This window comes from Arthrobacter sp. 7Tela_A1 (assembly GCF_049311065.1).
Lineage (GTDB): Bacteria > Actinomycetota > Actinomycetes > Actinomycetales > Micrococcaceae > Arthrobacter_B.
On record NZ_JAXIOO010000008.1, the window covers coordinates 1 to 57671 of the forward strand.

The window sequence follows — 57671 nt, forward strand, 5'->3', positions numbered from 1 at the left end:
GTGGGGGGGGGGGGGGCGGAGCCCCCGGGGGCGCGGTGGGGGGGGGGCGCCGCCGGGCCGGGCGGCGCACGGCCTCCCGGTGTTCGACGACGACGCAGAGGCTGCTTGGAACGATGCTTATGACCAAACGCTGCCTCGTCACTTTAAGGCGTTTGACGACGTCGTTCCGGTCCTGGACGAACTGGACGCCCGCGGCATCCCCTACGGAGCCGTGAGCAACAACGTGCACGACTACCAGCGGGCCAAGCTCGATGCCGCCGGCCTCGAACGGATCAAGGTCCTGGTGGGCATCGACGCGGTTGATGCTGCGAAGCCGGATCCGGCGATCTTCCGTGAAGGCGTTCGGTTGCTGGGCACCGATCCGGCCCGCACCCTGTACGTCGGCGACAACCCTGAGGTGGATGCCCGCGGGGCCTGCAACGCGGGCCTGCAGGGCATCTGGCTGGACCGCCCCGGGCTTGGGGGAGGTGCCGCAGCGACCAAGACGTTAACCACAATCGAGTCCTTGAACGAACTGGTGGAACGGTTCCTGCCGCAGGTGCGGGCCTGATCCTGCCTGCACACCGTCCGTTCCCACCCTCCGGACCAGGCAAGCAGAGCCGTTTTGTACTCCGCCCCGAACCCGTGTATAGTAATAACTCGTGCTGAGGGGTTGCAGCCGGAAGTTGAGGCTTCCGAAGCGGCCCGGATGAGCACATTGGGATATGGTGTAATTGGCAACACAACGGTTTCTGGTACCGTCATTCTAGGTTCGAGTCCTGGTATCCCAGCGCTAATCAAGAAGGCTTTTGCCGGATTTGAGAAATAAACAATGAGTATGGAATACTTATTGTGCTCCCTTAGCAAGTGAAGCAAAATGGCCCCATCGTATAGCGGCCTAGTACGTCGCCCTCTCACGGCGATAACGCGGGTTCGAATCCCGCTGGGGTCACTAGGTAACAGCCCCGGACAGAAATGTCCGGGGCTGTTTTCTTTTTAACTCCGTTTATCCGGCGCCTGCTATTTTGCGAAGAGTCCGTAAATTACGGGTCGTCGTTGCGGATTTATAGCGCAGTTTTCCAGTCGCCTTCGATAGCGCAGAATCCAGGGTCAGGCCTTTCCGGGCTGTCCACGCCATAGCTTCGGGCCCGAGTCGAACCTGTTCCTGTCCGCCGGCAGCTCCGACATCAAGCAGTTCGTCCAGGATCGCCGGATCCGAGGAGAACGTGACGTAGGCGTGGACGGCGGGATCGTCTGCGGCGTAGGGAACCGTTTCGGCAAGCTCGGCTACGCGGGCCATGGGCAGCACAATCACCCATGCTTCATAGCCGAACTCCGTACGCAATGCGTGCTCGACGGTGTCCTTGAGCACGGCGGGTTCCAGGACAGAAGTCACCACCGCGTTGCCGCTGGCCAGTAGGGTTTGCACCTCCAGGAGCCCCAGACTTTGGAGGACGGCACGCAGGTCAGCCATCTTGACCGTTACTCCTCCGACGTTTACGCCCCGCAGGAGGATGGCAAACCGGGTCGCTGATCCGTTCATAGGGCGAGGGTACAACGGTGCAGGGAAGCTGTGCAGCATAATGAGAGTCCGGCAAGCGTGAGGCAAAGGACAACGGATTTTCGTGGCACACCACCCCCAGCTCGTATCGGAACTCAGTGAAGGGGAACTGCTGGCCAGGATCCTTCCGCGGCTGGGAGCCGGAAGGGCACTCCTGGGTCCCGGAGACGACGCAGCAATGCTGGCATCCCCGGACGGGCGGACGGTCATCTCAATAGACACTCTGGTCCAGGATCAGGACTTCCGGCTGCAGTGGCCCGGTGGGTACAGCACCACCGGCTTCGACGTCGGCTGGAAGTGCGCGGCACAGAACCTATCGGACATCAACGCCATGGGTGCCGTGGCGACGTCGCTGGTGGTTAGCCTGACGCTGCCCGCTAACACCCGCATCACCTGGGTGGAAGGCCTCGCGGACGGTCTCTCCGCGGCACTGCGTGCACTGGGCGCCGAACAATGCACCGTGGCCGGGGGCGACCTTGGCCGCGGGGATTCTCTGGTGGTTACGGCTGCGGTCACGGGTGACCTGCAGGGACGGGCGCCTGTTCTGCGCTCTGGAGCCCGCCCAGGAGACACCCTGGCGGTCTGCGGTGTGCTGGGCCATGCAGCCGCCGGCCTTGCGCTGCTGGAAAGCGGCATGGACTACGCTGCCCTGAGCGGCTGGGAGCGGTCACTCGCGGCGGCGCAGTCCCGTCCGTGCCCGCCCTTGGCTGCCGGACCCGCAGCTGCCGGCGCAGGAGCCCACGCCATGATGGACATCTCTGACGGGCTGGTGCGCGATTCCGGCCGGCTCTGCGCCGCCTCCGGTGTCCGCATAGACCTGGATCCCGAGATGCTGCGGAAGGACGCGACTCTGCTCGCAGGTACTGCAGGGAATTTGGGCGCCGATCCGTTGCACTGGGTCCTGGGCGGGGGAGAAGACCACGGTTTGCTGGCGGCCTTCGCGGCCGGTCAGGAACTGCCCCGGGGTTTCCGCCGGATTGGCACCGTGCTGGAAGACATGGGCCCCGGAGCCGGCCGCGTGACGGTCGGCGGCGGAAAGCCTGCGGCAGCCGGATGGGACCACTTCGCCGGGTAGGCGGGAACTGCGGCTGTGAACCGCGGAGCTCAGTCCAAAATGTGCCGTTCCCGCACTCTGACGGCAAGGTCCTCCAGTTCCTTCCTGGACAGGTCCGGCAGGTGCTCCAGTTCGCCGATAAAGGCGCGCAGGCTGTCCTTGGTGCGGGCACGGAGCAGCTCGTTGTAGAAGCCCACAATCACGCCCGTGGCCAGCGCGACCACCAGGATGCCGTAGAGGGACACAAAGACCGTGATGATCCTGCCGACGAAAGTGACGGCGACGTAGTCTCCGAACCCAATCGTCGTGAAGGACGAGAACAGGTACCACAGGGAATCGCCTAGGCCCGGAATCCCACGTTCGAACCGGGGCAGAAGCAGGGCAGCGGACGCGTAGACAATAAGGAATCCGAAAAGGACGACGTCGGCTCCGGTGAGGCGGATGATGTGCCAGAGCACCCTCATGCGTTTCATGGCCGCTCCTTGGACTCTTCCGGATGCCTCCGGACAGCTGGGTCTTCAGGATAGGCCGGTCACAGCCGGCAGGGCAGGGTTAGTCGGCAGCCTGGCGCAGGGTTTCGGTGAGCTGCTGCGCCGCCCGCGTCACGACTTCGGCGTGGATACGGCCCGGTTGGCGGGTGAGGCGTTCAATTGGCCCGGAGATCGATACCGCCGCGATGACCCGCCCGGACGGGCCGCGGACCGGTGCTGAAACGGACGCTACTCCCGGTTCGCGCTCACCCAGGCTCTGCGCCCAACCGCGGCGCCGGACACCGGCCAGCACCGTGGGGGTGAAGCGGGCATTCTGCAGGCCTTCGAGCAGCCTGTCGTGGTCCTCCCAGGCGAGCAGCACCTGGGCCGCGGACCCAGCCTTCATGGACAGCTGCGTTCCGACCGGGATGGTGTCCCGGAGGCCGATGGGCCGTTCGGCGGAGGCCACGCACACCCGCCATTCGCCCTGCCGGCGGAAGACCTGCGAGCTTTCTCCGGTGGCATCCCGCAGGGCCAGCAGCACGGGTCCGGCTGAGGCAATGAGCCGGTCTTCGCCGGCGGCCGATGCCAGCTCCACGAGGCGGCTTCCCAGTACAAAGCGTCCCTGGATGTCCCGCCCGACCAAGCGGTGGTGAACCAGCGCCAGCGCCAGTCTGTGGACCGTTGGCCTGGCCAGCCCGGTGGCGGCTACGAGCTGGGCGAGGGTTGTTGGTCCCGCCTCCAGTGCGTCGAGCACCATTGCAGCCTTGTCGATAACGCCCACGCCACTTGAGTTGTCCATAAGATGATACTGCCGTCTCATTATCTGAGATGCAAGCTGAAAAACTGGCGCCGGTCGCGGCAATGCTGGTTGTCTTAAAAACATCAGTAATCCGCGGTCCGGCTGCACATGCCGGAACCACATCGGGCGAGGAGCGCAGGTCATGGGAGAGCACACAGCGAGCAGGACGCTCGCCGAGAAGGTGTGGGACGAGCACGTTGTCTCCAAGGGTCAGGACGGTGCCCCGGATCTTCTCTACATCGATCTCCACCTCGTCCACGAAGTGACCTCCCCCCAGGCATTCGAGGGGCTGCGCCTTGCCGGGCGGAAGCTGCGGCGGCCGGACCTGACCATCGCCACCGAAGACCACAACACTCCCACGCTGGAGATCGACAAGCCGATCGCCGATCCGGTCAGCCGGACACAGATCGAAACCCTGCGCGCCAACTGTGCCGAGTTTGGTGTCCGCCTGCACCCGCTGGGCGACGCCGAGCAGGGAATCGTCCACGTGGTGGGACCGCAGCTGGGACTGACGCAGCCGGGACTCACCGTGGTGTGCGGAGACTCGCACACCTCCACGCACGGCGCGTTCGGAGCGCTGGCCATGGGCATTGGCACCTCCGAAGTGGAGCACGTCATGGCCACCCAGACCCTCTCGCTCAAGCCCTTCAAGACCATGGCCATCAACGTTGAGGGTACCCTGCGGCCCGGTGTGACATCCAAGGACATCATCCTCGCCGTGATCGCGAAGATCGGCACCGGCGGCGGCCAGGGCTACGTCCTGGAATACCGTGGATCGGCCATTAGGTCCTTGTCCATGGAGGCTCGGATGACCATCTGCAACATGTCCATCGAGGCCGGAGCCCGTGCGGGCATGGTGGCACCGGACGAGACCACGTTCGCCTACCTCAAGGGCAAGCCCCACGCGCCGCAGGGCGCGGACTGGGACGCCGCCGTCGAGCACTGGAAGTCACTGGTTACGGACGAGGACGCCACGTTCGATGCCGAGGTTTTCCTGGACGCCAATGAACTGGAGCCGTTCGTGACCTGGGGAACCAACCCGGGCCAGGGCGTCTCACTGTCCGAAAGCGTGCCTGCTCCCGAGGACTTCGGTGATGAGAACGCCCGGGCAGCAGCCGAACGCGCCCTGGAATACATGGACCTGCAGGCAGGCACGCCGATGAAGGACATCCGGGTCGATACGGTCTTCCTGGGCTCCTGCACCAACAGCCGCATTGAGGACCTGAGGATCGCAGCAGACATTATCCGCGGACGGCAGAAGGACCCGAACGTGCGGATGATGGTGGTCCCCGGCTCCGCACGCGTGCGGCTGGAAGCGGAAGCCGAGGGCCTGGACCGGGTGTTCAAGGACTTCGGTGCGGAATGGCGTTTCGCCGGCTGCTCCATGTGCCTGGGCATGAATCCCGATCAGCTGGAACCGGGGGAGCGGTGCGCCTCAACCTCCAACCGCAACTTCGAGGGCCGGCAGGGCAAGGGCGGACGCACGCACTTGGTCTCGCCGGTCGTGGCGGCCGCGACGGCGGTGCGCGGCACCCTCAGCTCACCATCGGACCTCGATCCGCTGCCCGGTGCGGCCGCGGGCACCGCCGCTGCTGCGGCAGCCTAGGAGAAGAACATGGAAAAGATCACCACTCACACCGGCATTGGCGTTCCGCTGAGGCAAAGCAACGTGGACACGGACCAGATCATCCCGGCCGTCTACCTCAAGCGCATCACCCGAACCGGGTTTGAAGATGCATTGTTTGCCGGCTGGCGGAAGAATCCCGAGTTCATCCTCAACCAGGAGCCCTACAACGCCGGGTCCGTCCTGGTCGCCGGCCCTGATTTCGGCACGGGATCTTCGCGCGAGCACGCCGTCTGGGCCCTGAAGGACTACGGTTTCCGGGCCGTGCTCTCCTCCCGGTTCGCCGATATCTTCCGCGGCAATTCCGGCAAGCAGGGCCTTGTCGCTGCCCAGGTCGCCCAGGACGACATCGAGCTCATCTGGAAGGTGCTCGAAAACTCACCAGGCACTGAGGTCTCCGTTGACCTGGAAGCCCGAACGGTGATTTGCGGCACGGTGACGGCGCCGTTCCAGATCGACGATTACACGCGCTGGCGCCTCCTCGAGGGCCTCGACGACATTGGCCTGACGCTGCGGCATGAAGCGGAGATCACGGCCTTCGAAGCACGGCGTCCAGCGTTCAAGCCGACCACGCTCCCGGCCCGGACCTAGGCAGGATCCCGGTTTTTCGACCGGGCGGTGCGAGACGTAGGATTGATGGGCCTCCCCTGCGGGAGGCCCATCCGCTTTCCAGCCGCAGAACTGCCGCGCCCTGCAGACTTTCCAGTCCTCGCAGCCGCGGCGTTATTTCGGGAAAGGCCTGCCAGCTCCTATGCTTGGGAGGCAGTCTCAACTGGCCTCGGGGGCAAACAAAGTCGAAAGAAACAGGTGTTCATGGGCAGCGTTCTAACCATCCGTGGTGGTGTACCCCTTACTGGAAAAGTGCCGGTCCGCGGGGCCAAGAACCTCGTTCCCAAAGCCATGGTGGCGGCCCTGCTGGGCAATACCCCTTCACTGCTGCGCAACGTTCCGGAAATCAAGGACGTCGACGTCGTTACATCCCTTCTCCGGCTGCACGGCGTGGAGGTTTCCAAGGACCCGGTCACAGGGGACCTGCTGATGGACCCGAAGAACGCCAAGACAGCCGCTTCCCGGGACATTGATGCCCACGCCGGTGATTCCCGCATCCCGATCCTGCTCTGCGGGCCGCTGATGCACAGCATCGGAGAAGCGTTCATCCCTGACCTGGGCGGCTGCAAGATCGGCGACCGGCCGATCGATTACCACCTGCAGATGCTCCGCAATTTCGGCGCGCTCGTGGAGAAGCGCCCCGGCGGGATTTCCATCTCCGCGCCGAAGGGCCTGAAGGGCGCCAAGCTCGAGCTGCCGTACCCCTCCGTTGGAGCGACCGAGCAGGTGCTGCTGACCGCGGTCCGCGCCGAAGGCATCACCGAACTGAGCGGCGCCGCCGTCGAGCCGGAAATCCTGGACCTCATCGCCGTGCTGCAGAAGATGGGCGCGATCATCACCGTCCAGACAGACCGTGTGATCCGCATTGAAGGTGTCCCCGAACTCACCGGGTACAACCACCGGGCGCTGCCGGACCGGAACGAGGCCGCCTCCTGGGCGTCAGCGGCCCTGGTCACCAAGGGCGATATCTACGTCGAGGGTGCCAACCAGCAGGACCTGACGGCTTTCCTGAACATTTACCGCAAGATCGGCGGCGCCTTCGACGTTGACGACGGCGGCATCCGTTTCTACCACCCGGGCGGCAGCCTGAACCCGCTGGTCCTGGAAACGGACGTCCATCCCGGGTTCATGACGGACTGGCAGCAGCCGGTCGTCGTCGCACTCAGCCAGGCAGAGGGCGTGTCCATCGTGCACGAGACGGTCTATGAGAACCGCTTCGGTTTCACGGACGCGCTGATCCGCATGGGTGCGAACATCCAGGTGCACCGCGAATGCCTGGGCAGCATTCCCTGCCGTTTTGGGCAGCGCAACTTCCTGCACTCAGCTGTCATCTCCGGACCGGTGCAGCTCAAGGGCGCGGAGATCGACATTCCTGACCTCCGCGGCGGCTTTAGCCATCTCATTGCGGCCCTGGCCGCCGAAGGCACCTCCCGTGTCACCGGCGTGGAACTGATCAACCGGGGCTACGAGCACTTCCTGGACAAGCTCCAGGGCCTTGGAGCGGACTTCGACGTTACTGACGGGAAGTAGGCTCCGGAGCCATGAGCGAATCTGCCAAGTCACGCATCACGTTCACCCTCCTGGCGACCGTTGTCCGACCAGTTCTGAACCTGATGATGGCTCGGCGCTGGGAGGGGATCGAGAACCTTCCCAAAGGACAGGGTTTTATTGCTTGTCCGAACCACGTGACCGAGATCGATCCGCTCGTGGTGGGGCACTTCTTCTACAGCCAGGGCTTTTTGCCGCGATACCTGGCGAAAGCGTCACTTTTCAAGGCACCCGTGCTGGGGGCAGCCCTACGGGCTACTAAACAGGTTCCGGTTCAGCGCGGCGGCTCCGGGGCTGCAGCATCCCTGGACAGTGCACAGGCCGTGATCGACGCCGGCGGAGCACTCATCGTGTATCCGGAAGGAACACTGACGCGGGATCCGGATCTGTGGCCGATGAAGGGGCGTACCGGAGCTGCCCGGCTGGCGCTCCAGACCGGTGCCCCGGTGATACCCCTGGCCCACTGGGGTGCCCAGGACCTGCTTCCGCGCTACGGCAAGATGCTGCACCTGTTTCCGCGCAAGCGGGTACGGCTTCTGGTAGGAGAACCGGTGGATCTGTCCGATCTGCGCTCCTTGCCGCTGACGAAGGCAGTGCTCGAGGAAGCAACCGCACGGATCATGGCAGAGATGACCGCGCTGGTGGCCACGCTGCGCGGCGAAGAAGCTCCCAAGGAACGCTGGGACCCCTCAAGCAAAGGCCAGAAGCCGGTTGGCAGAGGCTACGAGCAGGACACGGAGAAAAAGAAGTGATACGCCCGCCGCAGACCGTCGCTGTCCTCGGAGCCGGAAGCTGGGGGACGACGTTCGCCAAGATCGCTGCGGACTCCGGCGCCTCCCGCGGAGCAGAGGTCCGCGTGTGGGCCCGCCGTCCGGAAGCCGCCGAAGAGATCAACGCCACCGGCCGCAACTCGCGTTACCTCGGGGACACCCAGCTGCCGGCGAACCTGCGGGCCAACGATGACGCAGCAGAGGTTCTTCGCGGCGCGCAGCTGGTAGTGCTGGCGGTTCCGGCCCAGACGCTTCGGGCGCAGCTGCGCGACTTCAAGTCCCTCGTTCCCAAAGACGCGGTCATTCTTTCCCTCATGAAAGGCCTGGAGGTAGGGACCGACGCGCGGATGAGCCAGGTCATTGCCGAAGAGCTCGAATGGCCGCAGGACCGCATCGCTGTCCTTTCCGGCCCGAACCTGGCGATGGAAATCGCCCGTGAGGAACCGACGGCGTCCGTCGTCGCCTGCTCCAGCATCGAAACCGCAGGCTGGATCGCCGCAGCGTGCACCACGCCCTACTTTCGGCCCTACACGAACACTGACGTGATCGGCACTGAGATCGGGGGCATCGTCAAGAACGTGATTGCCCTGGCCGTCGGGATCTGCGAGGGGAAGCAGATGGGGGATAACACCAAGGCCTCCGTCATGACCCGCGGGCTGGCCGAGACCACGCGGCTGGCAGTTGCCCTGGGCGGTAAATCGGAGACCCTCTTTGGGCTCTCGGGCATGGGCGACCTCATTGCCACCTGTTCCTCGTCATTGTCCCGCAACCACACCGCCGGCCGGCTGCTGGCACAGGGGCTGACCCTCGACGAGGTCACCGGGAAAATGCAGCAGACCGCCGAAGGCATCAAGTCAGCCCAGGCCGTGCTGGACCGCGCCATCCAGCTTGGCGTCTACATGCCCATCACGGAAAACGTTGTTGCAGTGCTGCAGGGCGTCATTTCCGTGGACGAACTTGGCCCGCGCCTGCTGGCCCGCGAACTCAAAGCCGAAGGTGTGCACGCCCCATGACGATCGACCCCGTTTCCGCCCGGTCCAGCAGCAAGCCACGCGTCGTCGTCCTGTTCGGCGGCCGTTCCAGTGAGCATTCCGTCAGCTGCGTGACTGCTGCCGGCGTGCTGGAAGCCATTGACCATTCAAAGTACGACGTCGTCCCGGTCGGCATCGCTCGCAACGGCCAGTGGAGCCTGGCCTCCGTTGACCCGGAACAGTGGTCGCTGAGGAGCGGGTCGCTGCCGGAGGTGGAGCCCGGGCCGGAGACCGTTGTGCTCTCCGGTGAGGGAGGCTCGCGTGAGCTCGTAGCCCACGCCCCGGACAGCCTGCCCAGGTCCATGGGACGTGTTGACGTGGTCCTGCCGCTGCTGCACGGCCCGTTCGGGGAAGACGGCACGCTGCAGGGAATGCTTGAGATGGCGGACATCCGCTACGTGGGCGCCGGTGTCCTGGCGTCCGCCGTCGGGATGGACAAGCACTACATGAAGGTGGTCTTCGCGGCCGCCGGGCTTGCCGTCGGTCCGTACGAGGTCATCACCGACCGGCAGTGGAACCGGAGCCCGGAGGAGTGCCTGTCCCGTGTTTCCGCGCTGGCGTTCCCGTTGTTCGTGAAGCCCGCACGTGCTGGTTCCTCCATGGGCATCACCCGGGTCACCGATGTCTCCGGGCTCCGTCCGGCCATTGAGGCAGCGCGGGAACACGATCCCAAGGTCATTGTGGAAGCGGGCATTTCCGGACGCGAAATCGAGGTGGCCGTCCTTCAGGGACGCGGCACCGAGGACCCGCGGACCAGCCAGCCCGGCGAAATCGCTGTGCGCGACGGCGGGCATGACTGGTATGACTTCGAAGCCAAGTACGTGGACGGCGCCGCCGCTGAGCTCAGCTGCCCGGCGGACCTGCCCGACGACGTGACGACACGGGTCCGGGAACTGGCAGGCGTTGCCTTTGACGCCGTCGGAGCGGAGGGACTCTCCCGGGTGGACTTTTTCTACACCGTTGACGGCCAACTGGTCATCAACGAGATCAACACCATGCCGGGCTTTACTCCGATCAGCATGTACCCCCAGATGTGGGCGAAATCCGGACTGCCGTACACGGAACTCATTGACGAGCTGATTACGCTGGCGCTGGAGCGCCGCACGGGCCTGCGCTAGGCGTCCTAGCCCGGCAGCTGGACGTCCTTGGTGCTGAGGCATTCCCGGGTCTGTTCGATCCGGGAGACAGCGTTCTCCAGCTCGACCAGCACCGTTGAAGAGGCTACCTGTTCGGTGTCGAAGAGCACTTCAACCGCAGGCTCGCGCCCGTAAGTTGTTGCGGTCCACAAACTGCCTTCCTCCCGCAGCACCCAATCGATTCCGTTGACCGTGGCACAGGTGTCGGTCGTGGGGCCGGGAACCGGTACACCGCAGCGCAGGATGATCTGGGACGGATTGCCCCAGGCCGAGGTGGCCTGTGCGGTGGTCTCACGCTGCTGCGCCCCTGCGAGGTCTTCCGGCAGGGCGACCATGACTTCCGCGCAGGCGGGGTTGGCGGCGTCGGGAGCGGCCTCCACATCGGCAACGGGAGTACAGCCCGTCAGGAAAGCTGCGAGGGCCAGGGTGCCGGCGGAGACGGCTGCCGGAAAGAACTTCATGGTCCTAGGGTATCCGGCGCGCCGCGCGGGCCTGGAATCGGGCAGGCGCGTGCGGGCGGTAAACTCAGACAGCATCCGCACCGCAAGGACCCCTAAGGATTACCGTGACCGAATTTTTTCCCGACCGTTCCACGGAACCGGAACCGGTGCGTACACGGCACCGGGTCCGCACCACGTTGCTGGTTTTCCTCTCGCTGGTGCTGGTAGTGGCTCTTGCGGCAGGCGGCTATCTCTGGAACCTGGCGCGCACGTTTGACTCCGGTTCCCAAACCATCGCCAACGCCATGCCCTCGACGGCACCGGAGAAGGGGAATGCGGCGGGAGATTCGCGGAACATCCTCCTCATTGGCAGCGATACACGCGACCCGGGGGCCGATGCGCGGTCGGACACGATGATGCTGGTCCATCTTCCCGGGGACCGCTCAGGTGTCTACGTGATGTCCATCATGCGCGACACCTGGACGGAGATACCGGGACATGGAGAGGCGAAAATCAATGCTGCCATGGCTTTGGGCGGCGTGGCGCTGACGGTGGACACTGTGCAAACCCTGTTCGACGTACCCATTGATCACGTCGCCGTGATCGATTTCGAAGGATTCAAGGGCCTCACCACGGCTCTCGGCGGAATCCAGGTGGAGAACGCCGCCGGCTTCCAGTCTTCCGGAGCCGACGGTGAATACTTCGCGGCCGGTCCCATCACACTGCAGGGCGAATCGGCACTGAAGTTCGTCCGGGAGAGGTACGCATTCGCGGACGGCGACTACCAGCGCGTGAGGAACCAGCAGGCCTTCGTCCGCGGACTAATGACACGCCTCATCTCGGCCGAAACGCTGTCCAACCCGATCAAGATCAACAACGTTGTGGGAGAGATTTCTCCCTTCCTCAGCGTTGACGAGAAGCTGGATGCCGCATCGGCGGGCGGGCTGGCCGTGGAACTGCGGTCCGTGCGCAGCAACGACATTCAGATGTTCACGCTGCCCAACCTCGGCGTAGGAACCTCCGCCGACGGCCAGTCGATCGTCGTCAAGGACGACGCCGCCATCGCTGGAATCTCCGAGGCCCTGAAAGCCGATAGACTTCCTGCTTATGTCCAAGGCCTGAACGGGGAGATTCAATAGTATGTCCGGCACATTCGGCCAGCGGCTGCGATACGGCATGCTTGCAGGGCTGCTCCTGACAACACTGTCCGCGGCACCCGTGTTCGCCCTGGAGACAGTAAACGAGGATCAGGTGTCTCCAACCACGCCGGCGCCTGAACCAAGTGTTGAGCCGGTCCCGGTGCCGCCTACGGACCCGCCCAGTGAGACAGTGCCGCCGGTCGACCCACCCCCTGAGGAGGTGCCGAGCCTGCCGGCAGCGGTGCCTACTGTTCCGGCAGTGCCTGAACAGGCCCTCATCGATCCGGCAACAGGGTTCCAGATCGAGCGTTCCAGCGGATACCTGATCCACCCGGGCACCGGATACCTCATAGAGCCGGGGACGGGAAACCTCGTCGACGGCAGGACCTGGCTCTACACTGATCTTCGCTGGAATCCGTCCACCGGTGAGGTGGTCAATATCTTCGACGTGCCGGAAGAATCTGCCTCCCCGAGTGCCTCCCCGACCCAGAGTCCCGCCACTGAGGCCGCGGTGAAGCCCGGTCCCGAATCCACCCCGGACCCGGCGCCGAGCAGTCCTGCAGGCGAGCTTTCGGCCACCAGTACCGGGATGGACGAGGGCATTGACTGGAGCACACACTGGATCACCCGGTCAGCGGTGATTCTTCTGCTGGCAGGAGCCGGAGCGCTCTACTACGTCAAACTGCGGCACCCGGGGCAGAACTATGCGTCCAAGCCCTAACGATTTGTTAGGTAGACTGACGGTTGCCTTAGGCAGGCTTAAAGCCGCGGCGATACAGGAATGGAGGGGATGTGCGGGTTCTTTTACTGACGCACTCGTACTCTCCTGAGCACAGCCCGCCGCAGCGCCGCTGGACCCAGCTGATCCGGACTTTCCGGGAGATCGGCTGGGATATCGACGTGATCGCCCCTGTAGCGCACGCACCAGCCGGCCGGCGGACCATGCCCCGCAGCGTCGCAGGGAAGGCTTTCCGCTGCGATACCGGACAGCACGGCGAGCGAATCCGCAGGGCGCCCTACCTCTGGCATCCCACCACACGACTTGGCAGATTCGCGGATCAGTGTTTTTCCGCGGCAGGAAGCGTTCTCGCCGGCCTGATGGGGCGCAAGCCCGACGTCGTCGTCGCCACCGTCCCCTCACTGCCCATCCTGGGGGCCGGATACATGGTCGCCAAGCTGCGGGGTGTTCCCTTCGTCGCGGATATGCGCGACGCCTGGCCGGACATCGCCCGTGACGCACGGATCGTGCAGGGCAGCGCCAAGAGCATTGCGGAACGGGTCATTGTTGCACTCCAGGAACGTGCTGAGCTTGTAGTAACGGTGACGCATGGTTTTGCCCAGACGCTCAGGGACCGGGGCATGCGGAACGTTGCGACCATCAGCAACGGCATTGAAACTGCTGCACGTGAGCTCCTTCCGCCGCCGCCGGCACACGCCGAACGCCTGGAAGTGCTCTATCTGGGAAACCACGGCGAGAGCCAGCGGCTGGAAACCGTCATCCAGGCAGCAAGCCTTGCCGGGAACTCTGTCCGGCTGACCATGGTGGGGCACGGCGTCCAACGCCGCCAGCTGATAGCCCTGGCCGAGTCGCTCGAGGCGCCGGTTGAGTTCCACGAACCGGCCCAGGGCACAGCCGAGGTGATGTCCTATTACCGGCGTGCAGATACCTGTGTGGTCTCCCTTCGGGACGACTGGAAGTCGTTCGAGACGACCATTCCCTCCAAAACCTACGAAGTCCTGGCCGTTGGCCGGCACGTTACCGGAATCGTCCTCGGAGAAGCGAAACAGATAGTTGAAGAATCGGAGGCCGGCGACGTCGTCCCGTCCAACCCGCAGGCCATTGCCCAGCTCTGGAAAGAGCTGGCATCGGACCGGAGCCGGTTGCTGACCGGCACGTCCGGCCGTGATTGGGTGGAGAGCAACGCGAACGTCGAGACGCTGGGGCGGGCCTATGCCGAACTCCTGAGGACTGTGGCAGCGGGGCCCACCCGGTCATGAACATACGAAACCTTGCCAGGAACGGGTGCCTGGCGGCCGCGACGGTCCTTGAGCACCTTGGTGATGACCCCGCCGTCCTGGCACTCCAGGTATCCCGCAGGCTGCCAGCGTCGCTGGTCCGTCCACTGGCTGTTGCGGCCTCCCGCGCACCTGGCCAGCTGTTGCCGGCCCTGGGAGCGCTTGTCCAGGGGCGCAACGATGATGTCAAGGACCGTCTGGCCCGAACTGCGGACAGCCCCATGGGAGTGCGTGCCAGAGTTCGTCTGGCGGACGTCGCTACTGCTGCCGCGTTGCCTGGGATAGCGGACAAACTGCTCGCTGCAGCACCGGAGACGACCCGCGGCTGGGCGGGCGCACAGGCGCGCCTGCGCTGGTACCAGGGGGATATGACGGGTGCAGTCGAGGTACTGGGCCGCGGGCGGACCACGGCGGCCGAGCGGCGCCAGCGGACCCGGCTTGCCAGCGAACTGAGCGTATTCGACGGCTGGACACCGAGCCTGCCGCCGGTCCAGGAGTATGTTCCATGCGCTCAGTCAGTCCTGCATCTGTTGACGAATTCCCTGCCCTTTACCGGCAGCGGCTACGCCCAGCGGTCCCATTCCCTGCTCAAAGCGCAGGCCGATTCGGGATGGAACGTCCATGCGGCGACGCGAATTGGCTATCCGGTTCAAATCGGGCGGCTCGGGGCAGCAGACACAGACGTGATCGACGGCGTTACGTACCACCGGCTCCTGCCGACTCTGCTCCCGCAGGGCATGGCAGCACGGTTGCAGCTGCAAACGGAGGAGCTGCTCCAGCTGGCGCTTGAAGTGCGGCCGGCCGTGCTCCACACAACGACGCACTTCGTTAACGGTCTGGTGGTTCGAGCAGTCGCCGAATCGCTGGGGATTCCCTGGATCTACGAGGTACGGGGCCAGCTGGCAGATACCTGGGCCTCAACCCGGGGTGACGAGGCGAAGCTGAGCGAACGTTACCGGAAGTTCGGCGCGCGGGAAGCCGACGTCATGGGCTCGGCCGGGACTGTGGCAACTCTTGGTGAGGCTATGCGCGCAGGCATTGTCGAAGCCGGTGTGGCCGTTGAACGGACACTGCTGCTGCCGAACGCCGTCGGTGAGGGTTTCCTCCAAGAACCCGCCACTCCAGCTGCTGCTCGGGAACAGTTGGGACTGCCCGCGGAGGGCGTCTTTATCGGAACGGTCAGCAGCCTTGTGGATTATGAGGGGCTGGACGATTTGCTCCGCGCCTTCGCCCTGTTGGCCCCCCGGTATCCTGACCTGCGATGCCTCATTGTCGGGGACGGGGTCGCCGGACCCGGCCTGAAACGCTTGTCCGCAGACCTTGGTCTTTCCGACAGGACAATCTTTACCGGCCGCGTACCCAGAGAGCAGGCTCACCTCTACCATCAGGCGCTCGACATCTTTGTCGTGCCGCGCAAGGACTTCCCAGTGACCCGGATGGTGACACCGTTGAAGCCCGTGGAAGCTCTTGCTTCCAGACGCCCCGTGGTGTTCAGCGCGCTTCCGGCCCTTCATGAGGTTGTCCGGGACGGGTTGGATGGTCTGTCGGCACAACCCGAGGACCCAGCCGATCTCGCACAGAGTCTGGGCGTCCTGCTGCAGGACGATGCACGGCGGGTGGATATGGGCCGCGAGGGGCGGCGATACACGGTGATGACCCGGACATGGGCATCCCTCGCCGATGCGACAGCACAAACGTATATGGAAATGGAATCGGCTACATGACTCAGGAAACCCCACCACTTATGGGTTCACGGGACGTACCCATAAGGGTCGATCTGCGGGCACTGAACCGCGTCGGCGCCAAGCCTGGGCTCATCGACTACTTGATATCCCTGTGGAACTACCGCCACTTCATGGTCTATGACGCACGTGCGCGGGTCCAGAGCGGGAACAAGCGGGACCGATTGGGAAGCGCATGGCTCCTGCTTGATCCGTTGCTGAACGGGCTGGGGTATTTTGCGATTTTCGGACTACTTCTTGGCGCCAGCCGGGGAATCGAGAACTTCATCGGATACCTCATTATCGGGGTGTTCCTATTTCAAATGAGTTCACGGGCAATCGTCGGTGGTGCACGTGTTATCCCAACGAACCGTAACGTCATCCAGGCCTTCAATTTTCCTCGGGCTACGCTTGCGTTGGCCGTCAACATCCGGGAACTGATCGCCAATATCCCCGTGGTCATCATGATGTTGCTGATGATTCTCGTCATTGCACCCACCGAGGAGATCACATGGCGGTGGCTGCTGATTTTCCCTGCAATCGCACTGCAAGTCGTGTTCAATCTTGGCGCTGGCCTCATGCTGGCGCCCCTGGTAGCCAAGGTGAACGACGTCGTGCACGTTGTCTCATTTGCGATGAGATTCTGGATGTTCGCCTCCTGCGTGATGTTCTCGATCGACCGTTACAGCAGCGTTCCGGTTATCAAGTTCATCGTGGAAATCAACCCCATGTATCTGATCCTGGACATAGTTCGCAGCAGCGTTCTCTACGCACAAACTCCAGGTTGGCAGAGCTGGGCCGGTTTGGCTGCCTGGGCCTTTGGTGCGTGCATCCTCGGCATGATTTTCTTCTGGAAGGGGGAGGAGAGCTATGGCCGTGATGACTGATGCACTGCTCGATCACCCGCTACCCGCGGTGGTTATCGACAAGGCAGCCATGACCTACCGAATATCCTCGGATGAGAAACGTGCTTCCTCAGGGAACATAGTCGGGCGTGTCCTGAGGAAGATCACCGGAAATGAATCAACCGTCGAGATCCACGCACTGAAGGAACTCTCCCTCGTGGCCTATCACGGCGAAGCAATCGGTGTGATCGGGCTCAATGGATCAGGGAAAAGCACCCTCATGAACCTGATCTGCGGCAAAATGCAGCCGACGTCAGGCGCTGTGTACGCTTCATCGACCCCCATCATGCTCGGCGTCTCGGCGGCACTTGTCCCGGACCTGTCGGGGGCGCACAACGTGGTCTTGGGGTGTCTTGCCATGGGCCTGAACAGGGCGGAGATCGCGGACAGGTATGACGCCATTATGGATCTTGCCGGCCTGGGCAGCTCGATAAACCTACCCATGAGGTCCTACTCGGCGGGCATGTCTTCCCGTCTACGGTTCGCAATCGCAGCGGCGATCGATCCTGAAATCCTCATTATCGACGAAGCGCTTAATACAGGCGATGACGAGTTCCGTGGTCGAACTAAACAACGGATGGATGAGCTCAGGCAGCAGGCGGGCTGTGTGTTCCTGGTGAGCCACAGCATGAAAACGATCCAGGATCTGTGTACCCGTGTTGTCTGGATCGACAAGGGGGACCTCCTGTTCGACGGGGACACCGAAACCGGACTTGCCTGGTACCGCAAATACACCAAGGAACTTGCCAACGGTGACAGGTTTGCTGCGGCGAAAATTAGAAGGCGTATGCAGAACATGCTCGAAACAGTGGCCATTGAACCTGTGCAACCGGGCCGCAGGAAGTCAGTGAGCCCATGAGCACGTCTCTGACCGAGCTTCGCCGCTCGCTCTGGCACCTGCGCAAGTCGGGATGGCGGGGGCTGCAGACCAAAACACGCCGGGATCGGGCGGAACGCGGGATCTACCGTGGATCCGCTAGTGGAGCACTGGGATTCCAGACCGGACGGCGCCAGCTGTCCTTTAATCCCATGGTTGTAGAGGCGCCTGAAGCAGCGAACGTCATAACCGCAGCAGTGATCCTGGACGACTTTTCGCTCCTGGCATTCGGCTACGAATGGAAGCAAATTGTTCTCTCCCGGAAAAACTGGGCTGAGCAACTCGCCGATGAGCGGCCGGATCTTCTTTTCGTTGAGTCGGCCTGGTCCGGGAACAAGGGTGAATGGAAGCACCAGTTGACTGGCACCAACGGGCCCTCAACCGAACTTCGTGCCTTGGTCGCGGCCTGCCGGGACATGGGAATCCCAACAGTTTTCTGGAATAAGGAAGACCCTCCGCATTATGAGGATTTCCTGGAGACAGCCAGGCTCTTCGACCACGTCTTCACCAGTGACGCCAATCGGCTCCCCTCGTACCGGGAAGACCTCGGCCACGATCGGGTTGCCGTCCTTCAATTCGCCGCGCAACCCGTCATCCATAATCCGGTGCGTCCGCGTCACGGATGGCATCAGCGGGACATCGCATTCGCGGGTATGTATTTCGCACATAAGTACCCCGAACGCCGCGAACAGATGGAGATACTTCTGGGCGCGGCACAGGACGCGGGTGCAAAAATGCCCACCGGTCTTGAAATCTTCGCCCGCCACGGAGACACGGACCCCAATTACCGGTTTCCGGCTCCATATGATGCACGGGTAGTAGGTAGTCTGACCTATGACCGGATGCTGACGGCCTATAAGGCTTTCAAAGTTTTCCTCAACGTCAATTCCGTCGTGGATTCACCAAGCATGTGTGCCCGCCGGATCTTCGAAATCACAGCCGCTGGCACCACTGTTGTCAGCACCCCCAGTGCAGCTTTGGCTGAGCTGTGGGACAAGGACGAACAGTTCATTGTCAAAGACCGTGAGGAAGCGGCCCACACCCTTACGGCGTTGGTTCGGAATCCGGAGCTTTCGGCGCGGCAGCTTCACCTGGCTCAGCGGCGGATCTGGGCGGAACATACCTACGCCCACCGCGCAGAGACGATCCTTCGGTCGGCGCTGCCGGACACGACACACCAGGGCACCAGCCTTCCGTCTGTCTCCCTTCTGGTCTCGTCGAACCGGCCTCATCAGCTGGAACACGTTTTCCGGACCGCAGGACGCTTCGTTGGACCCGATGTTGAACTGGTCTTGCTCACGCACGGTTTCAGTGCCTCCCGGGCGAGCATCGCCGGATGGAAGGAAATCCACGGCGTCTCCAATCTGGTTTTGCTCGAGCAGCCGGCGGACGTACCGCTGGGGGAGTGCCTGAACCTGTGCGCAGCGGCGTCCCAGGGGGACGTCCTCTCCAAAATGGATGACGATGATTTTTACGGGCCGCACTATTTGCTGGATATGGTGAATGCGCTGAAGTACTCACGGGCAGACGTCGTGGGAAAGCAGGCGCATTTCATGTATCTGGCGCAGCGCAGGGCGACATTGCTACGGTTTGCGGAACGGGAACACCGGTTTACCAACATGGTCATGGGACCAACCATCACGGCCCCTCGACAGAGTTTCCTGGAGACACCCTTCCGGCCGCTGCCCCGCGGGGAGGACAGCGCTTTCCTCAGTGACATCATCGCAGCAGGAGGGACCGTCTACTCTTCCGACAAATACAACTACTTCCAATTTCGTGGAAGCGTAAACCATGCTTGGCCGGTTTCCGACGCAGAACTTCTGACGTCGGGCGACATTCAGTTCTTCGGCAATCCCGAAGAACACGTAATAATTTAGGGGAAATATGAAGGAATTTAACAGCGTAGCGGTCATCGGCCTCGGCTACATCGGCCTCCCAACTGCCGCCGTCCTTGCCGGTAACGGCCTTAGCGTCATTGGTGTGGACGTCAAGGAGTCCTCAGTGGCGGCCATCAACCGGGGAGAGGTGCCCTTCGTCGAGCCCGATCTCGGGGAGGCAGTAGCTAAAGCCGTTACTGGCGGCACCCTCAAAGCCACCACGGACACACCTGCAGCAGACGCGTACATCGTTGCTGTCCCTACGCCGTTCAACGCGGACCGGAGCGCAGACCTTTCGTACATCGAGGCGGCAGCCCGGAGCATCGCTCCGCAGCTGAACGGCGACGAGCTCGTGATCCTGGAGTCCACGTCGCCCCCCGGCGCGACGCAGCACCTCGGTGACTACCTCATCAGTCTCCGGCCGGACCTTTCCCTAGACCCTGACTCAGGCAAACCGCTGCTCCACGTTGCCCACTGTCCCGAACGTGTCCTGCCGGGACGGGTCATGGTCGAACTGGTGACGAACGATCGAATCGTCGGCGGACTGACCGCTGCAGCCGCTGAAATGGCCCGCGATCTGTACAGCGTCTTCTGCGAAGGATCGATGCATGTCACGGATGCCAAGACCGCCGAAATGGCCAAACTCGTGGAAAACTCCTACCGCGACGTTAACATCGCGTTTGCAAACGAACTCTCGGTGATCAGCTCCAAGCTGGACATCGATGTCTGGGAACTGATTGAACTGGCTAATCACCATCCGCGCGTTAACATCCTGCAGCCGGGCCCCGGTGTAGGCGGCCACTGCATCGCGGTGGACCCCTGGTTCATTGTCTCCGCGGCGCCGGACGAAGCAAACCTCATCCGCCAGGCCCGTGAAACCAACGACGCCAAGCCGGCGTGGGTGATCCAGCAGGTCCAGGACCTCGTCTCGGAGCGTCCCGGCGCCAAGGTTGCCGCCCTTGGCCTGGCGTTCAAAGCAGATATCGACGACATGCGGGAGTCTCCCGCCATCGGAATTGTTGCCGCCCTGAGTGAGCGGCTGCCGGATGTCCTCGTGACCGTCGCCGAGCCGCACTTGGACCAGCTTCCGGTGGCTCTTCGCGGGCTGCAGAACGTTTCCCTGGCCGCAGCAACCGGGAACGCAATCGAAGACGCAGACATAGTGCTCCTTCTCGTTGACCACACGGAGTTCAAGGACTTGGACAGGGGACTCCTCGAGGGTAAGCACGTGGTCGACACCCGCGGAATCTGGCGCTAGGCGCTCGGAAAAGCCAAAAACCACCAGCCTAGGACAACATGAAGTACGCAGATGAGCAGCAGTCATTCTCAGCCACGGCAGCGGCGCGCAGGAAACAGTATCCCGCTGACCTGGACAGCCTCCTTGAAGTACATGAACGGGCGGTTGAGAGGGGCGCGGCGGATGCCGAGGCACTCCGAATGCTCCAAGCTGAGTTCAGCAAGCTTCAGGCTGAATCCGTGCAGCTGCGGGCCGATCTTCAGGCAGCGAGGGAAGAGGTCCGCCGGCTGAGGACAACACTGACCAAAATACGTAAGTCCGCCAGTGTCCGGGTGGGTAAAGCCATGCTTATGCCTGTTAGGGGCATGCGTCGCGCTGCTGTCGTAGCGAAAAATGTGCGTGGATCCGCTGCGACCGCTCAGATCGACGAATCGCCTTCCGCAGCCGCACCACCAATCAAGAGTGCCGTAGCCACCGTTGCAAACGGGCGGTCCGCTCTGCGTCTGCGCCAGGAGGAGCTGCTGCGGCAGGTCAACGCGGAACCGAACGCCGCAAACGTGATGCGTGCTGTTACCCATGCCTATTATGTGCTGGGCGACATTGTGGGCCCTGCAGATCTTATCCGCGAGCACCAATCGGTTTTGGAGTCACTGGATGCTCCGGGCCGGCGCACGGTCGACACGGTTCTGGGCCAGGAGCGGTTGTGGCTTCGCGACCCTGATATTTCGCCCCGCCAGCCTAACCCCGGTTACCTTGCCGAAGAGGGACGCGTGATGTACTGCGCGCACAGCACCGGTCGCTATAACAGCAATGGGTATTCGACCCGGACTGCGGAGCTTGTGCATGGATTGATGAGCGGGGGCATGGACGTGACAGTTGCCGCGCGGCCCGGATATCCGTGGGATGTTTCGGTGGATCAGCCGAAGCCGGCTCTGCACCGATTTACCGCAGATATTCTGGGCGTTGACCACGTTTTCAATCCCGGCCCGTCGTGGACTGTGCAGCCCCTGGACCTTTACTGGCTCGAAGCCACGGATATTTATGTCCGGGAAGCACAGCAAGCACGGGTAGCCGCCGTCCACTCTGCCTCAAACCATGTGACTGCTCTCCCGGCCCTGGCGGCGGCCCGCCGTCTTGGCATCCCCTTCTCCTACGAGGTAAGGGGACTGTGGGAGATTACCGAGGCGTCCGAGAAGCCCTCGTGGGAGGAATCTGAACGTTTTCAGCTTGCCCAGCGTCTTGAAACTCTGGTGGCGGTCAACGCCGACGTTGTTTTCGCCATCACCGAGCAGGTGCGCGAAGAATTGGTCAGGCGAGGCGTGGAGCGGGAGAGAATCCATCTCCTGCCCAACGGTGTGGACACCAATCGGTTTACACCGATGCCGCCCGCTGAGCGGATACGGCGGAATCTTGACCTTCCTGATGGTGTTCCTGTCATCGGATACGCAGGAAGCCTGGTCCACTACGAGGGGATATCAGACCTCCTGAAGGCTGCCGCTATCCTCAAGGAACAGGACGTCGATTTCCGTGCTGTCATAGTCGGTGACGGTGCTGACCTGCTGCGCTTGAGAGCGGAGTCGGCCGAGCTGGGGCTAGGCGACCGGGTCATTTTCCCAGGGCGGATAAAGGCGACCGAGGTACCGGACTACCTGAGCGTCTTTGATGTGATGCCGTGTCCGCGGGTGAGCCTCCCCGTCACAGAACTTGTTTCTCCCTTGAAACCGCTGGAAGCCATGGCCGCAGGTAAGGCGGTGGTCCTGACGGACCTTGCTCCTCTTCGTGAATTTGCGGGTGCTGGGCAAGAGCGTGCACTGCTGGCGGAACCTTCAAACCCGGCGTCCCTGGCCAAGGCCCTGCGCGTCCTCCTGGAAGACGCGGAGCTCCGTCAAGCAATGGGCCGACGGGCCAGGCTTTGGACTATCCGGTCGCGCCAGTGGCGTTCCATCAGCGCAGGTGTCAGCGAGGTCCTTAAGCCGGCGATTGCGAATGCCCAGCTGGCCTTGCCCGGGCAGCGAACGCTGCGGCAGATGTCTGTTGGCATTATTGCGGATGCATTCACGACTGAGGGCCTCCGCCCGGAGGCGCGGCTGACGGAACTGCTGCCTGGCTCGTGGCGTCAGCAGGTTGAGGAGACGCCAATAGATGTTCTGCTGGTGGAATCAGCTTGGGAGGGAGTGAACGGGGAATGGCGGCAGAAAGTCGGCTACTACGATGAGGACAAATTTACTCATCTCCGCGATCTGGTGGACTTCTGCAATCAGCGTTCGATACCGACGATTTTCTGGAACAAAGAGGATCCGGTCCACTTCAACCGGTTCCGGCGCACAGCGGAGATTTTCGACCACGTCTTCACGACTGATTCGGACTGCATCCCGAGTTACGCCGTCTCAGCCGGCCGGCGTTCCCGGACCGTGGCGTCTTTACCCTTCTACGCACAGCCGAAACTGCATAACCCGTTGCCTACGGATTACCCGTATGAGCACGCGGTTGCCTACGCCGGTTCGTTCTATGGAGACCGTTACCCAGCGCGGTCGGCGGAACTGGCACGAATCCTGACGGCCGCCGAGCCATATGGGCTGACTATTTACGACCGGCAGCATCTTAACCCTGACAGTCCCTACAAGTTCCCGGACAGCTTGAAGCGGTTTGTTCGGGGTGGCCTTCCCTACCTTGAAATGGTGAAGGCCTACAAGGCGCATCCGGTCCACATCAACGTTAATTCCGTGGATGAGTCACCCACCATGTTTTCCCGCCGTGTCGCTGAGATATCGGCCTCGGGTGCGGTCGTGCTTAGCGGCAAGGGGGAGGGTGTTTCTCGGGCTATGGCTGGCTTGGTGCAGACCGTCTCAACAGGGGAGGAAGCGGGCGTTCTCCTGGACCGCTGGATGAACGATGAGACAGCCAGGCTGAAGGACGCCTGGTTGGCCTATAGATTGATTCACCGAGGACATACTGCTGCACATCGACTCGCTTACATGCTGCGCTGTGCGGGACTTGTCGTCGAGGCGCCTGCACCAGCGCGCTACGCCGTGAGAATCGGGAAACCTACCCCCGGACTCCTGGCCGCCTTGACCTCGCAGACCGTTTCACCGTCGCTGATCATTTCACCGGTAGCCCCCGAAATGGAGACATCAGGGTTGGCTTTCCTCAACGAGGAAGAAGCAACACCGGCGGCCCTTGACCGGCTTGGCATCGACTGGATAGGAGAGATGCCCCAGTCGGGACTGGACCGGACAACGTACGAAGACCTCCTGACAGCAACGACATACGGGGAATGGGCCGAGATTGGCCTGTATGATGCGGCCAGTCCGAAACCCGGTGGAGGGCTGGTTACCTACGCTGCTGCACCAGAAGGCGCTCCCAAGCTGGTGTCACGGCGCGGCGGCGACGCTGCCAGGAGCCCCCTCCTGCTGAGCCGAGCACCAATCGACGCGGGTCATCGAGTGCTCGCAACCCCCGCGACGGCTCAGCGGAACAGGAAGAACATCCTTATCGCCGGGCATGACCTCAAGTTTGCCGGGGCGGTTATCGATGCACTGACTGCAGACGGACACGCTGTCAGCGTAGATCAGTGGCAGGGGCACAACCAGCATGATGAGGAGCACAGCAGAGAGCTGCTGGCCAAGGCAGATATCGTCTTCTGCGAGTGGACGCTGGGGAATGCCGTTTGGTATTCGAATAACCTGTTCCCGCATCAGCGTCTGGTGACGCGTTTTCATTCCCAGGAACTGTTTACCACTTACACCCTAAAGCTCAACCCGAGCCGCATCGACAAGGTGATCTTCGTTGGCAGGCATATTCAGGATATAGCTATCCGTGATCATGGAATTCCGGCCGATAAATCCATGATCATTCCTAACCCAGTTAACGTAGAAGCCCTCAGCGCCGAGAAACCGGACGACGCGAGATTCACGCTGGGACTGGTTGGCATCGTGCCGGCGCAGAAGGGACTTGGGCGGGCACTCGACTTGCTGGCTCGGCTTCGGACGCAGGATGAGCGGTACCAGCTGCGCATAAAAGGCAAGCGCCCGGAGGAATATCCCTGGATGAGTGCCCGGCCGGATGAAATGGCCTACTACGACGAACAGTATCAGCGGATCGAGAACGATCCTGTCCTCCGCAACGCGGTCCACTTCGACGGGCACGGCGACGACATGCCTGAATGGTACCGAGGAATCGGCGTTGTCCTCTCCCTCAGTGAGTTCGAATCGTTCCACCTGACGCTGGCTGACGGTGCAGCCAGCGGTGCTGTCCCCGCCAGCCTCGCCTGGCCAGGGGCTGATCAGATCTATCCGGCAACGTGGCTCCATCCGAGTGTGGAAGAACTGTCAGCGTACATTCTGAACAACACGGTGTCCGCAGACGTCTGGCGCGAACAGGGCGAGGCATCAGCGCTGTGGGCCGAGCAACGGTTCTCGGCGACAACGGTGATCCCGGCAATCATGGATACCATCCTAGGTAGCCGCACCTCTATATAGCTTTACGCTCTAAGGTCCGGACTGCGGGCCTCAGCCTGTGGCATGTGACATAAATCCAGAGGCCCGATATCAGTCTTCGCTGTTGGGAACCGCCGAAAGCTGATTACTGCGGTCAGCTTTCGGCGGCCTATCACCGGGTACCTTCGAGCTTTCAACAAAACGCATTCCGGGATGGTTGTCCAGAAAATCTCAGTACTACTGGGCAACCTCCGGGGTAGTACGAAGTTATAAACTCTTGTCACCTACGGGCTCCCTAGTTTTGACCGTCCTGATTGGTCCGGCGCCCGATAAGTTCACGGCCCGCACGGGGAACGAACCTGAGCCGCTTGCGAGCTGTCGCGAGCAGGTTCCTAAGATACAGGGGCACGGTTGTCACTGCTCGTCGTTTCGCTTGCAGAAGGAAACGCGTTACCTTAGTTCGTTTTATCCTAATCAATGCTTGGAACCTTGAAACTACCGTCGTGTTCCGCAGCGGCCCTAGGCACGAGTATGTTGTTTCCGAGAGTGGCATCTCTATGGGGCTGCCGGAGCTCATCTCAGGTATCACGAGACGACGCGTTGTGAAAGCAGATGACGTACTGGACCTAACTATTCTGGATGACACGCGTATGCGGTAGGTCCCAGGAAGAATATTGTGAAACACAGCTTTCCGCTCGGTCGAATAAGCAGTTTGCTCCACAACTTTCGAGTCTCGATAAAGTCTGAAAGCATGCTTCGAGCCTGAAGCCGAGAATATCTCAATCGTCAGCTTATTTCCTACTGCACTATGATAAAGCTTGTAAGGAAGGACAGTCTCATTAGACCTATCTACCCACTGGTCAATGTGCGCGCGAAGATAGAGTCTAAAAATCTTTCCGATGTCGGCGTGTGCAATGCCAGGAAGTAACAACGGCGAAACCGCGATACCATGCTCTTCAGCGTCAGCTATCAACGGTACGACGTGCTTTTTGTAGTGATGGTCCGCTTCACCAACAACGACAAAGATGGTCGTCGTCGATGAAGCATTTCGCATAAGTCCAGGAATGATCGAGTTTAGACGACTGATATCATCTGGCGTGGTGCCGCCAGTCATAAACTCAAGTATGTTGGGGTGTGGTCCGCTGAGGAACGAGCCGATTCTAGTTTGGGGAGCTCCAACGATGATCCGATCAACACCGAGTGCCAGACCATGGATAAGGGCACCAGAGCCGCCTTTTGAGGATCCGGCAGTGGCAACCTTAGTAGCATCAAGACCGTGTTCCGCCATGATCTTTTTGATCAAATTCTGTACTGAATCAAAAATTCCGGTTGACTCGTGATCAGAATAATAATAAGCACCTTGGTCACCAAAGTCGTCAAGTATGTAGAGCGCCGCTGTATCAGTTTGATCAATCGTCGACTTGTAGTTGTATGTAAAGTCTCCGGCCCCATGGATGGCGGTAAAGCAGACAACTAGGCGCTCTGTTGTCCCATTAGCGGCTGGCTGAAATAGGTAGTTTAGTAAAACCGCGCCTTGGTAACGCCTCCACCCGTCTTTATAGAAAATCCCCCGATCTGTATAGGAAAATTCTGCAAGACGGATGGAACTCTGTATTTCGGCGCTCTTCCCGCTGAACTCTATAGAAACAACACTGCTAGGTACAGCCTCGCCAAAGTTTGGAAATGTCCAGCCCAAGGGACGCGGTTTCAACCTTCCCTTATGAACGGTCAGTCGAGTCGGAACGTTGGCCCGGAATATGAGGTCCATGACCTTTTTTTCTCCATTAAAAAGCTCGAAACCTTGCCCATGGACCACTGCCGTGACATGCGCGCCTAGATTCCAAAGTAGTTGGTAGGTATGTTCACCCCCACTAGTGACCGTGTCAACGAGATTAATACGAGGCGACCCGGACGACTCGTCTATCTCAAGTTGCCGCGTGTGTTTTGTATCTTTATAACGAGCGTTGGTACCTTCAACGAGCACTCGGCTACATGTCTGTTCCTCGACAACAAGGTTGACAGACGCTGAACGGTCATCCGTTCGCGGGAGGCTACGCCCATCAACAACCAAACTATTATGTGAAAATTGAGAATAAGCGTAGCGTGAAAGTGGGTCCTTGTAATCGTAACTATAGGGGCCGGATTCGGCCAATAAGTCCATGTCTCCGCTGCGTAGAAAAAGGCTTAGGTCATCTGAGTGCTTGTGGTAGCCAGAATTGTACGCCGCCGAAAAAAATGCATAGGTGGCGTTTCTGTCGTTCCACGCGCTCCTATATATTAGATAGCCGGTCTGGGGCAGAACAAGAAATCTCTCTTTAGGCGGGCTGCCCTGGCGGCCGCCTGAAGCCGCGTAAAGGAATTCTTTACTGGGGAAGGTTCGAAGGAATGCCCTGGTGTTTACAGGACGCTGTGCTGTATCACTGATAGGCGGGTACAGGCCATTCGGCATTAGTGCATGGGTTGCGTATGTTTCAGCTTTAGAGAGAAGGGTGCCGAATTTTTCAGCGTTTTTGTGTTCGATGCTCGCGGCCAAGCGTTGGACCACGGAGACATATCGACAGACCATTATATGGTAGGTAGGGGTGTTTTCAATATGAACCCCTTCTGCGGTAAAACACGAACTGAAGTATTCATCTAAGCGACTGAATGCCAACTGCATGAACGTTTCGCGGGTGGCATCCTCGATCCAGTCGCCGAGGATCGAATAGTATAAGAGCGCCAGGTCCTGGAACATTCCATGATTATTTCCCGGAGAATGGAAGGCTGAGTCTGTCAACAATACGGCAGTCTCGTCCATCAGGCGACGCACAAACTCAAGGGAGTCCGGATCGACGTTTTCCGCGAGAATCGGTTGGAGTCTGAGAAGGATTATGAGGCGTTGAGCGGTAGTCTCGTCGTGGTAAGCCATAGGCGACCCCCCAGGGTACTTCCCGTTTACGGCTGACCAGGATTCGATAATACGCATGGCTGCGCGGCAAGCTTCCACCTTTGTGCGCTCTCCTGCCAATACCGTTCCAAACCAGTCCATGAAAAAAAGAAACGCGTGAAGAAAACGTTCGTGGCTGCGCGAATCTCGTTCTCCCCACACATCGCTCTCATTCAGAGAGACGCTGGGGTACGCGGCTGAAGTTAGAACTTGCTCTTTGAGAAAGAGGTCCGCTCGCTGCTGTTCGGCCGGACCACGAGGTGAAGTAAATTGTTCAAAAACAATCTTTCGCATAGCGGTGAGTTGAGTTTCAGTGAACATGTCTGGTTTTTTTCTCACCTTGATCGTTCAGCGTAGGCTTTCGAATTTCACGGGGAAGGTTGTCTCCCCAGTTTTCGAGAGCGTAATCAATAAAACCATTTAGGACTTCGCGGTAAGGCATATTATGACCAGAGGCAAAACGTTCAACGACGAACTGGACGTTGCCGTCGGAGGAAGTTGCGGTTTCAGGACCCATCCCTAGAACTCGCGCGAATGGCTTGAGATGGTTTTCCACGTGGAAGGCATCATCGTCGTTCTGCACGTAGATGATCTGGTAGGTCGTGGGACGCTCAGCTGCGATCCGGGTCACCAGGCTGACACGCTTCCCGAGCTCGTCCAACTGAAGTGGGGAGGCCATTTCGGGAAAAAGTGTTTTTTGATAGGCAGATACGGACTTGGCCCAATACCGCCGGATAGCGGTTTGCGGGTTGAAGACAAGGGCCCGCGAACCGGGAGTGGCTGCTGCGAGATTAACCGAAGCGAATCCACCGCCTGATCCACCGATAAAGAGTATTTTTTTCACGCCCAACTGTTCAGACACTAACCGGACGATCGAACTAAAACGCTGCGTCAGGTCATCATGCGAGTCCCCGGTAAACCAAGCAAGTTCCAGCCCTGCGTTACTCTCGAGTGCACCATCCGCGAGGAAGAGTAGATTCTCCGTTCGGGCCTCAAGAGTTGAAAGAAATTCGAATCGCGGAACCTTGTATTTTGCTCGGGGAAGTGCACCGTGACTGACAACGAGCAGCGTGTCTGACCCTGTATTCTGCAAAAGAAAGCGGGCTGGGAACTTTTCTCCGATAGCCTTACGAGGCGCTATCCGGTGCTCTGTACGCCCCGCCCTCCTGACATTTAGCTGCTCCGGATCACTCCACCGCAGAACCGGCGCCCGGTGGTGCGCATCCCAGTTCCACTGGGGATTCGCGCCTGTGCCAGTCACATCCAGGGCAGAGGCAAGCTGCTCCGAAACGCTGTGAAAGTGAGAATCCCTGATGTTCAGGGGCGACGGACCAAGCTGATGACCCGATGCAGCGGTTGTCTTGCGTTCCTTTATGACCCTGATACCCCGTCGGCGGAGATGACGGTAGTACGGTTTGAACGCGGCATTGGCGGCTCGTGAGCGCAGGCCAAATGGCAGCTCGAGCCCTTCGCCGTTCTCATCATGCGAAGCCCATGGCATCTGGAGCACGAATGTCTTTGAACGCAGTCCCAGGCTAGTTATCAAATCAACGAAGCGATCGGCCGCAGCCTTCCACAAAACCAGGTGCTCACGCGTTCCAAACCTGACAAAATTTGAAATCGCTGCCCCGTGCAACTCTGCGTTCTTCAACTGCGGGGACGCCGTGATGAAAGTTCCGTCTGTCAGGGCGTGCACGCCGAAGCGCTCGTCGGCCAGATCCCACAGGATGCAGTCAACGTTTGAGGTTTTTTCCTCCACCTCGGCAGGAAGGGAGGCTAGAGCATCCTGCCTGACCTGATGCGCGGCTGCGCCCGTCAGCCCCGGTGGCAGCTCAAAGCTCACACCGCTTGGACCGTTCATGGCGCTTATCAGGGACTGGCGGACGACATAGCCCGTTCTCGCAACACCTTCACTGTAGTTATTGACCAGGCCTGCGGCGGCATGACTCCCGTAGACAAAAACTTTTCTGTCAGGCATCGCCGAAGTCTGCGATCCGTGACCCAACCCCGAGCAGCTCCTCGATGGCCGCAACGGTGCGCGAGGCAGCCTTTCCGTCACCATAGGGGTTCACCGCGTTGGCCATGGAATCGAAATATCTCTGGTCGTTCAGCAGTTGGTCCACCTCGGTGACGATCCTGTCCTCGTCGGTGCCGATCAGCTTGACCGTGCCGGCAACAACGGCTTCCGGGCGCTCGGTGTTTTCCCGCATGACCAGCACCGGCTTGCCCAGGCTGGGAGCTTCTTCCTGGACTCCGCCGGAGTCGGTCAGGACTACATGGGACATCGCGAGCATCCGGGTGAATTCACCGTAGGCAAGCGGCTCGACCACGAGGACGTTTTCCTTCCCCTCGATAAAGGGCATCACGGCAGCGCGGACCACCGGGTTCTTGTGGAGGGGAACAACGATGGTGAGCTCCGGCTCTGCATCGGCGATCCTGGCCAGTGCCCGGCCAACGCCGCGCATGGCCTCGCCCTGGTTTTCGCGGCGGTGCGTGGTGACCAGCAGGATGCGTCCGCCGTCCTCCGCCAGCTTTTCCAGTACGGGATCGGAGAACGGAACCTTCTTGTCGACGGTCATGAACAGGGCATCAATGACCGTGTTGCCGGTGACAGCGATATCGGCGGCGGGAATGTTCTCCTTGAGCAGGTTGTCCCGGCTCGTGGTGGTCGGCGCCAGGTGCAGGCTGGCAATTTGTGACGTCATTTTGCGGTTGGCTTCCTCCGGGAAGGGAGAGAAGAGATCACCGCTGCGCAGGCCCGCTTCAACGTGGACGACGGGAATGCTGTGGTAGAACGCAGCGATGGCGCCGGCAGTGGATGTTGTCGTGTCACCCTGGACAACAACCGCATCGGGACGGCTGACGCTGAAGAGCTTGTCCAGGCCGTCAATGGTCTTCGTCAGGATGCCGTTAAGGGTCTGGCCCGGAGAGAAAATATTGAGGTCGTGGTCGGGAACGATCCCGAAGAGGCCGTTCACCTGGTCGAGCATGGACCGGTGCTGACCGGTGACTGTCGTAAACTGCTCCAGCGTGGTGGATTCGTGCAGCGCAGCCACAATAGGCGCCATCTTGATGGCTTCAGGACGAGTGCCGTAGATAGGCATAATGAGTGGCATAGCGGTACCCCATGGTTCATACGAGTGTGAGCGTAGTCCGCCGATTCTATCCGCTTTCCGGATTTCCCGGGTTCTGCCCCGTATCCGGGCGGCCTCTAGCCGAAAAGCACCAGCAGGACAACCAGGGCCGGAACCGACGCTGAAACCAGGACCGACAAGGCGATGACAACGGCGCGCTTCCGCCGATACGAGCGCGCCGGCTCCGGCCTCACGGCACCCGCCGGCCGGACAGCGCTGACTTCTTCAGCCTCGCCGGCGTTCCAAGAACCCATGTGCCGCGCAGCCGCAGCCTCCATATGCAGCCGTTTACCCATGGGCACCACTTTCGCACAGATTCTCCCTGCGTTCTCGGCCGCTGTCAGGGCCCTGCGGTAGGCTTCCTTGATGACAGGCTGCTCCGGGTGAACGGTGCCTTGGATGACAACAAGGCACTGGCTACAAACCCTTCGGGGCAGCAGCATGAGCATCAGCAAGGAACGGGACTACTTTGCAGACTAAGATCACCGCCAACGCGCAGGCGCTGAAGCGATGGTTGAGCAAGGCAGAAATCTCGCTGGGAAACCACAGCGACCGGCTGAACGCCATCAATATCTTCCCTGTAGCCGACGGCGACACCGGCACCAACCTGTACCTCACCATGAGGGCCGCCTCCGCTGCAGCCGCAGAACTCGACACCCAGGACATCGGCGAACTGCTCTCAGCAGCAGGCCGCTCCGCCATGGAACAGGCGCGGGGCAATTCCGGCACCCTGCTCTCCGTCTTCCTCACCGCGATGGCCGAGCCGCTGGCAGGCGACACCCGGCTTTCGGCGCCGTTGCTGGCCCGGGCACTGGAACGGGCGCAGCTGCGTTCCTGGTCCGTGCTCAGTGATCCGGTGCCCGGCACCATGCTCTCGGTCCTGGAGGAAGCAGCCCGGGCCGCTTCCCGCGTTGAACCCGCCCAGACCGGGGATGATTCCAACGCCGGGCTGGCCGAGACACTGCGGGCAGTGATGACCGCCGCGCTTGCCGCCGTCATCCGCACCGAAGAGCAGCTCAAAACCCTTACCGATGCCCGCGTGGTGGACGCCGGCGGCGTCGGCTTCCTGCTGGTGCTGGACGCGCTCCGCGCCGCTGCCCTCGGTGAGGAACTGCAGGGCGAGCTGCTGGACGGCCTGCACGGCTACGACGTCCAGGATCCGCACATCCACAGCACCCAGCCGCAGCTGGAGGGCGTGGAAGTGATGTGCACCATCGTCCTTTCCCCACTCGACGCAGCCACCATGAGGCTGCAGCTGGACGAACTGGGGGAGTCCGTCATCATGAGCGCCGTCAGCCCTGTCGGCGACGGGTACCGCTGGCGGGTCCATGTGCACACGCCGGACGCCGGGGCAGCGCTGGAGCTTCTGCGCACCGTTGGGGAACCAACCAACGTCACGATTACCGAGCTCTCCGCCAACGGGCACCAGACAAGCGAAATCCCGCAGGTTCCCGTCCCCGGCGCCACAGCCGGCGGCGGCCTGGCCCGCGAAGCCTAAGCCTCCATGCAGGACAGGATCCCCGGCGAACTCGACTATCCACTCGACCGCCGGATCGGCAAGAAGTCTGCGGACAAGATCGAGAAGCAGCTCGGCATCACGACCGTGGGGGAGCTGCTCTTCCACTTTCCCCGCCGCTATCTTGAACGCGGCGAGCTGACCCGTATTTCGGAGATACCCTTCGACGAAGAAGTGACCCTGGTGGCGCGGGTCCAGTCGAACAACTCGCGGCGCATGCAGACACGCAGAGGCATGATCGTGGAGATCACGGTCACGGACGACGCCGACGGATCCCTGGGCCTGCTGCACCTCACCTTCTTCAACGGCTACAACGCCCAGAAGGAACTGCAGGTGGGCACTCGGGCGATGTTCTCGGGCAAGGTCGGCGTGTACAAAGGCCAGCTCACGCTGACCAACCCCAACTATGTCCTGCTGGACGATGAGGCCGACGACGAGGAAGAAGCACGCCGGCCCATCCCGGTCTACCCGGCGACGGCGAAGCTCACCAGCTGGGACATCAAAAAGACCATCGACGTGCTGCTCGACAGCCTGCAGACTGAACGCCTGGGTGATCCGGTTCCCCAGGCCATCCGCGCCAGGGACAAGCTGATGGCGCTGCCGGCTGCTTTCGAAGCCATTCACCGGCCCGCAGAAATTGAACAGGCCTACAAAGCCAGGCACCGCTTCCGTTACCAGGAAGCACTGGTCCTGCAAACCGCACTGGCACGCCGCCATGCCCAAACCGCCCGGCAGGACGCGACAGCGCGCCCGCCCGCAGCGGGAGGGCTCCTGGAATCCTTCGACGCCGCTCTGCCGTTCACCCTCACAGCGGGCCAGGCACGCATCGGCGGCGAACTGGCCGCCGACCTTGCCCGGCCGCACCCCATGAACCGGCTGCTCCAAGGTGAAGTCGGCTCCGGCAAGACCCTGGTAGCCCTGCGGGCCATGCTCCAGGTCATTGATGCCGGGGGACAGGCAGCCCTCCTGGCACCCACCGAAGTCCTCGCCGCCCAGCACTACGCCTCCATCACCCGGACCCTGGGTCCGCTGGCGGAGGGCGGCCTGCTTGGCGGCAGCGAACTCGGTACCCGGGTCACTCTGCTGACCGGCTCCATGTCCGCCTCCCAGCGCAAAGCGGCCCTCCTGGACGCAGCGTCCGGCGAGGCCGGGATTGTCATCGGAACCCACGCCCTGCTCTCCGAGAACGTGCAGTTCGCGGACCTGGGCCTGGTGGTGGTGGATGAACAGCACCGCTTCGGCGTCGAACAGCGTGACATCCTGCGGACCAAGGGCCGCAACGGCACGCCCCACCTGCTCGTGATGACAGCGACGCCCATACCCCGAACCGTCGCCATGACGGTGTTCGGCGACCTGGACGTCTCCACGCTGGACGAACTTCCGGCCGGCCGGGCCCCGATCTCCACCTACCTGGCCCCCCTGGCAGACAAGCCGGCCTGGGGGCCGCGGATCTGGGCACGGGCCCGGGAAGAGATCGACGCCGGGCGCCAGGTCTACGTGGTCTGCCCCAAAATCGGGGACCAGGACGAAGAGCCCGGCACGGAACTGGCCGCCGTCGACGACGCGCCCCAGCAAGCAGCCCAGCGCAATCAGCGGCCGCTGGCCGCCGTCACGGACGTGGTGGAACGGCTGCAGGAACTGCCTGTCCTTGCCGGGATTCGGCTCGGCATGCTGCACGGCAGGATGGACCCGGCCGACAAATCAGCGGCCATGGACGCCTTTAACCGGGGGCAGATTGACCTGTTGGTCTCCACCACCGTCATCGAGGTGGGTGTGGACGTGCACAACGCCACCATGATGGTGATTCTCGACGCCGAACGCTTCGGAATCTCCCAGCTGCACCAGCTGCGCGGCCGGGTGGGACGAGGCGGCCTGCCCGGAACCTGCCTGCTGGTGACGAACCTGGAGGCCGGGCACCCCAGCCGGGAGCGGCTGGACGCCGTCGCAGCCACAACCGACGGCTTCGAGCTTTCCCGCCGCGACCTGGAGCTGCGCCGCGAAGGCGACATCCTGGGCGCCTCCCAGTCCGGAGGCCGGTCCACCCTCAAGCTTCTGCGGGCCATCCAGGATGAAAAGGTGATCGAGAAGGCGCGTGCCGATGCCTATGGCCTGATTGGCGAGGACCCGGACCTGCTTGAGCATGCAGGCCTGAACGAGGCCATCGAGGCCTACCTCAACCCGGAGAAGGAAGCCTTCCTGGAAAGAGGCTGATTCCGGGCCGGGTGCGCCGGCTGGCTAGAGTGGAACCCATGAGCCGCATCATTGCCGGGGCCGCCGGCGGATCCACCCTGTCCAGCGTTCCGGGATCAGGAACCCGCCCCACCACGGACCGTGTCAAGGAAGCGCTGTTCTCGAGGCTGGAGTCCTACGACATCCTCTCCGGCGCCTACGTCCTGGACCTCTTCGCCGGTTCGGGCTCCCTCGGCGTCGAAAGCGCAAGCAGGGGCGCAGCCCGGGTGGACCTGGTGGAGCTCGCCGAAAAAGCCGCTGCCGTCTGCCACCGCAATGCCTCACTGGTCAACAAGGTCCTCGGCCGCGAAGCCGTCCAGGTGCACCGGGCCAAGGCAGAGACGTACCTGCTGCGGGTGCCGGAAGCCCTGAAATGGGACCTGGTCTTCCTGGACCCGCCCTACACCCTGGACGAAGAAGGCCTCGCCGCCGTCCTCAAAACCCTGGAAAGCCACCTTGCCGACGGCGCCGTCGTCGTGGTGGAACGCTCCACCCGTTCCCCCGAACCGTCCTGGCCTGCCGGCCTGGAACGCTTCAGCGAAAAAGCCTACGGCGAGACAACACTCTGGTTCGCCGAGCCGGCGGGGGAGCCGGAAGAGGACTCCTGATGTCAGCTTCCTGAAATGAAGGCGTCCACGTCGGTTCCGGTCAGCACTGCCGCCGGATGGGGTCCGGCCGCCAGCAGGGCCGTGGTCCATTCCACCGGCCACCGGAACGGAACTCCAACCAGCACAATGTTCCCGGGGTGACGGCCGGTAAACATGCTGGTTTCGGCGAGAGCGGCCACATCGCCGCCGTTCCCGAAGACCTGCTGCATCGCCGCCGCCTGGCGGCGCGCGAACGCCAGGGGCGGATCGTCGCCCACGTTGACCAGCAGTACGCCGGACGGAGCCAGCAGGTCTTTGAGCTCGGCGTAGAAACCGGCCGACGCCAGATGCTCCGGAGCGTCGGCCCCGGCGAAGACATCGAGCACCACCGCATCAAAGGAACCGGATTCGAACCTGTGCAGCTCCGCACGGGCGTCACCGATCACGGTTTCCAGAACGGTCCCTTCGGGCAGCGGCAGGTACGCCAGCACATAGTCGAGCAGTTCCCGTTCCAGTTCCACGGCCGTCTGTTCCGAGCCGGGCCGCGTGGCCTGCAGGTAGCGCGCCAGGGTGAGGGCTCCGGCGCCCAGGTGCAGGGTCCGCAGCGGACGGCCGGGCTCGGCGGCCACATCCAGCACATTGCCGATGCGGCGGAGGTATTCGTAGAAGATCTCTTCCGGCCGGGCGAGGTTCACATGGGACTGCTGCGCCCCGCCGATGGAAAGGATCCAGGCGCCTTCCGTGTAAGCGTCTTCGTCAAGTTCGGCGTGCGCGCCGATGCCCCGCAGCAGGCGCGACGGTGGCCGGCCGGGCATCACAGCACCTCGCCGAGGCGGGCGATGCGCTCAGCGGCTTCCTGGAGCACATCGAAACGCTTGCAGAACGCGAACCGCAGCAGGGTCTTTGTCCGCTCCGCGCCCTCGGGATGGCAGAACGGGGCCACCGGGATGGCCGCAACGCCCACGAGTTCCGGCAGGCGCCGGGAAAGACCGGTGGCGTCCTCGATGCCCAGGGGAGCGACGTCGGCGATGACAAAGTAGGTTCCCTGCGGCTGGAACACGTCCAGTCCGGCTGCCCGCAGGCCGGTGGACAGGACGTTCCGCTTGGCGCGGAGGGTGCCGGCGGCTTCGGCAAAGAAGGAATCATCCATTCGCAGTCCATCCGCGACTGCCGCCTGGAACGGAGCGCCGGAGCTGTAGGTGAGGAAGCTCTTCACCGTGCGCACAGCAGCGACCAGTTCAGCGGGTCCGGTCAGCCAGCCGATCTTCCAGCCGGTCAGGGAGAAGGTTTTCCCGGCCGAGGACAGCGTGATCGTCCGCTCTGCGGCCCCGGGGAGGGTGGCGACCGGGATGTGCTGCGGACCAAAGGTGAGGTGCTCATACACCTCATCGGTGACGATGACGGCGTCGTGCTTCACTGCCAGGTCCACGATCCGCTGCAGGACCGGGAGAGGGAAGACGGCGCCCGTGGGATTGTGCGGATTGTTCACCAGCACCACGCGGGTCCGGTCGGTGAAGGCCTGCTCCAGCGCGTCCAGGTCCGGCAGGAAGTCAGGGGCCAGCAGGGGAGCGGTGGTGTGCGTGGCGCCGCTGAGGCCGATCATGGCCCCGTAGGAGTCATAGAACGGTTCGAAGGTCAGCACCTCGTCGCCCGGTCCGGTCAGCGCCAGCAGCGTGGCAGCGATGCCTTCGGTGGCGCCGGTGGTCACCATGACTTCAGTCGCAGGATCCGGAGTCAGCCCGTAGAAGCGCTCCTGATGCTCGGCGATGGCTTCCCGGAGCACCGGCACCCCCATGCCCGGCGCGTACTGGTTGGCCCCGGCCAGTATCGCCTTGCGGGCCGCGTTGCGGATCTCCGCCGGTCCGTCCTCGTCCGGGAATCCCTGTCCGAGGTTGATCGCCTGGTGCCGGCCAGCCAGCGCAGTGATCTCTTCGAAGATGGTGATGCCGAGGTTGCCGTCGCCTCCGAGCAGGTTAGCCCCCGCCGCCGTCCGCTGCCAGGGAGCCGGACATCCGTCCCGTGAGTCTCTGAGCATGTGCGTCCGGGGTGTTGAGGTCATGTCTTTAAGTATCACCCGAACTAGGCAACAGGATGGGAAAAGTCTGGCTTTGTTTGGGACGAGCCAAGGTGGGGAAGTGCACAGCGGACAGGCGTGTCCTGGATATACATGGTCAAAGACCCGGCGTGGAGGCAGGAATCTTCACTTGGGGTAATATCTACACGTGCAAAATGTAACAAATAAGACTCTTCCCTCCCCGGCACCCACAACTGATTGGGAAAACCGTGGGCGTTGGGCGCAACTGACACGGACAACGCTCGCGGAAAGTATTGCAAAGTTTGGTTGGGAGATCGGAGACCACACATATGGTCGTCCCACTGTCTTTGAACGGACAGCCAGGCTTAGGATCGGTAAGTTCTGTTCCATCGCTGCGGGTGTCGAGATAGCTCTGGGCAACCACCGGACAGACTCAGTTTCGTCGTATCCTTTCGGCACTTTGGGCAAATGGTGGCCGTCAGCAACGGGAATTTCCGATCACAGTTCCCGCGGTGACGTGGTGATTGGAAATGACGTCTGGATTGGCGCGTCATCGTTCATCTCATCGGGCGTCACAGTAGGTCACGGTGCTGTGATAGGCGCTCACGCCGTAGTCACGAAAGATGTTGCGCCATACTCCGTTGTGGGGGGGAATCCCGCAAAAGTAATAAAGTACCGGTTCGACCCTGAAGTTATCGAACAGTTACTCGAAATTTCGTGGTGGGATTGGACTGATGAGATCATCGACGCTCATCTTCCGCTTATGCTGCGTGGAAGTGTCACAGATTTTATTGCAGAGGCACAAGCATTGAAGCTTTAAAGAATCATCCGTAGGAATACCAACTAGGACTTCGGGGGAGCTTCTTCCGCTCGAAGCGCGCCAATCAGTCACCCGCCGACGAATAGGTTCTGTGCGGCATATCCTCGAGGGGAGCAAGGGGCAACTTGGAAGAAAGATTCTAGATTTTAGACGGATGCAAGCTAATGGCTTGCATCGAGATGACCGGCTTAGAGTCGGAGAGCGATAGTCTCTGGCGGACAAAAAGTCGCAAACTGCATGATTCTGTGTGGTTATGCTGGTGGATTCATGCTTGGGCCGGACAACAGCGGTAGGGCACTGGTTTATTACTGCGGACGGATCGGCGGATGGTGCGCCTCATCAGATGCGTCCAGGGTGGCGTCCACCTCCTGTATGAGACGTCTATGAAATGGTTTTCAACGTTTTCTCGCGCCGGTCTGAGGGGCGCAGGGGATTGAGTGCCAGACTTGAATCTGCAATCTCGAAGTCCTTCCGGCCGCTGCAACTGTCTTCTATGGGAATGCTCCGCCCCGAAAGCTCCCACGCTAGCACTGGGAACGAGGACCAGTATGGCGCAAGGATATAGCTGGATGAAGCCAGGAGATAAGTGTCTACTACACTGGCCATAACACCCTCAGTTGAATTGTACCCGCCCTTGTCGGTAAGGGCGACACTTTCTGGATACGTGGCAATGAGTCTTTCCTGCACTTCAGGTACGTCACAGGAAATGAAAAACTTGACATCCGAGTAACTTTGCCTAATTTCATTCATTCGACCGATGTACCACTCGATCGGTGACATCTTGAGGGTCTTGGCATGCGCCATGTGGTTTGTCCTGATGGAAACGCCGACATAGGGAGCTCCAGCCAAGGGCTGGAATGTGTCAATGACACGCTCCTGGATGACTGCGGCAGGGATCAACTCGCGGAGCCGTTGAGCCCACGACGGTGCTCCATCCGGGATGGTCACCGCGTCCCCACTGCGTAGGTGCCAGACCATGTCAGCCTTATTGAGAGCTTCAGCGTCTTTAACGTAGGGGTAAGTCTTGTTGATCTTCACCGATTCTGCCCACGGGATTTCGGTGTGGTCGAAATGCCATAAGTTCGTCAAAGCGGGCTTGAATAGGTCCGTCTGAGGCCATGCATAGAGGAAGTCTCGGCCCATACTCTGGGCGAGACTCAACGCGCTGAGGGTGAAGCGCATTCTATTCCCCAGTCCCGCGTTGCTTACGTTCGTGGCTAGAAGGGTCGGACCAGTCAGACGTATTTCCACAGACAAGACGTTAGCACCGCTTATGGATAGTTGCCCGTACCGCCGTGCCTGACCTGGCCGGCAGCCGGGAACCGGGTAGATTCGACGTATGCGACGCGCCGTATGCCCCGGATCCTTCGACCCCATCCACAACGGACACCTGGAAGTCATCGCCAGGGCCACGAACCTCTTCGACGAGGTGATCGTGGCGGTTTCAACGAACTACGCCAAGAAGTACCGGTTCTCCGAAAAGGAACGCCTCGAGATCGCCTCCGAGACGCTGGGGTCCCTGGCGGGGGTGTCGGTTGTGCCCATGGGGCAGGGGCTGCTCGCGGAGTTCTGCCGGGAGCACGGCGCCAGCGCCGTCGTGAAAGGCCTGCGGTCCGTCCAGGACTACCAGTACGAGCTGCCAATGGCTGTGATGAACCGGCAGCTCACCGGTGTCGAAACCGTCTTCCTCGCAGCGGAGAGTTCCTACACGCACTTGTCCTCAAGCCTGATCAAGGAAGTTGCCGCGTTGGGCGGGGACATCACTGACTACGTTCCGCGGGCGGTCCTCAAACGCCTGTCCGCCTGAGCTAGCCGATAGGAGAGGCGCACGCCGGGCGAACAAACGCTGCGGCTACGCCTCCGGTTTCCTCCGTGAAGCGTCCCAGCCACTGGACGGGACCGAGGTCAGGTTCCGACCCGACCATGGTCACGCGGGCGTTGGTGCACTGCTTGATGTTCGCCTGCGCCCGGACGACGTGGTATTTCGACGTCACCACGACGATGTCCTCCCAGCCGTTGTCGGCAGCCAGACGGGCAATGGACCGGGCTTCGGCCCGCGTGGACAGGGGGCTCGGGGCGAAGCACTTGATGGCAGGGTTCGTCGAGTAGTTGCACACCAGGTCCATGTTGGCGTTGCCCGGTGTGTCGGTGGTGGAGAGCACCAGGACAGGTGCCTGTCCTTCGCGCACCAGCGCCTGCCCCACAGGCAGGCGCTCCGAAGCCGCACCGGCCAGGACGATTACAGCGTCGGCACGGGCAGGGAGGTCTTCCGTGTGCGGAAAGTAGAAAAGGTTCATGGCGACCAGGAGCCACACCAGGAGTGCGGAAAGCGCGGCACCGGTAAGGGCGGCTAGGAGGCGCAGGGACCTGGTACGTCGAAAGAACACCTCCCAAGACTAGGCGAGAGCAGCCGCAGCCCTTGAATCCGGCGTCGGACTGTTCCTGCCTTAGACTGGTAAAGGATGGCCGCGCCGGGTACCGCCCGCCGCGCGGCGAAGTGGCCCTGGATGGCCGGTTTGAGAGATTCCCCCCGGTCAGGCTAAGATGATATGTCGGTCTATGTTCTACAGGAGTTCTCATTAGCGTTTCATCGCGGTCATATCCGAGTTCCCCCTTGGCAGTAAATGTCAAGGATCTCGGGCGCAGCCCGGGAACCATGCGGACCATGCATGAGCATGTGCCGGCACCGAAAGACTTCGGTGTTGCGCTGATCGGCGTACCTGATGGATCGGACCTTGAGCTCGATCTGCGGTTTGAGGCCGTGCACGAAGGGATTTTGGTATCCGGAACCGCTGTTGTTCCCGTCAGGGGAGAATGCGGACGGTGCCTGACGCCCATCGCGTACGACCAAGACGTCGATGTGCAGGAACTCTTCTACTACGAGGACGCTGAGTCCTTCGGAGAAGAAGAGGAAGAAGAGCAACGCCGGATCGAGCGAGATGTCATCGATCTTGAACCGGTTTTGCGGGACGCAGTGGTTATTTCCCTGCCGTTCCAGCCGGTGTGCCGGGAGGACTGCGAAGGCCTTTGCCCCGAATGCGGGGTGCGCCTTGAGGAGGATCCGGGTCACCACCATGAAGTCGTGGATCCTCGCTGGGCAGCCCTCGCCGGGTTGACTGGCACCGCCGCTGACAACGAAGCGGCAAAAAGTACAGAGTCAGACGAGAGAGAAGAGAGTTAGTCGTGGCTGTTCCCAAGCGGAAAATGTCCCGCTCGAATACGCGTGCACGCCGGTCCCAGTGGAAGGCAACTGCGCCCAACCTGGTGAAGACCGTTGAGAACGGCCGCGTTACCTACAGCCTGCCTCACCAGGCCAAGGTCGTAACCGACTCTGCAGGTACCGCGCTGTTCCTTGAATACAAGGGCCGCAAGGTAGCGGACGTCTAAGACCAGTGTTTGCCCCTTTTGCCGCATGCCGTCAAGGCAGGCAGCGGAGGGGCGCACTGCTTTTCGGGGCAAAATCACCAAGTGAAAAACACTGAAGAGCTTCTGAAGCGTCTCGGCGTCGATATCGATGCCGCGCCGCTTCGTCTTGCGCTCACCCACCGGTCCTACGCCTACGAACACGGCGGAATCCCCACGAATGAAAGGCTGGAGTTCCTCGGCGACTCCATCCTGGGCTTTTCCGTGACGGACGCCCTGTACCGGGATAACCCGGATCTCTCCGAAGGCGAGCTCGCCAAACGGCGTTCCGCCGTCGTGAGTACCAAGGCCCTTGCCTCTGTAGCCCGCCAGCTGAACGTCGGCGACTGCATCCTCCTCGGACAGGGCGAGAAACTTACCAACGGCAAGGACAAGTCCTCCATCCTTGCCGACACCACCGAAGCCCTGATCGGGGCCGTGTACCTGTGCCATGGCATGGAAACCGCGCGTTCCATGGTCATGCGCCTGATCGGTCCGCTGCTCCAGGACGCGGAAGCCCTCGGAGCCGGCACTGACTGGAAGACCAGCATCCAGGAAATCGCCGCCGCCCGGAAACTGGGTGACATCGAATACCGCGTTACCGGCTCCGGTCCGGACCATTCCCGCAGCTTCGTGGCCGTCCTGCACATCGGCGGCCGCGCGTACGGCACCGGAACAGGGCGCTCCAAGAAGGACGCCGAACAGGAAGCCGCCGCTGATACCTGCAGGCTTCTGCGCGAAGCAGGCACGCTGCCCCTGCCCGGCGGGACGTCCGCCCCCGCCGGCGCTTAACCTGCCGTGCCCGAGCTGCCCGAAGTCGAGGTAGTCCGCCGCGGACTGGCCCGCTGGGTGCGTGGCCGCACGATCCTTCACGTAGAGGTCCTGGACCCGCGCTCCGTCCGCCGTCACGCCCCCGGCCCTGAGGACCTGCGCGGCAACCTGGAAGGCGCCCGTGTCCTGGACGTAGCGCGGCGCGGCAAATTCCTGTGGATGCCGCTCGTGGAAGCCACAGCGCCCGACGCCGCCCCGCCGTTTGCACTCATGGCGCACCTGGGCATGAGCGGGCAGCTGTTAATGGAGGACTCAGCCCTGCCGGATGAAAAACACCTTAAGGTCCGGTTCACGCTCAGCCCCGCCGTGGACGATGACGGCGTTCCCATGCCCGCAGAACTGCGCTTCGTGGACCAGCGGATCTTCGGCGGGGTCTTCCTGGCCGATCTGCTGCCCACTCCTGACGGGGAACCCGGAGGGCTGTCCGAAACCGGACTGGCCCTGGTTCCCTCTGAGGCAGCGCACATTGCCCGTGATCCGCTGGATCCAGCGTTTTCCTTTGACGATTTCTACCGCCGGCTGCGCGCACGGCGCACTGGCATCAAGCGGGCGCTGCTGGACCAGGGACTGGTCTCCGGCGTGGGAAACATCTATGCGGATGAAGCCCTGTGGGCCGCGAAGCTGCACTTCGCCCGCCCCACCGACACCATGCGCCGGGCGGACGCGCTGCGCCTGGTGGAAGCAGCCCGGGACGTGATGCTCCGGGCACTCGGAGCCGGCGGAACCAGCTTCGATTCGCTGTACGTCAATGTCAACGGCGCATCGGGCTACTTTGCCCGGTCGCTGAACGCCTACGGTCGGGAAGGCCAGCCGTGCCCGCGCTGTGAGGCAGCCGGCCTCCCCACCCTGATCCGGCGGGATTCCTTCATGAACCGGTCGTCCTACTCCTGCCCGGTCTGCCAGAAGCGTCCGCGGAAAGGACGCTGGTAGCGGCCGTTTAGCGGTCCTTCAGCTCCGCGGCCAGTGCGTCGTTGAAAACCGGCCACGTCTCGGCTGCCCAGGGCCCGAAATCCCGGTCGGTGAGGGCCACCGCAGCGGTTTTCAGCTCCGGATCCACCCACAGGAAGGTCCCCGACTGTCCGAAGTGCCCGAAGGTCTGCGGGGAGTTGGACTGTCCCGTCCAGTGCGGGGATTTGCCGTTGCGGATCTCGAACCCGAGCCCCCAGTCGTTTTCCTGCTGCCGGCCGAAGCCAGGCCCCACGCCGGCCAGCCCGGGAAACACCACGGACGTGGCAGCGGCCAGTGAGTTTGCGGAAATCAGCCGGGGATTCTGCAGTTCGGCAGCGAATCGGGACAGATCCGCCACGGTGGAGACCGCGCCGGCAGCGGGGGAGCCGTCCAGGGACGTGTGCTTCATGCCGAGCGGCGTCAGGACTGCCTCAGAGAGGTAGTCCGCGAACGCGATGCCCGTCGCCTCTTCCAGGTGCTCGCCAAGCACCTCAAACCCCGCGTTGGAGTAGAGGCGACGGGTTCCGGGCTCGTAGCGGACTGTTCGGTCGCCAAAGTCGTAGCCGCCGGTGTGGGCGAGCAGGTGCCGGATAGTGGAACCTTCCGGGCCCGCCGGATCGTCCAGTGCAACGGCCTCTTCTTCCAGCGCCACCTGGAACGCATAGGCGGTCAGCAGCTTGGTGACGGAGGCCAGGGGGAAGCGCCGCTGCTGGTCGCCGGCGGTTCCGAGGACGGTCCCGTCGGCACTGACGACGGCGGCGGAGACGTTTTCTGCGGGCCAGGACTGGGTTTGTTCGAGAGTCTTCATCCCTGCCATCCTATGCGGCGTAGTGCTTGGCCAGCCGGGCCATGCCTTCCTCGACGGAGACTTCCGGCTCCCAGTCCAGCACCGCCCGGGTGAGCCGCTGGTCAAACCAGTGGGAGGTGGAGAGCTGCTCAGCGAGGAACCGGGTCATGGGAGGTTCGTCCTCCACGAGTCCGCGGGATCCGGCGGCGAGCCAGGCTCTTTCGAGAACGCTGCCGGCACCTCGCGCAAGCCAGCCGGGAACGCTGAGGGACGGCGCCGGAATGCCGGCGGCAGCGCAGATGCCGCTGATCATTTCCCGGACCATGCGCGGCTGGCCGTTCGTGACCACCAGCGCCTGCCCGTGGGCATATTCCATCCGGTCCAGCGCGCGGGCAATGGCTGCTGCGGCGTTGTCCACGTACGTGGTGTCGATCAGGGCAGCGCCTCCGTCGAGCAGGGGCAGCCGCCCGGAGCGCGCCCGGTCCATCACGCGTTCCACCAGCTGGGTGTCACCGGGCCCCCAGACGATGTGCGGCCGGACGGCAGCCACCCGGAAGCCCGGGGAATCCTCAGCCAGCGCCAGCAGCTCCGCGGCGGCCTTGGACCGGGCGTAGTACCCGCGGGCCCGCTCCGGATCCGCGGTTCCTGCCCCGGCGCCGGCAATCGGCTCACCGAAGTGGGCGACCGAGGGGGAGGACACAAACACGACGTCGCGTACCCCGGCAGCCCGGGCCGCGTCCAGGACATTGCGGGTGCCTTCAATGTTGACGGCCTGGAACTCGGACCACTCACCGGTGAAGGACACCTTCGCCGCCAGGTGCACGACGGCGTCCATTCCCGCCATGGCTGTGTCCACGGCCGTGCGGTCAGTGATGGAACCGGACACGGACTCCAGGCCGGGAACGGCTGCGGGGCGCCGCTGGAGGGTACGCACCGAGTGTCCCTGCCCGGCCAGGACGCCGGCGACGGCACCGCCGAGCAGGCCGCTGGCACCGGTGACGAGGATCCGCCGGCTCATCGGCGCGGCCCCGGTGCCGTGATCCGCCCACCGGCCAGGACCTGGCCGGCCCAAGTGCCCAGGGCTGAACGGTCAATCTTGGAGTTGTGGCGGATGTCGGTGGGCATCTGCGGCAGCACCAGCACGGCGGCCAGGTCCAATCCGCAGCGTTCCGCGACGGCGGCGCGGACGGCAGAGGCCAGGGACTCCTCGGCCGGTCCGGCCCTGCGGACACCGTCAGCGGTCTCTACTACGGCCACCGGTACCTGCGTTCCGGCCGGACCCACGCCAACCAGGGCAGCGAGCCGGACAGCGGGCACGGACTCGGCAGCCTGCTCCGCGGCGACCGGAGTAACCGGCCCTGCCGGGGTGGTGAGCACATGGCCCAGCCGGCCTTCAACCCACAGCCGGCCGTCGGCGTCGAAATGGCCCACGTCCCCGGTCCGGTGCCAGCCCGGCAGCGAACTGCTGTGCGCTTCGGTGATCCAGAGCCGGTCATAGCGGTCTTTGACATGCGGTGCGCTCACGAGGATCTCACCGGTGATCCCGTGCGCTTCGGAAATCTCGCTGCCGGCCGTTCCGTCTGCGGACAGCGGCGCGATCGCCACCCGGGCACCTGCCACGGCTGTGCCCACGCAGACACCGTTGCCGGTGCCGGCCTTGCGGATCTGTTCCAGGCTGATGTCCGTGACCGGCAGGGCTTCGGTCATCCCGTAGGGGGTGTGCAGGGCAGCAGCCGGAGTCAGGTCCTGCACCCGGGCCAGCAGCGGTTCCGGGATGGGAGCGCCGGCGGACAAGAGCAGCTCCACCGAAGCCAGCGCGGTGCGCTGGGCGGCGTTCAGGTCCCCGGCGGTGGCCAGCACATTGGCCAGTGCGGCAGGGGAGGCGAACACCGTGGTGGCCTGCACAGCTGCAGCGGCATCGGCCAGGGCAGCGGCGGTCAGGGTGCGCGGTGCGGTGACATCCATGTCCGGCGTCACCGACGTGGCGCCCAGTGCCGGTCCCAGCAGGGCAAACGGTGCGAAACCGGCCACGAGGGAGGACCCCGCCTTCAGGTTGTACGTGCGGCGCAGGGTATCCCGCATGGCCGCGAGACAGCGGTGGGTGTAGACGGCCCCCTTCGCCGGTCCGGTGGAACCGGAGGTGAAGAGCACGGCGGCGTCGGCGTCGGGATCGACCTGCCAGTTGGGGACGGCTTGTCCGGTGCCTGCTGCGGTCAGTTCCGCCACCGTGTGCGCTGCGCCCAGCAGGCGGCGCTTGGCGGGGGAAGCATCGCCTGCCAGGACACGGAGGCCGGGCCAGCCGAAGATCCGTGCGCCGGTCAGGCCGCGTTCGATTCCCACGATGAAGTCCGGCCCCGCGCCCTTGATGGCACGGCTCAGGCCCTTGGACCCAAGACCTGCGTCGGCGACCACCACTACGGCGCCCAGCCGCAGGCAGGCGTAGATGAGAGTGGTGAGTTCGCTGCCCGGCGGAACCAGCAGGTTCACCCGGCTTCCCGGGCGGACCCCGATGCCCGCCAGCCCGGCGGCCAGGGCATTGACCCGGACCCCCAGTTCGGCCCAGGACAGGACCGCGGGCGCTTTCCCGGACGCAGCCGGGGCCATGTCGACGACGGCGGGGGAATGGTCCTCGCTGCGCTCGTCCAGTTCGGCGAGCATCGGACGGAACGCGTCCGGACTTTGCGCAGGCGTTCCGGCCTGGGGCGTTTTCGCCGCCTGTCCGGCAGCGGAATCCAGCCAGGCCAGGATCGGGCCCGCAATGTCGCGGTCCTCTCCGACCAGATGCCCTGCGCCTTCGTAGCGGTGGACGTCCAGGTGCGGCATCCGGTCCTGCAGGTCGCGCAGGTAGCGGTCCGAGAACACCGGGTCCTTCGGCCCCCAGAGTGCCAGCGCCGGGACCTTGAGCCGGCGGATTCCCTCGGCGACCCGCTCCAAGGCACGGTAGCTGGGGTGCGTTTCATCGGCGGGGATGTCAGCTACGAAATTTCCGACGCCGGCCCGGCGGCCTGCCCCGCGGTACGGTGCGGCAAAGGCGGCACGCACCTCCGGTGCCAGGGCGGGCTGGGCGAGGGAATGGGTGACGCGGATAAAGGCATCCGTGCTCACGGTGCCCCACCCGTGGACCGCCGGGTGCAGGGCCAGCCGGAGGGCAGGGGGCAGGGAGAACCCGGCCGGGTGCACGGCGGTGTTGGTGAGGACCACCCCGGCAAGCTGTTCCTGGTGCCGCAGCGCCCAGCCGAGGGAAATGATCCCTCCCCAGTCGTGCCCAACCGTGACGACCGGTCCGGAGAGCTCCAGGGCAGAGGTGAGGTTGTCCAGGTCCGTGATGCGGTCGGCCAGACGGCGGAACGTCCCGGTCCGGGCAGAGAAACCCATATCCAGCTGGTCAACGGCGATGACCCGCCAGGGCTTTTCCGCCGCGCTGCCGGCGGCCATCAGGGAACGCCACAGATAGGACCAGGTGGGGTTGCCATGGACGCAGAGCAGAGTCCCGGCGGGTTCTGCGCCCCTGGACTCAAGGTCCGCAGCGTTATCGAGCAGATGCCACTCATGGACGGTTCCGGGACGGTCGACAGCCGCGGTGGAGGGCACCCGGACAGAGCGGGACCAGGCGGCCGGAACACCGGGCCAAAGCTCAGTTACCACGCGATTTCCATCATGGTGGTGTTCAGGCCTGATCCCACGCCCATGCACAGCACCCGGTCCCCGGGATGCAAGGTCCGGGCTTCCCGGGCCAGGGTCATCGGCAGGGACGCGGGCCCCACGTTGCCCCATCGGGGGAAGGTGATGGGCACCTTTGTCCGGTCCAGGTCCACTGCCTTGATGATGGCGTTCGTGTAGGAGTTGGACACCTGGTGGGTGACGTAGCGGTCCATGCCGCTCCAGTCCCAGCCGTTGTGCTGGGCTTCGTGCCAGGCGGTCACCACAAGGTCGAGCCCGCCCTCCAACAGGCCCTTGGTGTCGGTGTACATGCCGCCTTCACCGCCGACGCAGAGCTCATGGTGTTCGGTTCCGGCACGGGATACCCCGCCCAGGATCCGGTGTGAACCGGGGTTAGCGCCGGCCCGGCCGATCACTGCGGCTGCTGCGCCGCTGCCGAGGGTCAGCGTCGCGAACTCCCGCAGGTAGTCCTGGCGGGTGGAATCTTCCCGGTTCAGACGCCCGAAGGTGGCTTCCTGCACACCCTGGGAGTCCTCGCCGGCGACGATCAGGGCATAGTCAATCTGGCCCGACTCGATCATGTTGGCGGCCATGGTGATGCCGTTGACAAAACCGAGGCACGCGTTGGCCAGGTCAAAGTTCAGTGCCGAGGACGGGAGTCCGAGATGATGGTGGATCTTCACGGCGACCGACGGTTCCAGGTTCTTGCGGGTCACGGAGGTGTTAATCAGCAGCCCGATCTGGGAGGGCTCAACCCCCGCCTCGGCCATTGCCTTGGCGCCCGCCTCGATGGCGCCGTCCTCGAACGTTGATCCCGGCGCCCACCAGCGGCGCTCGCTGACCCCGGCCACCCGTTCCAGGAGACCCTTGGACAGCCGGAGCCGTTTCAGGGACGGTGAGAGCCGCTCATCGAACTCCTGTGACGTGACCACCACGGGCGCTTCTACGCTCTTGACGCTCAGGAGTGCGGTGTCGGTGTGGTGGAAGTTGAAGTTCCCGCTCAAAATGCCTGCCTTGTCTACTGCCAAAAAGATCGCTCTCCGGGCCCGGTCGCAGCCCGCAACGGAGCTGTCGAACCATATGATTCTTGTAGAAGCCTACTTTCCTGCCCGGCCCGGAACGCGCGAAATCCAGGATTACGCTCTGCGAGTACTGCGGTTAAGTGTGGGGCACCGCCTGGCTTTAGGGAATCTTCCACAAACGAGAGACAGAGGCCAGTGCACTTAAAAACCCTCACGATGCGGGGCTTTAAATCCTTCGCGTCGGCTACCACCTTCGAGTTCGAGCCCGGGGTGACCGCCGTCGTCGGCCCCAACGGCTCGGGCAAGTCCAATGTGGTGGACGCCCTGGCCTGGGTCATGGGGGAGCAGGGGGCCAAGACCCTGCGCGGCGGCAAGATGGAAGATGTCATCTTCGCCGGCACATCCGGGCGGCCTCCGCTGGGCCGTGCCCAGGTCTCCCTCACCATCGACAATGCCGACGGCGCCCTGCCGATCGAGTACTCCGAAGTCACCATCTCCCGCACGCTGTTCCGTGCCGGAGGATCCGAGTACGCGATCAACGGGGCCCCGTGCCGGCTGCTGGATATCCAGGAGCTGCTCTCGGACTCCGGCCTGGGCCGGGAGATGCACGTGATCGTCGGACAGGGGCAGCTGGACAAAGTGCTGCACGCCTCTCCGGAGGACCGGCGCGGGTTCATCGAGGAAGCCGCAGGCATCCTCAAACACCGCCGCCGCCGGGAAAAGACGGTCCGCAAACTCGACGCGATGCAGGCCAACCTGGCCCGCCTGACCGACCTGACGTCGGAACTGCGCCGCCAGCTCGGCCCGCTGGGCAAACAGGCCGCCGTTGCCCGGCGCGCCAAGACGGTCCAGCAGGACGTCCGGGATGCCCGTGCCCGCCTGCTCGCCGACGACATCGTGACCCTCACCGCCGCCGTCGAACAGGATACGGCTGCCGAGAACGCGCTTCGGGAACGCCGGAAGGACGTCGAGCAGGCAGTCCAGGCCCAGGGCGCCCGGCTGGCAGAGCTGGAACGGCTGGCTGCCGTTGCGACTCCGCGCCTGAACACGGCCAGAGACACCTGGTACTCCCTGTCCACGGTGGCTGAGCGGCTGCGTGCCCTGGCAGCGCTTGCGCAGGAACGCCGCCGGCTGCTGGGATCAGACGAACCGGCGCCCGATCCGGGCCGGGACCCGGAGAAGCTGCAGGCGCAGGCCGCCCGGGTGCGCGCGGAAGCCGAAGAGCTCTCCCGCGAGGTCGAAGACCGTGAAGGCGTGCTCGAAGACGCCATGGAGATCCGCGCCGCTGCGGAGGAGGACGCAGCCGCCGAGGAGCGCCGGCTCACCTCCCTTCTCCGGGCCGCCGCCGACCGCCGGGAGGGCCTGGCACGGCTGGCCGGTTCCGTCGCGGCAGCGCGCTCGCGCGTGGAAGCGGCAGAGGCGGAACTGGGCAGGCTGCGCGCCTCCATCGCCCAGGGCGAGGAACGGCGGCGCCGGGCCGAGGAGGACTTCACTGCACTCGAACAACAGGCCGCAGGAGCCGAGGCCGCGGAAGAAAGCCTGGACACGGAGTATGAAGAAGCCTCCGCCGTCCTCGCATCGATTGAGGAACGGGTCCGGGAGCTGCAGGCCGAGGAGCACGCTGCAGTCCGCGACAGGGACACCCTGACCGCGCGGCGGGATGCACTCGCGGTCGGCCTGGACCGGAAGGACGGCACCCAGGAACTGCAGGAGGCAGGGCTCGACGGCGTCCTGGCGCCCCTGGCTGATCTGCTCACCGTCCGCCCGGGGTACGAACGCGCCGTCAGCGCGGCCCTGGGGCCCGCGGCTGAGGCGCTCGCAGTATCCGGGACGGAACCTGCGCTGGCTGCCCTGAGACTGCTCAAGGAATCCGGCGGAGGACAGGTGTCCCTGGTCCTGGCCGCAGGGGACGCTGCATCGCTGCCCGCGCCCGGCCACGGTGGGATGCCGGTGCTGCCTGAGGGTTGCCTCCATGTCCTGGAGGTAGTGCAGGCGGCACCCGGGGCAGATTCTGCAGTGCGCGCTTTGCTGCGCGGCGCCGTCGTCGTGAACACCTTGGAGGCCGCTGCCGCGGTGCTGGCCGAGGCTCCGGACCTGACGGCCGTCACCGTCGAAGGCGACCTGCTGTCCGCGTTCAGTGCCCGCGGTGGCTCCCCGTCTGCGCCGGGGCTGATCGAAGTCCAGGCTGCCGTCGAAGAGACGGAAGCCCGCCTTGCCGAAGCGACGGCGAGGGCGGAGGCAGCGAGGTTCGCGATTGCCGGCGCCGCGGCTGAGCGGGAAGCAGCCCAGGTGCGCGTGAACGCAGCCTTGGCCGGACTCCATGACTCGGATGCACGGCTGGCCGCTGTGGGTGAACGGCTCGGCGCACTCGGTTCGGTGCTGCGCTCGGCGTCGGGGGAGGCAGAACGGCTCACCCGCCTGGCTGCAGATGCGCAGGAGAACCTCTCCCGTGAACAGCAGGCTCTCGCGGCTGTGACTGAACGGCTGGCTGCGGCCCAGGGGGTGCGTGAGGATGCGGAAGAGCCTTCGACGGAGCGGCGGGATGCGCTGGCGCTGGCCGCTGCGCAGGCACGGCAGGCAGAAATGGATGCCAGGCTCTCCCTGAGGTCGGCCCAGGAGCAATTGACGGCCGTATCGGGCCGTGCAGAGTCGCTGGAACGGGCAGCAGCGGCTGAGCGCAGGGCCCGCGCAGCGGCGGCTGAACGGGCCCGGATCCGGGCTGCGCAGGCAGGCCGCGCCGCCGCTGTCGCCGAGGCGGCTGCCCAGGCCGCGCGCTGGGCCGGCGTTTCGCTCGAAGCAGCCGCCGCCGAGCGGGACCGCGCCGAAGCCGTCCGGGCCGAATGGGACGCTGAACTCACGACAGTACGGAGTGCCAGCGCTGAAGCAGCGGCGGAGCTGGCGAAGCTCACGGATTCGGTGCACCGCGATGAGCTGCTGCGGGCGGAAAAGCGGCTGCGGATCGAGGCTCTGGAAACGCGGGCGATTGAGGAACTGGGCATCACTGCCGACCGTCTGGTCGCCGAGTACGGGCCTGACCAGCTGGTGCCCGTGCCCGCCGGGACCACAGAGACCGCTGATAAATGGGCAGCGCTTCACGTCGCAGTGGACGACGACGGGAATCCGGTCACCGAGGGGGTGCCCTACGTTCGGGCTGAGCAGGAAAAGCGCCTCAAACGTGCCCAGCGGGACCTCAGTTCGCTCGGCAAGGTAAATCCGCTGGCGCTGGAAGAATTCGCGGCGCTGGAGGAACGCCACAAGTTCCTGAGCACCCAGCTGGAGGACCTGAAAGCTACCCGCAAGGACCTGATGGACATCATCCGTGAAGTGGACCAGCGGGTGGAGGAAGTCTTTGCCGAGGCGTTCCGGGACACGGCCGTACAGTTCGAGCGGGTCTTCGGGCGGCTCTTTCCCGGGGGTGAGGGCCGTCTGGTGCTGACGGATCCCCAGGACATGCTGACCACGGGCATCGAGGTGGAGGCCCGGCCGGCCGGGAAGAAGATCAAACGGCTCTCGCTGCTCTCCGGCGGTGAGCGCTCGCTGACCGCCGTCGCGCTGCTCGTGGCGATTTTCAAGGCGCGGCCGTCGCCGTTCTACGTGATGGACGAGGTAGAAGCCGCCCTGGACGACACCAACCTTGGCCGGCTCATCACGATTTTCGAGGAACTGCGCGAATCCAGCCAGCTGATCGTCATCACGCACCAGAAACGGACCATGGAAGTAGCCGATGCGCTGTATGGCGTTTCGATGCGCGGGGACGGCGTGTCGGCCGTCATCAGCCAGCGGCTGGACAAAGCAGGAGTCTGACCGGCTACCGCGCGTAGCGGGCGGTGAAATTGCGCAGGATCGCCGGTGGTGCGTCGACCTTGGCTGGCCGGACCGAGTCCATGACGGCCTCGGCCTCTTCAGGCGGGAAATACCCTGCATTGCGGTAGACCGAAATGCGCGTCAGCAGCCCGGCGACGTCCAGCTCGGGATGGAACTGGGTTGCGTAGAGGTTTGTCCGTACACGGAACATCTGCACCGGGCAGGTGGGGGACCCGGCCAGGTTCACGGCGTGGGCAGGCAGCTTGGACACCGCTTCCTTGTGGCCCACGAAGGCGTCGAACGTCCCGGGCAGCCCGGCCAGGAGCGGATCGGCCCGGCCATCGGCAGTGAGCGTGACGGGAACCGCCCCGATGGCTTCACCAAACTGCCGGTCCACGACGGCGCCCTGGTGGCGGCCGAGCGTCCCGACCCCGTAGCAGGCCCCCAGGAAGGGAAAGTCCCGGGCGACGACGCGGTCCAGCAGAGCGCTGAGCTCCTTTTCGACCCGGAGCTGCAGGGGCGTCTTGGACTCGTCCGGATCCGAGGAATTGAACGGGCTGCCGCCAATGATGATGCCGCTGTACTGGTCCAGGTCAATGTCCGGCAGGGGCGCTGCCTCCAGCCGGACGCGGTGCAGCTCCGCGGGCCGCAGGCCGCCGAACTGGAGATAGGACTCATACTCTTCCTCCGCAGCGTCGTCTTCGGCGCGGGAGGCAAGCAGCAGGAAGGGCTTCATTCCTCGATGGTAGTGCGGCTTCCGCGGGTCCGGGCCAACCTTTGCTCCGGAGCCAGTGTTTCGCGTGCGGAGAGCCACATCAGCAACGCCAGCGCGGCCACCGCTCCGGTGACTGCGAAGGCCCAGGTGTAGCCCAGCTGGTCTGCGAGCACGCCTGCCAAAATGGGGCCGATGATGGCTCCGGTGTCAGCGGACATTTGGAAGGCTGCCAGCACCTTGCCGCCGCTGCGTCCGCTGCCAACGACGTCGGCCACCGCGGCCTGCTGCGCCGGGTTCAGCAGCCCGGTGCCGAGTCCGGCGATGGCGGAGACGACCAGGAACATTGCCACGGTCCCGGAGAAGCCGATCGCCGCCGTCGCCGCTGCGTTGACTGCCAGGCCGGTGATGACCAGCGGCTTGCGTCCCCAGCTGTCGGCCAGCCGGCCGGAGAAGGTCAGCGCCAGCGCGGTCCCGGCCGCGAACGCCGTCAGGGAGATGCCGGCGATTTCCGGACCGGCGGAAAGCACCGCGGCGGCGAACAGGGGCAGCAGCGAGTTGCGCACGCCGAAGGATGACCAGCCGTTCGCAAAACTGGAGACCATCGCCGCCCGGTAAGCGGAGTCGGACAGGGCCTCCCGTACGGAAAGGTGCACGCGTTCGGGAGCTGTTCCGTCTGAGGCACCGGTGCCGCCGGCGTCGCGGAGCAGGAACGCCACGACCACGGCCGCGACCAGCAATGCCAGTGCATACACGAGGAACGGAACCCGCAGGCCAAAACCGGCCAGCAGTCCGCCGAGGAGGGGTCCGCCGATGTTGCCCAGGAGGAAGGATGAGGCATAGGCGCCCGAGATCCGGCCGCGGATGGCCGGCGGTGCCAGCCGGATGATCAGTGCCATGGCGGAGATCGTGAACATGGTCGAACCGATACCGCCCAGTCCCCGGAAGATCAGGAGCTGCCAGTAACTGCCGGCGAAGGCGCATGCCGCGGTGGACAGCGCGACGATCAGCAGGCCCATCACATAGACCGGGCGCTCACCGAGCTTTTCCAGCAGCGCTCCGCCTGCCGGCGCGAACACCAGCCGGGTGAAGGCGAAGGCGCTGACGACTACGGAGGAGGCAGCGACGCCGACGTTGAAGCTCTGCGCAAACTGCGGCAGCACCGGCGCCACCAGGCCGAAGCCGAGGGCAATGAGGAAGGCCGCAGCGATGAGGACCTTGATTTCGCGGGGAATGGGAATGCGGGGTGTGCTGGCCATGATGTTTTGATTCTCGCAGAGTCCGCGGGGTTTGCGCCCGTCCGCGTGAGGCATATCCAAGCCGGCGGCAGTTGCCGGACGGGTGCCGGGGCACGGTGCCGTATGACATGCTGGAAAGCGTGAATGAGACTCTTTCGATTGTGATCTATGTGGTCATTGGGCTTGCCGTGATCGGTTCCCTGGCGGCCCTGCTGGTACGAACCAGGCGTACGCCGAAGGGGATGTATCCCGCGACGCGCGACGCTGACGACCAGCCAGGAGGCAGCACCGCCGTCCTGGACAGGCCGGGAACCGCCGAAGCGGAACCCGATTCGTCGGTGATCGTCCCGGATGACCTTCGGGACCTCGAAGAAGCGGAAACCCCCGCGCCCGTCGTGGAGACCCCCGAACCGGTGCAGGGACGCCTGGCCCGGCTCCGCGCCAGGCTGGCCAAATCCAACAACGCCCTCGGCAAGGCACTGCTGACCCTGCTGTCCAGCGACAAGATCGATGAGGACGTCTGGGACGAGATCGAGGAAACGCTGCTCCTGGCTGACCTTGGCACCGAACCGACCATGGAACTGGTCGACGCCCTGCGCGAGCGGGTCAAGATTTCCGGCAGCCGCGACCCCGAAGAGGTCCACGCGATGCTTCGCGAAGAGCTGGTCAAGCTCGTGGATCCGTCCATGGACCGCTCCCTGGCTGTGGACCGCCATGCCGACAAGCCTGCCGTCGTCATGGTTGTTGGCGTCAACGGCGTGGGCAAGACCACCACCGTGGGCAAGCTGGCACGTGTGCTCGTGGCCGAAGACAAGGACGTCCTGCTCGGTGCAGCCGACACCTTCCGTGCCGCCGCCGCCGAACAGCTGGCAACGTGGGGACAGCGCGTGGGAGTTCCCACGGTGCGCTCCGACGTCGACGGCGCCGATCCGGCGTCCGTGGCCTTTGAGGCGGTCAAGGCCGGGATCGACGGCGAAGTCGACACAGTGCTGATCGACACCGCCGGCCGCCTGCAAAACAAGGTCGGCCTGATGGACGAGCTGGGCAAGGTCAAGCGCGTTATCGAGAAGCAGGCCGAGGTAGATGAGGTCCTGCTGGTTCTTGATGCCACCACAGGCCAGAACGGCCTCACCCAGGCCAAGGTCTTCGCCGAGGTCGTGAACATCACCGGCATCGTCCTGACCAAGCTCGACGGGACGGCCAAGGGCGGTATCGTCGTCGCCATCCAGCGCACCCTCGGTGTTCCGGTCAAGCTGGTGGGACTGGGCGAAGGCCCGGATGACCTGGCACCTTTCGACGCTGAAGCCTTCGTGGACGCCCTCCTGTCCTAGCAAGCGGCAGTCCCGGCACCCCGCGCAAAGAGAGCTCCCCGCACCGGATGGTGCGGGGAGCTCTCTGTGTCTGCTGCGGGGCTACTCCTGGAACGTGAAGTTCAGGACAGTCACGGTTCCGGCGGTCAGGGCGAATTCCTGTGTCTCCGAGCCGTAGGCGAACCCGGGCAGGGTCAGCCGTTCTGTGACCGGGACCGGCTCGGCCTTCTGCCCGTCGATCACGGTGCTGTCCTCAGAGGCATAGGAGGCTCCGGTCATTTGGGTCATCGCCGCGGTCAGGGGCTTGGCCGGGAGCTTCAGGCTCACCTGCATCTGGGCGTCCGTCTCGGGGTTGTTGGCGTTGACCAGGACAACGCTGATGCTTCCATCGTCGTGATGGACGGCGTAGGAGTGGCTGAGACCCCCGCCTTCCTCGCTGACCTGCAGGAACTGGCCCGGCGCCATCTCGGCGATCATGGACAGACCGAAGAAATTGGCTCGTTCCTCGACAACCCCGTTGGGCTGGAGATAGGCACCCCCGGCGCAGATGGCGGACATGGGCGGGCCGCCCTGGCAGGTGAGCAGCGAACTGTGGAAGCTCAGCCTGGTGATGCCAAGCTGGGCGGCACTGATGGAGTAGTCAGCCGCCCACAGGGCTGAAGCGTGGGTCTTGGTCGTTTCGTTGGAACCCGGGCAGGCGGAGACGCCGGTTTCAGTCAGCCACGTTTCCAAGCCTGCGGCGTCAGCCGGTTTCAGCGCTTCTCCGCGGTAATAGTCCGCGTGGTCATGAATGTTCTGGCTCATCAGGTTGGCCAGTATGGGCTCTCCCGTTGGGTCATTCTTCCCGTCACACGTGGAAAGCGGGTAGTGGTGGAACGAAAAGATCTTCTTCTGCGGCAGGTCTACGTTGGCAAACGGTTCCCACCAAGAGTGCGCATAAACGCCCGGCCCTACGATGGCGACATCTGGTGCACTCGCATAGATCGCATCGGCATAGGCCTTCAGCTCGACGAAATAATCATCGATGGTCCAGCCGGAATCACGCAGGCCGTTGCTTGCGTAGCCATTGGGCTCATTCCCAATCGTGATTCCCACCAGACGGTCGCCGAAGATCCTGTCGGCATGGGCGGCCATGTCTGCGGCACGGGCAGGATCGTAATTGCCAAGATCCACAGTGAGGTTGATGGTGGCGTCAAGAGCCGTTAGGAGCGTGTTGACCCGTTCCAGATCCGCGGGCGTCACTGCGCGAACGGGATGTGCCTTGTCTCCTTGGAGATTGCCGGGAATCGGCTCATTGGCCGAGGTCCAGAAGAACCTCCGGTCCACGGCGTTTCCGCCGAAACGCAGCAGGGGCTGTCCCAGGCCGCTGAGGGACTGCACCATTTCGGGGTTGTCGCCGGACATCGCGGGATCCGCCAGGTCCGTTGCCTCGAGTGAGAGGCCGACCAAACCCTTCGGCAGCGACGTGCCGGTAGTCG

47 protein-coding genes and 2 tRNA genes (1 of these 49 running past the window's edge) are annotated in these 57671 nt (G+C 63.4%); 30 read left to right on the forward strand and 19 right to left on the reverse strand.

Features of this window, described 5'->3' with window-relative positions; translation table 11 throughout:
• Positions 1 to 79 precede the first annotated feature (79 nt).
• The 3 genes from TVB01_RS05120 (at position 80) to TVB01_RS05130 (ending at position 931) form a co-directional block, all read left to right on the forward strand.
• The gene (locus TVB01_RS05120; protein WP_422454627.1) at positions 80 to 550 is read left to right on the forward strand and encodes an HAD family hydrolase; all 471 of its coding nucleotides are present in this window, start codon (positions 80 to 82) and stop codon (positions 548 to 550) included.
• Positions 551 to 698: 148 nt separating this feature from the next.
• Positions 699 to 770: transfer RNA gene (locus TVB01_RS05125), tRNA-Gln, on the forward strand.
• Between the two features lie 88 nt (positions 771 to 858).
• A tRNA-Glu gene (locus TVB01_RS05130) sits at positions 859 to 931 on the forward strand.
• A gap of 54 nt (positions 932 to 985) precedes the next feature.
• Here TVB01_RS05130 and TVB01_RS05135 read toward each other — a convergent pair.
• Positions 986 to 1522 (reverse strand): DUF1697 domain-containing protein, encoded by a 537-nt coding sequence (locus TVB01_RS05135; RefSeq protein ID WP_422454629.1) that lies wholly within the window; start codon positions 1520 to 1522, stop codon positions 986 to 988.
• 82 nt (positions 1523 to 1604) lie between these two features.
• Between TVB01_RS05135 and TVB01_RS05140 the strand changes: the two genes are divergently transcribed.
• Positions 1605 to 2615: a thiamine-phosphate kinase gene (locus tag TVB01_RS05140; protein WP_422454631.1), complete on the forward strand. Its 1011-nt coding sequence runs from the start codon at positions 1605 to 1607 to the stop codon at positions 2613 to 2615.
• 29 nt (positions 2616 to 2644) lie between these two features.
• Here the strand turns inward: TVB01_RS05140 and TVB01_RS05145 are convergent, their stop codons facing one another.
• Entirely contained in the window at positions 2645 to 3067 is a 423-nt protein-coding gene (locus TVB01_RS05145; protein ID WP_422454632.1) for a potassium channel family protein, read from the reverse strand.
• Positions 3068 to 3146: 79 nt separating this feature from the next.
• Positions 3147 to 3866: an IclR family transcriptional regulator gene (locus tag TVB01_RS05150; RefSeq protein ID WP_227895483.1), complete on the reverse strand. Its 720-nt coding sequence runs from the start codon at positions 3864 to 3866 to the stop codon at positions 3147 to 3149.
• Between the two features lie 142 nt (positions 3867 to 4008).
• Here TVB01_RS05150 and leuC point away from each other — a divergent pair, with 142 nt between their 5' ends.
• From leuC to TVB01_RS05180, 6 genes are all read left to right on the forward strand, one after another.
• Positions 4009 to 5472 carry a 3-isopropylmalate dehydratase large subunit gene (gene leuC / locus TVB01_RS05155; protein WP_422454634.1) on the forward strand — a complete coding sequence of 488 codons (1464 nt, stop codon included), beginning with the start codon at positions 4009 to 4011 and terminating at the stop codon, positions 5470 to 5472.
• A 9-nt stretch (positions 5473 to 5481) separates the two neighbouring features.
• The gene (leuD, locus tag TVB01_RS05160; protein ID WP_422454635.1) at positions 5482 to 6081 is read left to right on the forward strand and encodes a 3-isopropylmalate dehydratase small subunit; all 600 of its coding nucleotides are present in this window, start codon (positions 5482 to 5484) and stop codon (positions 6079 to 6081) included.
• Positions 6082 to 6303: 222 nt separating this feature from the next.
• The gene (gene murA / locus TVB01_RS05165; protein WP_422454636.1) at positions 6304 to 7629 is read left to right on the forward strand and encodes a UDP-N-acetylglucosamine 1-carboxyvinyltransferase; all 1326 of its coding nucleotides are present in this window, start codon (positions 6304 to 6306) and stop codon (positions 7627 to 7629) included.
• Between the two features lie 11 nt (positions 7630 to 7640).
• A complete protein-coding gene (locus TVB01_RS05170) occupies positions 7641 to 8399 on the forward strand; it encodes a lysophospholipid acyltransferase family protein (RefSeq protein ID WP_422454638.1) in 759 nt (252 codons plus the stop codon).
• Complete coding sequence (locus TVB01_RS05175) at positions 8399 to 9430, forward strand: NAD(P)H-dependent glycerol-3-phosphate dehydrogenase (protein WP_422454802.1); 1032 nt, start codon at positions 8399 to 8401, stop codon at positions 9428 to 9430. Before TVB01_RS05170 ends, TVB01_RS05175 begins: the two co-directional genes overlap by 1 nt.
• Complete coding sequence (locus TVB01_RS05180; protein ID WP_422454639.1) at positions 9427 to 10566, forward strand: D-alanine--D-alanine ligase family protein; 1140 nt, start codon at positions 9427 to 9429, stop codon at positions 10564 to 10566. Before TVB01_RS05175 ends, TVB01_RS05180 begins: the two co-directional genes overlap by 4 nt.
• A gap of 5 nt (positions 10567 to 10571) precedes the next feature.
• Here the strand turns inward: TVB01_RS05180 and TVB01_RS05185 are convergent, their stop codons facing one another.
• The gene (locus TVB01_RS05185) at positions 10572 to 11045 is read right to left on the reverse strand and encodes a DUF3515 domain-containing protein (RefSeq protein WP_422454641.1); all 474 of its coding nucleotides are present in this window, start codon (positions 11043 to 11045) and stop codon (positions 10572 to 10574) included.
• A 104-nt stretch (positions 11046 to 11149) separates the two neighbouring features.
• On the opposite strand from TVB01_RS05185, the gene TVB01_RS05190 reads away from it, so the two are divergent.
• The 9 genes from TVB01_RS05190 to TVB01_RS05230 all read left to right on the forward strand — a co-directional run bounded on the left by TVB01_RS05190 (position 11150) and on the right by TVB01_RS05230 (position 25274).
• The gene (locus TVB01_RS05190) at positions 11150 to 12163 is read left to right on the forward strand and encodes an LCP family protein (RefSeq protein WP_422454642.1); all 1014 of its coding nucleotides are present in this window, start codon (positions 11150 to 11152) and stop codon (positions 12161 to 12163) included.
• Between the two features lies 1 nt (position 12164).
• Entirely contained in the window at positions 12165 to 12884 is a 720-nt protein-coding gene (locus tag TVB01_RS05195; protein WP_422454643.1) for a hypothetical protein, read from the forward strand.
• A 71-nt stretch (positions 12885 to 12955) separates the two neighbouring features.
• Positions 12956 to 14161 (forward strand): glycosyltransferase family 4 protein, encoded by a 1206-nt coding sequence (locus tag TVB01_RS05200; protein WP_422454645.1) that lies wholly within the window; start codon positions 12956 to 12958, stop codon positions 14159 to 14161.
• Positions 14158 to 15903, forward strand: coding sequence for a glycosyltransferase family 4 protein (locus tag TVB01_RS05205; protein WP_422454647.1), 1746 nt, complete (start codon positions 14158 to 14160; stop codon positions 15901 to 15903). Before TVB01_RS05200 ends, TVB01_RS05205 begins: the two co-directional genes overlap by 4 nt.
• Positions 15900 to 16787 carry an ABC transporter permease gene (locus TVB01_RS05210; RefSeq protein ID WP_422454649.1) on the forward strand — a complete coding sequence of 296 codons (888 nt, stop codon included), beginning with the start codon at positions 15900 to 15902 and terminating at the stop codon, positions 16785 to 16787. Before TVB01_RS05205 ends, TVB01_RS05210 begins: the two co-directional genes overlap by 4 nt.
• Complete coding sequence (locus tag TVB01_RS05215) at positions 16780 to 17664, forward strand: ABC transporter ATP-binding protein (RefSeq protein WP_422454651.1); 885 nt, start codon at positions 16780 to 16782, stop codon at positions 17662 to 17664. The genes TVB01_RS05210 and TVB01_RS05215 overlap by 8 nt, the downstream gene beginning before the upstream one ends.
• On the forward strand, positions 17661 to 19559 hold the full coding sequence (locus TVB01_RS05220) for a glycosyltransferase family protein (protein ID WP_422454653.1): 1899 nt from the start codon (positions 17661 to 17663) through the stop codon (positions 19557 to 19559). Before TVB01_RS05215 ends, TVB01_RS05220 begins: the two co-directional genes overlap by 4 nt.
• Positions 19560 to 19566: 7 nt before the next feature.
• A complete protein-coding gene (wecC, locus tag TVB01_RS05225; protein ID WP_422454655.1) occupies positions 19567 to 20817 on the forward strand; it encodes a UDP-N-acetyl-D-mannosamine dehydrogenase in 1251 nt (416 codons plus the stop codon).
• Between the two features lie 38 nt (positions 20818 to 20855).
• Positions 20856 to 25274, forward strand: coding sequence for a glycosyltransferase (locus TVB01_RS05230; protein ID WP_422454657.1), 4419 nt, complete (start codon positions 20856 to 20858; stop codon positions 25272 to 25274).
• Between the two features lie 253 nt (positions 25275 to 25527).
• On the opposite strand, the gene TVB01_RS05235 is transcribed toward TVB01_RS05230, so the two are convergent.
• The 4 genes from TVB01_RS05235 to TVB01_RS05250 form a co-directional block, all read right to left on the reverse strand.
• Entirely contained in the window at positions 25528 to 28479 is a 2952-nt protein-coding gene (locus TVB01_RS05235) for a heparinase II/III domain-containing protein (RefSeq protein WP_422454659.1), read from the reverse strand.
• Positions 28469 to 30136: a DUF6270 domain-containing protein gene (locus tag TVB01_RS05240; RefSeq protein WP_422454661.1), complete on the reverse strand. Its 1668-nt coding sequence runs from the start codon at positions 30134 to 30136 to the stop codon at positions 28469 to 28471. Before TVB01_RS05240 ends, TVB01_RS05235 begins: the two co-directional genes overlap by 11 nt.
• Positions 30129 to 31274 (reverse strand): non-hydrolyzing UDP-N-acetylglucosamine 2-epimerase, encoded by a 1146-nt coding sequence (gene wecB, locus TVB01_RS05245; protein ID WP_422454663.1) that lies wholly within the window; start codon positions 31272 to 31274, stop codon positions 30129 to 30131. Before wecB ends, TVB01_RS05240 begins: the two co-directional genes overlap by 8 nt.
• 95 nt (positions 31275 to 31369) lie before the next feature.
• Positions 31370 to 31747 carry a hypothetical protein gene (locus TVB01_RS05250; protein WP_422454665.1) on the reverse strand — a complete coding sequence of 126 codons (378 nt, stop codon included), beginning with the start codon at positions 31745 to 31747 and terminating at the stop codon, positions 31370 to 31372.
• A gap of 14 nt (positions 31748 to 31761) precedes the next feature.
• Between TVB01_RS05250 and TVB01_RS05255 the strand changes: the two genes are divergently transcribed.
• Genes TVB01_RS05255 through rsmD form a run of 3 tightly spaced genes read left to right on the forward strand, consistent with a single transcriptional unit; the run spans position 31762 to position 35645 of the window.
• Positions 31762 to 32790, forward strand: a complete 1029-nt coding sequence (locus tag TVB01_RS05255; RefSeq protein ID WP_422454667.1) for a DAK2 domain-containing protein — start codon at positions 31762 to 31764, stop codon at positions 32788 to 32790.
• A 6-nt stretch (positions 32791 to 32796) separates the two neighbouring features.
• A complete protein-coding gene (gene recG, locus TVB01_RS05260) occupies positions 32797 to 35019 on the forward strand; it encodes an ATP-dependent DNA helicase RecG (RefSeq protein ID WP_422454669.1) in 2223 nt (740 codons plus the stop codon).
• Positions 35020 to 35057: 38 nt separating this feature from the next.
• The gene (gene rsmD / locus TVB01_RS05265; RefSeq protein WP_422454670.1) at positions 35058 to 35645 is read left to right on the forward strand and encodes a 16S rRNA (guanine(966)-N(2))-methyltransferase RsmD; all 588 of its coding nucleotides are present in this window, start codon (positions 35058 to 35060) and stop codon (positions 35643 to 35645) included.
• A gap of 2 nt (positions 35646 to 35647) precedes the next feature.
• Here the strand turns inward: rsmD and TVB01_RS05270 are convergent, their stop codons facing one another.
• Both TVB01_RS05270 and TVB01_RS05275 read right to left on the reverse strand, forming a co-directional pair.
• Positions 35648 to 36439, reverse strand: a complete 792-nt coding sequence (locus tag TVB01_RS05270) for a spermidine synthase (protein ID WP_422454672.1) — start codon at positions 36437 to 36439, stop codon at positions 35648 to 35650.
• On the reverse strand, positions 36439 to 37683 hold the full coding sequence (locus TVB01_RS05275) for an aminotransferase class I/II-fold pyridoxal phosphate-dependent enzyme (protein WP_422454674.1): 1245 nt from the start codon (positions 37681 to 37683) through the stop codon (positions 36439 to 36441). Before TVB01_RS05275 ends, TVB01_RS05270 begins: the two co-directional genes overlap by 1 nt.
• Before the next feature lie 163 nt (positions 37684 to 37846).
• Here TVB01_RS05275 and TVB01_RS05280 point away from each other — a divergent pair, with 163 nt between their 5' ends.
• Complete coding sequence (locus TVB01_RS05280; protein ID WP_422454676.1) at positions 37847 to 38479, forward strand: CatB-related O-acetyltransferase; 633 nt, start codon at positions 37847 to 37849, stop codon at positions 38477 to 38479.
• Positions 38480 to 38860: 381 nt separating this feature from the next.
• Here the strand turns inward: TVB01_RS05280 and TVB01_RS05285 are convergent, their stop codons facing one another.
• Positions 38861 to 39661, reverse strand: coding sequence for a hypothetical protein (locus TVB01_RS05285; RefSeq protein ID WP_422454677.1), 801 nt, complete (start codon positions 39659 to 39661; stop codon positions 38861 to 38863).
• Between the two features lie 157 nt (positions 39662 to 39818).
• Here TVB01_RS05285 and coaD point away from each other — a divergent pair, with 157 nt between their 5' ends.
• Complete coding sequence (gene coaD, locus TVB01_RS05290; RefSeq protein WP_422454679.1) at positions 39819 to 40286, forward strand: pantetheine-phosphate adenylyltransferase; 468 nt, start codon at positions 39819 to 39821, stop codon at positions 40284 to 40286.
• A 1-nt stretch (position 40287) separates the two neighbouring features.
• Here the strand turns inward: coaD and TVB01_RS05295 are convergent, their stop codons facing one another.
• Positions 40288 to 40866 carry an ElyC/SanA/YdcF family protein gene (locus TVB01_RS05295; RefSeq protein ID WP_422454681.1) on the reverse strand — a complete coding sequence of 193 codons (579 nt, stop codon included), beginning with the start codon at positions 40864 to 40866 and terminating at the stop codon, positions 40288 to 40290.
• 227 nt (positions 40867 to 41093) lie between these two features.
• Between TVB01_RS05295 and TVB01_RS05300 the strand changes: the two genes are divergently transcribed.
• The 4 genes from TVB01_RS05300 (at position 41094) to mutM (ending at position 43642) form a co-directional block, all read left to right on the forward strand.
• Positions 41094 to 41660: a YceD family protein gene (locus tag TVB01_RS05300; protein ID WP_422454683.1), complete on the forward strand. Its 567-nt coding sequence runs from the start codon at positions 41094 to 41096 to the stop codon at positions 41658 to 41660.
• A gap of 2 nt (positions 41661 to 41662) precedes the next feature.
• Complete coding sequence (gene rpmF, locus TVB01_RS05305) at positions 41663 to 41866, forward strand: 50S ribosomal protein L32 (RefSeq protein WP_055240805.1); 204 nt, start codon at positions 41663 to 41665, stop codon at positions 41864 to 41866.
• Positions 41867 to 41947: 81 nt separating this feature from the next.
• Positions 41948 to 42673, forward strand: a complete 726-nt coding sequence (gene rnc, locus TVB01_RS05310; RefSeq protein WP_422454685.1) for a ribonuclease III — start codon at positions 41948 to 41950, stop codon at positions 42671 to 42673.
• Positions 42674 to 42679: 6 nt separating this feature from the next.
• A complete protein-coding gene (mutM, locus tag TVB01_RS05315; protein ID WP_422454687.1) occupies positions 42680 to 43642 on the forward strand; it encodes a bifunctional DNA-formamidopyrimidine glycosylase/DNA-(apurinic or apyrimidinic site) lyase in 963 nt (320 codons plus the stop codon).
• Between the two features lie 7 nt (positions 43643 to 43649).
• Here the strand turns inward: mutM and TVB01_RS05320 are convergent, their stop codons facing one another.
• Genes TVB01_RS05320 through TVB01_RS05335 form a run of 4 tightly spaced genes read right to left on the reverse strand, consistent with a single transcriptional unit; the run spans position 43650 to position 49111 of the window.
• The gene (locus TVB01_RS05320; RefSeq protein ID WP_422454689.1) at positions 43650 to 44468 is read right to left on the reverse strand and encodes a serine hydrolase domain-containing protein; all 819 of its coding nucleotides are present in this window, start codon (positions 44466 to 44468) and stop codon (positions 43650 to 43652) included.
• Positions 44469 to 44478: 10 nt separating this feature from the next.
• On the reverse strand, positions 44479 to 45465 hold the full coding sequence (locus TVB01_RS05325) for an NAD-dependent epimerase/dehydratase family protein (protein ID WP_422454691.1): 987 nt from the start codon (positions 45463 to 45465) through the stop codon (positions 44479 to 44481).
• Positions 45462 to 48092 (reverse strand): alpha/beta fold hydrolase, encoded by a 2631-nt coding sequence (locus tag TVB01_RS05330; RefSeq protein WP_422454692.1) that lies wholly within the window; start codon positions 48090 to 48092, stop codon positions 45462 to 45464. Before TVB01_RS05330 ends, TVB01_RS05325 begins: the two co-directional genes overlap by 4 nt.
• Positions 48086 to 49111, reverse strand: a complete 1026-nt coding sequence (locus TVB01_RS05335; protein WP_422454693.1) for a 3-oxoacyl-ACP synthase III — start codon at positions 49109 to 49111, stop codon at positions 48086 to 48088. Before TVB01_RS05335 ends, TVB01_RS05330 begins: the two co-directional genes overlap by 7 nt.
• A gap of 213 nt (positions 49112 to 49324) precedes the next feature.
• Here TVB01_RS05335 and smc point away from each other — a divergent pair, with 213 nt between their 5' ends.
• On the forward strand, positions 49325 to 52933 hold the full coding sequence (gene smc / locus TVB01_RS05340; RefSeq protein ID WP_422454695.1) for a chromosome segregation protein SMC: 3609 nt from the start codon (positions 49325 to 49327) through the stop codon (positions 52931 to 52933).
• Between the two features lie 4 nt (positions 52934 to 52937).
• Here smc and TVB01_RS05345 read toward each other — a convergent pair whose 3' ends face one another.
• Complete coding sequence (locus tag TVB01_RS05345) at positions 52938 to 53669, reverse strand: glutamine amidotransferase (protein ID WP_422454696.1); 732 nt, start codon at positions 53667 to 53669, stop codon at positions 52938 to 52940.
• Positions 53666 to 54904, reverse strand: a complete 1239-nt coding sequence (locus tag TVB01_RS05350) for an MFS transporter (RefSeq protein WP_422454697.1) — start codon at positions 54902 to 54904, stop codon at positions 53666 to 53668. Before TVB01_RS05350 ends, TVB01_RS05345 begins: the two co-directional genes overlap by 4 nt.
• 119 nt (positions 54905 to 55023) lie before the next feature.
• On the opposite strand from TVB01_RS05350, the gene ftsY reads away from it, so the two are divergent.
• Positions 55024 to 56214, forward strand: a complete 1191-nt coding sequence (gene ftsY / locus TVB01_RS05355; protein ID WP_422454699.1) for a signal recognition particle-docking protein FtsY — start codon at positions 55024 to 55026, stop codon at positions 56212 to 56214.
• An 81-nt stretch (positions 56215 to 56295) separates the two neighbouring features.
• Here the strand turns inward: ftsY and TVB01_RS05360 are convergent, their stop codons facing one another.
• Positions 56296 to 57671: the 3' portion of a hypothetical protein gene (locus TVB01_RS05360; RefSeq protein ID WP_422454701.1), read on the reverse strand. The gene runs 325 nt beyond the window's last position; the window shows 1376 of its 1701 coding nt (coding positions 326-1701); its start codon lies beyond the right edge, outside the window; it ends in the stop codon at positions 56296 to 56298.

Excerpts from the sequence above, each read along its gene's own strand:
- TVB01_RS05135 (WP_422454629.1), bottom strand. The coding sequence starts at position 1,522 with ATGAACGGATCAGCGACCCGGTTTGCCATCCTCCTGCGGGGCGTAAAC.
- TVB01_RS05145 (WP_422454632.1), bottom strand. The coding sequence starts at position 3,067 with ATGAAACGCATGAGGGTGCTCTGGCACATCATCCGCCTCACCGGAGCC.
- TVB01_RS05150 (WP_227895483.1), bottom strand. The coding sequence starts at position 3,866 with ATGGACAACTCAAGTGGCGTGGGCGTTATCGACAAGGCTGCAATGGTG.
- leuC (WP_422454634.1), top strand. The coding sequence starts at position 4,009 with ATGGGAGAGCACACAGCGAGCAGGACGCTCGCCGAGAAGGTGTGGGAC.
- leuD (WP_422454635.1), top strand. The coding sequence starts at position 5,482 with ATGGAAAAGATCACCACTCACACCGGCATTGGCGTTCCGCTGAGGCAA.
- murA (WP_422454636.1), top strand. The coding sequence starts at position 6,304 with ATGGGCAGCGTTCTAACCATCCGTGGTGGTGTACCCCTTACTGGAAAA.
- TVB01_RS05170 (WP_422454638.1), top strand. The coding sequence starts at position 7,641 with ATGAGCGAATCTGCCAAGTCACGCATCACGTTCACCCTCCTGGCGACC.
- TVB01_RS05180 (WP_422454639.1), top strand. The coding sequence starts at position 9,427 with ATGACGATCGACCCCGTTTCCGCCCGGTCCAGCAGCAAGCCACGCGTC.
- TVB01_RS05185 (WP_422454641.1), bottom strand. The coding sequence starts at position 11,045 with ATGAAGTTCTTTCCGGCAGCCGTCTCCGCCGGCACCCTGGCCCTCGCA.
- TVB01_RS05195 (WP_422454643.1), top strand. The coding sequence starts at position 12,165 with ATGTCCGGCACATTCGGCCAGCGGCTGCGATACGGCATGCTTGCAGGG.
- TVB01_RS05205 (WP_422454647.1), top strand. The coding sequence starts at position 14,158 with ATGAACATACGAAACCTTGCCAGGAACGGGTGCCTGGCGGCCGCGACG.
- TVB01_RS05210 (WP_422454649.1), top strand. The coding sequence starts at position 15,900 with ATGACTCAGGAAACCCCACCACTTATGGGTTCACGGGACGTACCCATA.
- TVB01_RS05215 (WP_422454651.1), top strand. The coding sequence starts at position 16,780 with ATGACTGATGCACTGCTCGATCACCCGCTACCCGCGGTGGTTATCGAC.
- TVB01_RS05220 (WP_422454653.1), top strand. The coding sequence starts at position 17,661 with ATGAGCACGTCTCTGACCGAGCTTCGCCGCTCGCTCTGGCACCTGCGC.
- wecC (WP_422454655.1), top strand. The coding sequence starts at position 19,567 with ATGAAGGAATTTAACAGCGTAGCGGTCATCGGCCTCGGCTACATCGGC.
- TVB01_RS05230 (WP_422454657.1), top strand. The coding sequence starts at position 20,856 with ATGAAGTACGCAGATGAGCAGCAGTCATTCTCAGCCACGGCAGCGGCG.
- TVB01_RS05235 (WP_422454659.1), bottom strand. The coding sequence starts at position 28,479 with ATGTTCACTGAAACTCAACTCACCGCTATGCGAAAGATTGTTTTTGAA.
- TVB01_RS05240 (WP_422454661.1), bottom strand. The coding sequence starts at position 30,136 with ATGCCTGACAGAAAAGTTTTTGTCTACGGGAGTCATGCCGCCGCAGGC.
- wecB (WP_422454663.1), bottom strand. The coding sequence starts at position 31,274 with ATGCCACTCATTATGCCTATCTACGGCACTCGTCCTGAAGCCATCAAG.
- recG (WP_422454669.1), top strand. The coding sequence starts at position 32,797 with ATGCAGGACAGGATCCCCGGCGAACTCGACTATCCACTCGACCGCCGG.
- rsmD (WP_422454670.1), top strand. The coding sequence starts at position 35,058 with ATGAGCCGCATCATTGCCGGGGCCGCCGGCGGATCCACCCTGTCCAGC.
- TVB01_RS05270 (WP_422454672.1), bottom strand. The coding sequence starts at position 36,439 with ATGCCCGGCCGGCCACCGTCGCGCCTGCTGCGGGGCATCGGCGCGCAC.
- TVB01_RS05275 (WP_422454674.1), bottom strand. The coding sequence starts at position 37,683 with ATGACCTCAACACCCCGGACGCACATGCTCAGAGACTCACGGGACGGA.
- TVB01_RS05285 (WP_422454677.1), bottom strand. The coding sequence starts at position 39,661 with ATGCGCTTCACCCTCAGCGCGTTGAGTCTCGCCCAGAGTATGGGCCGA.
- coaD (WP_422454679.1), top strand. The coding sequence starts at position 39,819 with ATGCGACGCGCCGTATGCCCCGGATCCTTCGACCCCATCCACAACGGA.
- TVB01_RS05320 (WP_422454689.1), bottom strand. The coding sequence starts at position 44,468 with ATGAAGACTCTCGAACAAACCCAGTCCTGGCCCGCAGAAAACGTCTCC.
- TVB01_RS05325 (WP_422454691.1), bottom strand. The coding sequence starts at position 45,465 with ATGAGCCGGCGGATCCTCGTCACCGGTGCCAGCGGCCTGCTCGGCGGT.
- TVB01_RS05345 (WP_422454696.1), bottom strand. The coding sequence starts at position 53,669 with ATGAAGCCCTTCCTGCTGCTTGCCTCCCGCGCCGAAGACGACGCTGCG.
- TVB01_RS05350 (WP_422454697.1), bottom strand. The coding sequence starts at position 54,904 with ATGGCCAGCACACCCCGCATTCCCATTCCCCGCGAAATCAAGGTCCTC.